The 57,671-nt window shown below is 46.1% G+C and carries 50 protein-coding genes and 1 riboswitch (1 of these 51 running past the window's edge); of the genes, 48 read left to right on the top strand and 2 right to left on the bottom strand.

The window, feature by feature from the left end; translation table 11 throughout:
• The 9 genes from BUB68_RS09310 to BUB68_RS09270 form a co-directional block, all read left to right on the top strand.
• On the top strand, window positions 1–60 hold the final stretch of the coding sequence (locus BUB68_RS09310) for a hypothetical protein (RefSeq protein WP_073090483.1). Its footprint begins 495 nt before the window's first position; only the last 60 of its 555 coding nucleotides appear in the window; its start codon lies beyond the left edge, outside the window; the stop codon is at window positions 58–60.
• 96 nt (window positions 61–156) lie between these two features.
• Window positions 157–340, top strand: a riboswitch (cobalamin riboswitch).
• Between the two features lie 182 nt (window positions 341–522).
• Complete coding sequence (locus tag BUB68_RS09305) at window positions 523–2,697, top strand: methylmalonyl-CoA mutase family protein (protein ID WP_073090481.1); 2,175 nt, start codon at window positions 523–525, stop codon at window positions 2,695–2,697.
• Window positions 2,697–4,898 carry a methylmalonyl-CoA mutase gene (scpA, locus tag BUB68_RS09300; RefSeq protein WP_073090478.1) on the top strand — a complete coding sequence of 734 codons (2,202 nt, stop codon included), beginning with the start codon at window positions 2,697–2,699 and terminating at the stop codon, window positions 4,896–4,898. The genes BUB68_RS09305 and scpA overlap by 1 nt, the downstream gene beginning before the upstream one ends.
• Window positions 4,899–4,957: 59 nt before the next feature.
• Window positions 4,958–6,151: a methylmalonyl Co-A mutase-associated GTPase MeaB gene (gene meaB / locus BUB68_RS09295; RefSeq protein WP_073090475.1), complete on the top strand. Its 1,194-nt coding sequence runs from the start codon at window positions 4,958–4,960 to the stop codon at window positions 6,149–6,151.
• Complete coding sequence (locus BUB68_RS09290; RefSeq protein ID WP_073090472.1) at window positions 6,148–6,720, top strand: peptide-methionine (S)-S-oxide reductase; 573 nt, start codon at window positions 6,148–6,150, stop codon at window positions 6,718–6,720. The genes meaB and BUB68_RS09290 overlap by 4 nt, the downstream gene beginning before the upstream one ends.
• Window positions 6,721–6,992: 272 nt before the next feature.
• Window positions 6,993–8,141, top strand: coding sequence for a GspE/PulE family protein (locus tag BUB68_RS09285; protein ID WP_073090469.1), 1,149 nt, complete (start codon window positions 6,993–6,995; stop codon window positions 8,139–8,141).
• Window positions 8,142–8,277: 136 nt separating this feature from the next.
• Window positions 8,278–10,248, top strand: coding sequence for a methyl-accepting chemotaxis protein (locus BUB68_RS09280; RefSeq protein WP_073090466.1), 1,971 nt, complete (start codon window positions 8,278–8,280; stop codon window positions 10,246–10,248).
• A 202-nt stretch (window positions 10,249–10,450) separates the two neighbouring features.
• Window positions 10,451–11,053: a class I SAM-dependent methyltransferase gene (locus tag BUB68_RS09275; protein ID WP_256625853.1), complete on the top strand. Its 603-nt coding sequence runs from the start codon at window positions 10,451–10,453 to the stop codon at window positions 11,051–11,053.
• Window positions 11,020–13,455: a DEAD/DEAH box helicase family protein gene (locus BUB68_RS09270; RefSeq protein WP_073090460.1), complete on the top strand. Its 2,436-nt coding sequence runs from the start codon at window positions 11,020–11,022 to the stop codon at window positions 13,453–13,455. Before BUB68_RS09275 ends, BUB68_RS09270 begins: the two co-directional genes overlap by 34 nt.
• A gap of 59 nt (window positions 13,456–13,514) precedes the next feature.
• On the opposite strand, the gene BUB68_RS09265 is transcribed toward BUB68_RS09270, so the two are convergent.
• Window positions 13,515–13,883, bottom strand: a complete 369-nt coding sequence (locus BUB68_RS09265; RefSeq protein WP_073090457.1) for a helix-turn-helix domain-containing protein — start codon at window positions 13,881–13,883, stop codon at window positions 13,515–13,517.
• Window positions 13,884–14,039: 156 nt separating this feature from the next.
• Here BUB68_RS09265 and BUB68_RS09260 point away from each other — a divergent pair, with 156 nt between their 5' ends.
• The 19 genes from BUB68_RS09260 (at window position 14,040) to BUB68_RS09175 (ending at window position 39,786) form a co-directional block, all read left to right on the top strand.
• The gene (locus tag BUB68_RS09260) at window positions 14,040–16,769 is read left to right on the top strand and encodes a hypothetical protein (RefSeq protein ID WP_073090455.1); all 2,730 of its coding nucleotides are present in this window, start codon (window positions 14,040–14,042) and stop codon (window positions 16,767–16,769) included.
• The gene (locus BUB68_RS09255) at window positions 16,762–19,179 is read left to right on the top strand and encodes a phosphoadenosine phosphosulfate reductase domain-containing protein (protein ID WP_218587689.1); all 2,418 of its coding nucleotides are present in this window, start codon (window positions 16,762–16,764) and stop codon (window positions 19,177–19,179) included. The genes BUB68_RS09260 and BUB68_RS09255 overlap by 8 nt, the downstream gene beginning before the upstream one ends.
• 18 nt (window positions 19,180–19,197) lie before the next feature.
• The gene (locus BUB68_RS09250; RefSeq protein WP_073090449.1) at window positions 19,198–23,430 is read left to right on the top strand and encodes a hypothetical protein; all 4,233 of its coding nucleotides are present in this window, start codon (window positions 19,198–19,200) and stop codon (window positions 23,428–23,430) included.
• 25 nt (window positions 23,431–23,455) lie between these two features.
• Window positions 23,456–25,771 carry a BREX-4 system phosphatase PglZ gene (pglZ, locus tag BUB68_RS09245; RefSeq protein WP_073090446.1) on the top strand — a complete coding sequence of 772 codons (2,316 nt, stop codon included), beginning with the start codon at window positions 23,456–23,458 and terminating at the stop codon, window positions 25,769–25,771.
• Window positions 25,772–25,784: 13 nt separating this feature from the next.
• On the top strand, window positions 25,785–27,245 hold the full coding sequence (brxL, locus tag BUB68_RS09240) for a BREX system Lon protease-like protein BrxL (protein ID WP_256625852.1): 1,461 nt from the start codon (window positions 25,785–25,787) through the stop codon (window positions 27,243–27,245).
• 5 nt (window positions 27,246–27,250) lie between these two features.
• Entirely contained in the window at window positions 27,251–27,448 is a 198-nt protein-coding gene (locus BUB68_RS09235) for a hypothetical protein (protein WP_073090443.1), read from the top strand.
• A 19-nt stretch (window positions 27,449–27,467) separates the two neighbouring features.
• Window positions 27,468–28,598 (top strand): cysteine desulfurase family protein, encoded by a 1,131-nt coding sequence (locus BUB68_RS09230; RefSeq protein WP_178139503.1) that lies wholly within the window; start codon window positions 27,468–27,470, stop codon window positions 28,596–28,598.
• A gap of 572 nt (window positions 28,599–29,170) precedes the next feature.
• Window positions 29,171–29,902, top strand: coding sequence for an HI0074 family nucleotidyltransferase substrate-binding subunit (locus tag BUB68_RS09225; RefSeq protein WP_256625851.1), 732 nt, complete (start codon window positions 29,171–29,173; stop codon window positions 29,900–29,902).
• 107 nt (window positions 29,903–30,009) lie between these two features.
• Window positions 30,010–30,612 (top strand): Holliday junction branch migration protein RuvA, encoded by a 603-nt coding sequence (ruvA, locus tag BUB68_RS09220; RefSeq protein ID WP_073090438.1) that lies wholly within the window; start codon window positions 30,010–30,012, stop codon window positions 30,610–30,612.
• Between the two features lie 39 nt (window positions 30,613–30,651).
• Window positions 30,652–31,656: a Holliday junction branch migration DNA helicase RuvB gene (gene ruvB / locus BUB68_RS09215; RefSeq protein WP_073090529.1), complete on the top strand. Its 1,005-nt coding sequence runs from the start codon at window positions 30,652–30,654 to the stop codon at window positions 31,654–31,656.
• A gap of 9 nt (window positions 31,657–31,665) precedes the next feature.
• Window positions 31,666–32,295, top strand: coding sequence for an epoxyqueuosine reductase QueH (locus tag BUB68_RS09210; RefSeq protein ID WP_073090435.1), 630 nt, complete (start codon window positions 31,666–31,668; stop codon window positions 32,293–32,295).
• Window positions 32,292–33,464: a SpoIID/LytB domain-containing protein gene (locus BUB68_RS09205; RefSeq protein ID WP_081371942.1), complete on the top strand. Its 1,173-nt coding sequence runs from the start codon at window positions 32,292–32,294 to the stop codon at window positions 33,462–33,464. Before BUB68_RS09210 ends, BUB68_RS09205 begins: the two co-directional genes overlap by 4 nt.
• A 15-nt stretch (window positions 33,465–33,479) precedes the next feature.
• On the top strand, window positions 33,480–34,580 hold the full coding sequence (queA, locus tag BUB68_RS09200) for a tRNA preQ1(34) S-adenosylmethionine ribosyltransferase-isomerase QueA (RefSeq protein WP_073090432.1): 1,101 nt from the start codon (window positions 33,480–33,482) through the stop codon (window positions 34,578–34,580).
• A gap of 199 nt (window positions 34,581–34,779) precedes the next feature.
• Window positions 34,780–35,892 (top strand): FIST signal transduction protein, encoded by a 1,113-nt coding sequence (locus BUB68_RS09195; RefSeq protein ID WP_073090429.1) that lies wholly within the window; start codon window positions 34,780–34,782, stop codon window positions 35,890–35,892.
• Window positions 35,893–35,902: 10 nt separating this feature from the next.
• Complete coding sequence (locus BUB68_RS09190; RefSeq protein ID WP_073090426.1) at window positions 35,903–36,919, top strand: methyl-accepting chemotaxis protein; 1,017 nt, start codon at window positions 35,903–35,905, stop codon at window positions 36,917–36,919.
• 219 nt (window positions 36,920–37,138) lie between these two features.
• Window positions 37,139–37,297 carry a hypothetical protein gene (locus tag BUB68_RS15270; protein WP_178139502.1) on the top strand — a complete coding sequence of 53 codons (159 nt, stop codon included), beginning with the start codon at window positions 37,139–37,141 and terminating at the stop codon, window positions 37,295–37,297.
• A 218-nt stretch (window positions 37,298–37,515) separates the two neighbouring features.
• Window positions 37,516–38,229, top strand: a complete 714-nt coding sequence (locus BUB68_RS09185) for a L,D-transpeptidase family protein (RefSeq protein WP_073090423.1) — start codon at window positions 37,516–37,518, stop codon at window positions 38,227–38,229.
• Window positions 38,230–38,373: 144 nt separating this feature from the next.
• Window positions 38,374–39,333 carry an L-lactate dehydrogenase gene (locus BUB68_RS09180; protein WP_073090420.1) on the top strand — a complete coding sequence of 320 codons (960 nt, stop codon included), beginning with the start codon at window positions 38,374–38,376 and terminating at the stop codon, window positions 39,331–39,333.
• Between the two features lie 81 nt (window positions 39,334–39,414).
• On the top strand, window positions 39,415–39,786 hold the full coding sequence (locus BUB68_RS09175; RefSeq protein ID WP_218587688.1) for a VOC family protein: 372 nt from the start codon (window positions 39,415–39,417) through the stop codon (window positions 39,784–39,786).
• Between the two features lie 57 nt (window positions 39,787–39,843).
• Here the strand turns inward: BUB68_RS09175 and BUB68_RS09170 are convergent, their stop codons facing one another.
• Entirely contained in the window at window positions 39,844–40,572 is a 729-nt protein-coding gene (locus BUB68_RS09170; protein ID WP_073090417.1) for a LytR/AlgR family response regulator transcription factor, read from the bottom strand.
• A 192-nt stretch (window positions 40,573–40,764) separates the two neighbouring features.
• On the opposite strand from BUB68_RS09170, the gene BUB68_RS09165 reads away from it, so the two are divergent.
• From BUB68_RS09165 to BUB68_RS09070, 20 genes are all read left to right on the top strand, one after another.
• Entirely contained in the window at window positions 40,765–42,078 is a 1,314-nt protein-coding gene (locus BUB68_RS09165; RefSeq protein WP_256625854.1) for a sensor histidine kinase, read from the top strand.
• Entirely contained in the window at window positions 42,078–42,416 is a 339-nt protein-coding gene (locus BUB68_RS09160) for a hypothetical protein (protein ID WP_073090411.1), read from the top strand. Before BUB68_RS09165 ends, BUB68_RS09160 begins: the two co-directional genes overlap by 1 nt.
• A gap of 32 nt (window positions 42,417–42,448) precedes the next feature.
• Window positions 42,449–42,862, top strand: coding sequence for a UPF0158 family protein (locus BUB68_RS09155; RefSeq protein ID WP_073090408.1), 414 nt, complete (start codon window positions 42,449–42,451; stop codon window positions 42,860–42,862).
• Between the two features lie 53 nt (window positions 42,863–42,915).
• Window positions 42,916–43,335 (top strand): hypothetical protein, encoded by a 420-nt coding sequence (locus BUB68_RS09150; RefSeq protein ID WP_143188137.1) that lies wholly within the window; start codon window positions 42,916–42,918, stop codon window positions 43,333–43,335.
• 75 nt (window positions 43,336–43,410) lie between these two features.
• The gene (gene galU, locus BUB68_RS09145; protein ID WP_073090403.1) at window positions 43,411–44,286 is read left to right on the top strand and encodes a UTP--glucose-1-phosphate uridylyltransferase GalU; all 876 of its coding nucleotides are present in this window, start codon (window positions 43,411–43,413) and stop codon (window positions 44,284–44,286) included.
• Between the two features lie 27 nt (window positions 44,287–44,313).
• Window positions 44,314–45,540 (top strand): DUF445 domain-containing protein, encoded by a 1,227-nt coding sequence (locus BUB68_RS09140; RefSeq protein WP_073090400.1) that lies wholly within the window; start codon window positions 44,314–44,316, stop codon window positions 45,538–45,540.
• Window positions 45,540–46,841: a DUF445 domain-containing protein gene (locus tag BUB68_RS09135; protein WP_073090398.1), complete on the top strand. Its 1,302-nt coding sequence runs from the start codon at window positions 45,540–45,542 to the stop codon at window positions 46,839–46,841. Before BUB68_RS09140 ends, BUB68_RS09135 begins: the two co-directional genes overlap by 1 nt.
• 107 nt (window positions 46,842–46,948) lie before the next feature.
• Complete coding sequence (gene dapF / locus BUB68_RS09130) at window positions 46,949–47,794, top strand: diaminopimelate epimerase (RefSeq protein ID WP_073090396.1); 846 nt, start codon at window positions 46,949–46,951, stop codon at window positions 47,792–47,794.
• Between the two features lie 2 nt (window positions 47,795–47,796).
• Window positions 47,797–48,672: a YicC/YloC family endoribonuclease gene (locus BUB68_RS09125; protein WP_081371940.1), complete on the top strand. Its 876-nt coding sequence runs from the start codon at window positions 47,797–47,799 to the stop codon at window positions 48,670–48,672.
• Window positions 48,673–48,685: 13 nt separating this feature from the next.
• A complete protein-coding gene (gene remA / locus BUB68_RS09120; RefSeq protein ID WP_073090390.1) occupies window positions 48,686–48,970 on the top strand; it encodes an extracellular matrix/biofilm regulator RemA in 285 nt (94 codons plus the stop codon).
• Complete coding sequence (gmk, locus tag BUB68_RS09115) at window positions 48,971–49,573, top strand: guanylate kinase (RefSeq protein ID WP_073090388.1); 603 nt, start codon at window positions 48,971–48,973, stop codon at window positions 49,571–49,573.
• On the top strand, window positions 49,573–49,809 hold the full coding sequence (gene rpoZ, locus BUB68_RS09110; RefSeq protein ID WP_173437244.1) for a DNA-directed RNA polymerase subunit omega: 237 nt from the start codon (window positions 49,573–49,575) through the stop codon (window positions 49,807–49,809). Before gmk ends, rpoZ begins: the two co-directional genes overlap by 1 nt.
• Window position 49,810: 1 nt before the next feature.
• On the top strand, window positions 49,811–51,010 hold the full coding sequence (gene coaBC, locus BUB68_RS09105; protein ID WP_073090386.1) for a bifunctional phosphopantothenoylcysteine decarboxylase/phosphopantothenate--cysteine ligase CoaBC: 1,200 nt from the start codon (window positions 49,811–49,813) through the stop codon (window positions 51,008–51,010).
• Window positions 51,011–51,027: 17 nt separating this feature from the next.
• Window positions 51,028–51,345, top strand: coding sequence for a hypothetical protein (locus BUB68_RS09100; protein ID WP_073090383.1), 318 nt, complete (start codon window positions 51,028–51,030; stop codon window positions 51,343–51,345).
• Between the two features lie 124 nt (window positions 51,346–51,469).
• Entirely contained in the window at window positions 51,470–52,363 is an 894-nt protein-coding gene (locus tag BUB68_RS09095) for a metal ABC transporter substrate-binding protein (protein ID WP_371914854.1), read from the top strand.
• A gap of 120 nt (window positions 52,364–52,483) precedes the next feature.
• Window positions 52,484–52,936 carry a CtsR family transcriptional regulator gene (locus BUB68_RS09090; protein ID WP_073090520.1) on the top strand — a complete coding sequence of 151 codons (453 nt, stop codon included), beginning with the start codon at window positions 52,484–52,486 and terminating at the stop codon, window positions 52,934–52,936.
• Between the two features lie 12 nt (window positions 52,937–52,948).
• Window positions 52,949–53,503 carry a UvrB/UvrC motif-containing protein gene (locus BUB68_RS09085; RefSeq protein WP_073090380.1) on the top strand — a complete coding sequence of 185 codons (555 nt, stop codon included), beginning with the start codon at window positions 52,949–52,951 and terminating at the stop codon, window positions 53,501–53,503.
• A complete protein-coding gene (locus BUB68_RS09080; RefSeq protein ID WP_073090377.1) occupies window positions 53,496–54,575 on the top strand; it encodes an ATP--guanido phosphotransferase in 1,080 nt (359 codons plus the stop codon). Before BUB68_RS09085 ends, BUB68_RS09080 begins: the two co-directional genes overlap by 8 nt.
• Before the next feature lie 2 nt (window positions 54,576–54,577).
• Entirely contained in the window at window positions 54,578–57,076 is a 2,499-nt protein-coding gene (locus BUB68_RS09075) for an ATP-dependent Clp protease ATP-binding subunit (protein ID WP_073090374.1), read from the top strand.
• Window positions 57,077–57,419: 343 nt separating this feature from the next.
• Window positions 57,420–57,671 (top strand): transposase (locus BUB68_RS09070; protein WP_073090371.1); only part of this gene is annotated, 252 nt, incomplete at its 3' end.

The raw sequence follows: 57,671 nt of genomic DNA, 5'->3' as shown, positions 1-57,671 counted from the left end.
GCAGGCGCAATCTATGGATTGCAGGAAGTGAATGCTGAAGGAAAACTGAAGAAGAAATGATTTTTGATTATGTTTTTGCGTATTGTTGTTTAAAGTTTATTATTTACAGATTTTCTTGACAAATGAAATAATTAGTATTAATATTAGCATTAGATTTAAATATTTTTGGGAACAGGTGTCCTACGGACTTAATAGGGAATCCGGTATAAGCCGGAGCGGTCCCGCCACTGTAAGGTGGAGTCCTGCACAATATGTCACTGGGGTAGATAAGCGTACCTTGGGAAGGCGATGCAGGATGATGAAACCGAGCCAGGAGAACTGCCTGTTCTGGCATCACCGTGACTCTCTTTCAGAGTCGTGCCTGCGAGCGATGGGTAGGGGATTGAATCTAGTGTGGGGTATTCAGGCCTGCGGCTTTTGTCGTGTGGTTCTGTTAGCACGATTATTAGACGGCAATCTTTTTGCATTCGCGAAAAGGTTGCCGTTTTTTGTGCATATCCCAAAAAAAGAGGAGGCTGTGCTATGAGTAACGAAACCGGTGGCGAGCTGGATCTGCAGGCTATCTTGAAGAAAGCCGAGCAGCAGACAGACTTTCCCGATGTGCCTTTGGACGAGTTTACCCCGCCCACTTATGAGGAGTGGAAGGAAGCCTGTATCGCCCTCTTGAAGGGAGCGCCCTTTGAGAAAAAAATGTACACCAAGACCTATGAGGGCATTACCTTTGATCCCATGTATTTCCGCAAGGATACCGAAGATATCCTGCCGAAAAATTCCTTCCCAGGGATGGATGATTTCCTGCGTGGTGCCCAGCCCAGCGGATATCTGGGAAAACCCTGGGGGATAGCGCAGGCCTGTGATGAGACCATGCCCGCAGAAAACAATGAGCTGCTGCGTCATGAGCAGGAGAAAGGTTCTACCATCTATCATATCAAGCTGGACAGTGCCAGCCTGAAGGCTCAGGATGTGCGCACAGCAGCGGCTCCTGGGGATGAGGGCGTTTCGGTAACTACTCTGGATGATATGCACACCTTGCTCAATGGTTTGAAACTCGATAAATATCCGCTGTACCTTTATGCCGGGGAATCGGCCTTGCCGATGCTTTCCCTGTTTGCCGGTGCCTTGAAGGCCTCGGGGCAGGATCTGGCGAAAGTACGGGGCATTGTGGGGGCTGATCCCTTAGGGGAGCTGACTGCTGGTGGCAAGAATACTAAAGCCATCGCCAGCCTCTATGATGAGATGGCTCAATGTGCCAAATGGGCGATTTCGAATGCTCCAGGACTGAAGACCGTGTTCGTACGCAGTGATGTCTATAGCCGGGGTGGGGCCAATGATGTGCAGGAATCGGCTTATACTCTGGCCACTGCTGTAGCTTATCTGCGGGCTATGCTGGAACGGGGCCTCTCGATTGAAGAAGCTGCTGGCCAGATCATGTTTGGCTTCTCCATGGGAGCCAACTTCTTCCTGCAGATTGCCAAGCTCCGTGCCCTGCGTCCGCTTTGGGCACAGATCGTGGAGGCCTTCGGCGGCAGCAAGGAGGCCCAGCGCATGCATATCCATGCCCGCCCGGCCCTGTTCTTCAAGACGGTCTATGACCCCTATGTCAACATGCTTAGGAATACTACGGAAATCTTCTCCGGCGTTGTGGGTGGTGTGGATTCCTTTGAAAGCTCGCCTTTTGATGAGCCTATCCGCAAAGGGGATGAATTCTCCCGCCGCATTGCCCGCAATGTGCAGATCATCCTGCAGGAAGAATTCGGACTGTTGCAGCCCATTGATCCGGCAGGCGGTTCCTGGGCCGTGGAAACATTGACCAAACAGATGAAGGAAAAGATCTGGGCCGAATTCCAGGCCATCGAAGGCAAGGGCGGCATGCTGAAAGCTCTGCAGGAAGGTTATCCGCAAAGTGAGATTGCCACGATTCTCGCGGAGCGCTTCAAGGCTTCGGAAACCCGCAAGGACAGGATCGTGGGCAACAACATGTATCCGAATATGACGGAAACCCTGCTGGATCCGCGTCCTGAAGATATGGCTGAGAATAAGAAACAGCGTACGGACCAGGTAGAGGAATATCTGGCCGATATAGATGAGACATTCAAGGCTGAGAAACTGGCGGCGCTGAAAACTGCTGCCAGCGTTGACGCAGCCATTGAAGCGGCTCAGGCCGGCGCAACTACCGCAGAGATCGCTGCGGCTTTTGCCGGGGCGAACAGTGAGGAAGTCACGGCCATTGCTCCCCATCGCTGGAGTGAGCGCTTTGAAGCCTTGCGTAAGCTGACGGAGGATTACAAGGCCGAACATCACGATAATGTCCGGATCTTCCTGGCCAATATGGGGCCTATCCCGCAGCACAAGGCCAGAGCGGACTTCACCACGGGTTTCCTGCAGGTTGGTGCCTTTGAGGTGCTGACCAACAACGGTTTCCCCACGGTGGACGAAGCGGCGGCTGCCGCCAAGGAATCCGGGGCCGATGCAGTGGTTATCTGCTCCACGGATGCTACTTATCCTGAAATCGTGCCGGAGCTGGCACCGAAGCTCCATGAGGTATTGCCTGAGGCCACGGTATTCCTGGCTGGAGCAGCACCGAAGGATTTGCTTGAAACCTATAATGAAGCGGGCATTGATGAATATATCTCCGTCAAGGCCAACTGCTATAAGATCCTGCAGCTCCTGCAGAAGAAGAAAGGGATGATTGCATAATGGGAAGCTTTACGAACCCTGACTTTACCAATATGAGCCTGCGGGAACCTACGGGGGCTGACGTCAAAGAGTGGGAAAAACTCTTCAGCGCTCAGGCCGGTGCAGATTTCGATGCTTATACCCGCCGCACCATGGAACATATTCCGGTAAAGCCGTTATATAACCATGACGAATACGACCATATGAACCATCTGGATTTTGCCAGCGGCATTCCGCCCTGTTTGCGTGGGCCGTACTCCACCATGTACGTGTTCCGGCCTTGGACAGTACGCCAGTACGCCGGTTTCTCCACGGCAGAGGAATCCAATGCATTCTATCGCCGCAACCTGGCCGCCGGCCAGAAAGGCCTCTCCATTGCCTTTGACCTGCCGACGCACCGCGGCTATGATGCGGACAATCCGCGTGTTGTGGGCGATGTGGGGAAGGCAGGCGTGTCGGTCTGCTCCATGCTCGATATGAATATCCTGTTCTCGGGGATTCCCCTTGACCAGATGTCTGTATCCATGACCATGAACGGCGCCGTGCTGCCGATTCTCGCCTTCTTTATCCAGTCCGGTGTCGAACAGGGCGTGGATAAGAAAATCATGGCGGGCACCATCCAGAACGATATCCTGAAAGAGTTCATGGTGCGTAATACCTATATCTATCCGCCGGAAATGTCCATGCGTATCATCGGCGATATCTTTGAATACACGACGAAATACATGCCGAAGTTCAACAGCATTTCCATTTCCGGTTACCATATGCAGGAGGCCGGAGCTCCGGCAGATATCGAATTGGGTTACACGCTGGCTGATGGCCTTGAATATATCCGCACGGGTATCAATGCCGGCCTGCCGGTCGATGCCTTCGCTAAGCGTTTGTCCTTCTTCTGGGCTATCGGCAAGAATTACTTCATGGAAGTGGCCAAGATGCGGGCGGCCCGTGTGCTCTGGGCGAAAATCGTCAAATCCTTTGGCGCCAAGGAGCCAAAGTCTATGGCACTTCGTACCCATTGCCAGACTTCGGGCTGGTCGCTTACGGCACAGGACCCGTTCAACAATATCTCTCGTACGGCGATGGAGGCCATGGGTGCGGCGCTCGGCCATACTCAGTCCCTGCATACCAACGCCCTGGACGAGGCCATTGCTCTGCCGACGGATTTCTCGGCACGCATTGCCCGCAATACGCAGCTTTATATTCAGGACGAGACCAAGGTCTGCAAGATCATCGATCCCTGGGGCGGTTCCTATTATGTGGAGGCACTTACCAACGAAATCATCCGTCGTGCCTGGGCGCATATTCAGGAAGTCGAAGCTTTGGGGGGCATGGCCAAGGCCATCTCTACCGGCTTGCCCAAGATGCGCATCGAGGAAGCGGCAGCACGCCGTCAGGCGCAGATCGATTCGGGCAACGAGACAATCGTGGGCCTTAACAAGTATCGCCTCGAAAAGGAAGATCCGTTGGAAATCCTGGCCATCGACAACACCGCCGTGCGCAATGCACAGGTGGAACGCCTCGAAAAATTGCGGCGTGAACGCAATGATGATGATGTGCGCCGGGCTCTCGAGGCTATCACCAAAGCAGCTGACAGCCGTGACAACGGCAACCTGCTGGAATGCGCCGTGGAAGCTGCCCGGGTGCGTGCATCGCTGGGCGAGATCTCCGACGCTGTGGAAAAGGTTTCTGGCCGCTATCAGGCGGTTATACATACCATTTCGGGAGTCTATTCTTCCGAGTTCACCGACAAGACCGAGTTGGATAAGGCTCGGGCTATGGCTGACGAGTTCGAAGAACTCACCGGCCGCCGTCCCCGTATCTTTGTAGCCAAGATGGGGCAGGACGGTCACGACCGCGGTCAGAAAGTTATTGCATCGTCCTTCGCCGATATGGGCTGGGACGTTGATGTGGGCCCGCTGTTCCAGACACCGGAGGAAACGGCACAGGATGCTGTGGATAACGATGTGCATATGGTGGGCTTCAGTTCACTGGCAGCGGGGCATAACACCCTCCTGCCCCAGCTGGTGGACGAACTCAAGAAACTGGGCCGTGAGGACATCATGGTCTGCATCGGCGGTGTCATCCCCGTGCAGGATTATGACAACCTCTATAAACACGGCGCAGTAGCTATCTTTGCCCCGGGAACCAATATCCCTGAGGCTGGTATAAAGCTTTTGAACTTGCTGCTCGATCGGGCTAAAGAAGAACTGGCCGAGGAGTAAACAGGCACGAGGCTGAATTTCAGCCTCTCTCTCGGGGGAGGCTTTTTAAGGAGGCCATGATGGAACAGAAATACACAACAAGCAAGCCAAGCTGGGTGCCGGAGGAGAAAAACGATAAATTTGCCTGCTCTGTGATGGGCGGCATTGAGGGAATCAAGGACACGACCGTGGGCAATATCAATCCTGCCTTGCAAAGCGGGAAGATGAAGCCGAAAAAGCGGCTCGTCATGTCCGAAGATGACTATGTGGAAGGCGTCTTGCAAGGGGATAGGATGACGCTTTCCCGGGCCATCACCTTGATTGAAAGCAACAGTCCCCGCCATTTTGCCAAGGCTCAAAGGGTGCTGCAGCGTCTGTTGCCCCATACAGGGCGCGCCCTGCGCATCGGCATCACGGGCGTGCCCGGAGCCGGCAAGAGCACCATGATCGAGGCCTTTGGCAATATGCTCTGCGATGCGGGGCATCGGGTGGCGGTCCTGACTGTCGATCCCACAAGTTCCGTGACGAAAGGCTCCATACTGGGAGATAAGACCCGGATGGGGACCTTATCGCGGCGGCGGGAAGCCTTTATCCGGCCATCGCCTGCTGGGGGCACGCTGGGGGGCGTAGCCCGCAAGAGCCGGGAGACCATGCTGATGTGCGAAGCGGCAGGTTATGATGTCATCATCATTGAGACCGTAGGAGTGGGGCAGTCAGAAACCACCGTGCGGTCGATGGTCGATTTTTTCCTGCTCGTGGTGCTCACTGGTGCCGGGGATGAATTACAGGGAATCAAGAAGGGAATCATGGAACTGGCCGATGCCATTGTGGTGAACAAGGCCGATGGGGATAATCTCGTCAAGGCCAAGGTGTCAAGAGGGCAGTATGAGCGGATGCTGGAATACATCCGCCCGGCTACCCCTGGCTGGCCCACGCATGCCTATATGTGCTCGGCGGTGGAAAAGACCGGTCTTAAGGAACTCTGGGAGGTCATCAGGGGCTTTCGGGAGAATACCCAGAAGAGCGGAATCTGGAACAAGCGCCGGGATGGGCAGCTGTTGGATTGGATGCACAGCATGATTGATGAGCATCTGCATAATCTGTTCTTTGAAGATCCCGTGATTACGGGCAGGATGCCGGAGGTCAGAGAGGCGGTACTCGATGGTACCATTTCGCCCACCCAGGCCGTGGCAGAACTCGTGAAACTCTTTGATGTGGAGCGGGCGGCCCATCGGCAGGTGGATATCTTCCATCCCGAACAGGAAAAGGGGTGAGTGTCGTATATACGAAAAAAATCTATTTTTCCGGCGGGGATTTCCATGAACTGCAGGAAGTCTTTGTCCATGTTCCAGGGGTTATGGCGGTATGCACAGGTTATATCAATGGGGAAGGCGAGGGGAATTTTGCCGATATAGCCAGTGGCAAGTGCAAGGCTTATATGGGGGTGGAAGTAAGTTATGATCCCAAGAAGATGGATCTATCGAAACTTATGGACTTGCTTTTTGCCGTGGTGAATCCTTATGTTCCCGATGGTCAGGGGAAGGCCAGAGGGGAGATGTACCGGGCAGGTGTGTTCTACGCATCAGCTGAGGATGAACCGCAGGTGCAGCTGCATATGAACTTCATTGCGAACCGTGGCAAGGCACCAGATGCGGGAGACGCAGGACTTACGCTCAATGATCCCAACAGCAATCCCAAAAGGGCCAGAATGCTGTGTGCGATAGCGCAGCCACTGGAACATTTTCAGCCGGCAGAGGCGGAGCATCAGGATTATCTGCCTCGTCATCCTGAGACGGAAACCTATATTGATTTTGTGAAATTGCGGTCATATGTAAGATTTTGACTGCAGGGAACCATAAAAACGTTTTTATGCCACCCCTTGAGGGGGCGGTGGTCACATCGTGACCAGAGGGGGTAACTCATCTGACGAGTTGGTGAATAACTGACTGGTCAAGGGGTTACCCCTTTTGTGTCCCGTGGACGCACTTCCCTCCCAAGGGGGCAGAGTGGATGGTTTTTTCACGGCTGCTTATAAGAAAACGCCCCTATAAGCAGGAAAGTCGTTGTCATATGACGAATGAGATTTAGCATAAAATAGTAAAGGATAGCGATAAAATGCATAGTGAGGAAACTTTTTGGCGTATCCTGGTCAGGCAGTGTTTTCAGGAACAGGCCGACAGAAGACGGCCGCCGGGCGAGGGTAGTGCTGCAATGGTGCAAATGGCCAATTTTTTATTGTTGCAGGCAGCTGAGCAGGGAGCCAGCGATTTGCATATTGAGCCCTGTGAAGGAGCGTTGCGTTTTCGTTTGCGCATCGATGGTTTACTCAAGGTTTTAGCTTATCGCCTGCCGGAAGAACTGGCACCGATGCTGGTGTCAAGACTGAAGGTTATGGCGGGGATGGACATTGCCAAACATCAGCAGCCGCAGGATGGCGGTTTCGTTTTTCGGGAACAAGGGATGGATTTGGATATTCGCATGTCTGCTATGCCGGTCGCTGGAGGAGAAATGCTGGTCTTGCGGTTGATGAATCTGCAGAGTTCCTTGTTAAAGCTTGGTGAGTTAGGCTTTACCGCTGCGAATGAGGTGAAGTTCCGGGAACTGATCCATCGCCCCTCGGGGTTGATCATTGTCTGTGGCCCTATGAATTCCGGAAAAAGTACGACTTTGTATGCTGCGCTGCAAGAATTGAATCAACCAGATAAAAATTGGCTGACGCTGGAAGATCCCATTGAACGTCATATAGAAGGAATCAATCAGATTCAATTGAATCCTCAGGCCGGGCTGACTTATGCCAATGGTCTCAAAGCGATTTTGCGTCAGGATGCGCAGGGGATACTTTTAGGGGAGATCCGCGATGAAGAAACAGCCATGATGGCTGTGCGCATAGCGTTGACTGGTCATCTATTGCTGACTACGTTGCATACGGAGGATGCTGTCGCGGCTGTATTTCGCTTATTGGAAATGGGAATTCCGCCATATTTATTGGCGGCAACCCTGTCGGGGGTATTGGCACAACGGTTAGTGCGCCGTTGCGTGGATCAGGAACGTGAGCTTTATCAAGGGCGTATTGCTTTGCAGGAATTATTGGTAGTTGACCAGCAGATCCGGGAGGCGATATTGAATGGAACCAGCCGGGAGAAAATGGATGTTTTAGCCCGGCAAGGAGGAATGATCTCGATGTGGGAAGATGGAAAGGGCAAAGTATCGCAGGGGCTTACCACGCTTAGTGAAGTTGGGCGGGGATTATATGGAAACAGCTGACATGGATGAATGCAAGCATGATAAAGCAAAGAAAATTCCTATAGGAGAAGGAATTTTTTCTTTGTTTCGCGAAATTAATCCGCATGAGGTATAAGGTTATGGCGCTGGAGGATGGCGATGGAAAGAGGGGGACTTTATGAGTTTAAAACAAAAGTTTATGCTGCTGTCTGGAATCATGGGATTATTGATGGCAGTAGTAGCAATCACTGGTTATATCATGGCCAGCCGGGAACTTCGACAAAGCGTAGATAGCGAGCTGAGAACGACGGTTTCCCGGGAAGTGATGGAGCTGGATGGCTGGCTGCGGGAAAAACGTGCTTTTGGTGTAGCTACGACCAACTATATGACTAGTTTGAATGGTGACTTTGACACCATGCATAATAAGGCAACATTAGGAACCACGATTTCGGATAAAGAAATCCTGGAAATGACTGGTGGTACTGAAGATGGCTGGTGGATGGGGTTTTATACAGGAGACAAGACTGGCAAACGCGATCCTCGTCAACGTCCTTGGTATAAAGAAGCTAAGGCTCAGGACAAAGTGTTGTTCACGGATGCTTATGTGGCTGCAAGCACGGGGAAACTGGTTGTATCAGTGGCTGCTCCCGTCAAGGCTGATGGTAAATTCGTAGGTGCTACTTGCGTGGATATCGCCTTGGATGCCATAACAGATCAGGTAAATAAGATGAAGTACCACGGCGAAGGTGCCGGTATTGTCATGGAAAAAAATGGCAACATCCTGGCTACATCTGGTGCCGGGGAACAGATGAAAAATTTTAAAGATATTGAAGGATGGGGAAACCATTTTGAAGAAATGGTCAAAAATGGTGAAGGTTATTTTGAAACCACTATTAACGGCGAAGATCAGATCTTTGCTTACCAGACGGTGCCTTCCACAGGCTGGCTGGTGGGGATTTCTGTGTCCAGTTCCTTTGTATTTGCCGCATTATGGAATTTGAAACTTATTTTCATTGCCCTTATCTTAGGTGGCCTGCTGTTGTCTGCTTTCGTTTGCCGTACTTTTGCCGGGCAGATCACAGGGCCGGTGATGAAGCTGGAAGGTCATGCAGTTGAGATGGCCAATGGCAATTTGAAATTGGAACAGCTGCCAGTGGAATCCGCAGATGAAATTGGTGCGCTTACGAAAGCGTTCAATACCATGAGCAAGAATCTGCGTGAGCTCATCAATAAAATGGCAACGACCAGTGAACAGGTCGCAGCTGCTTCTGAGGAGCTGACGGCCAATGCCCATCAATCGGCAGATGCAGCAGTGCATGTGGCAGAAACCGTGGGTGAGGTTTCGGTGAGCATGGAGGCCCAGTTAGGCGATATTGATGGTGCCAAGAAGAACGTGGATGATGTATATGGCGACGTAACAGCGATGGCCCAAAAAGCACAGACCGTCACCGATACCTCTAATCGTACGGCTGAGGCGGCGCAAAAAGGTTCTCAGCTCATGGAAAATGCCGTGAGACGTATGGGCAATATCGAGCAGAGCGTGATGGCTTCCGCAGAAGTTGTGCAGAAACTGGGAGAGAACAGTACCCAGATTGGTCAGATCGTAGAGGCGATCTCATCTATCGCCGAGCAAACGAACCTGTTGTCGCTCAATGCAGCAATCGAGGCTGCCCGGGCTGGTGAACACGGCCGAGGATTTGCCGTGGTAGCCGAAGAAGTACGCAAGCTGGCTTCTGAATCCCAGGATTCAGCGGAACAGATCAAACAGCGTATTTCCTCAATCCAACAGGATACTTATGAAGCTGTAAAGGCCATGCAGGCTGGTACGGATGAAGTGAAATCCGGTACTGCAGCCATCCGTGAAGTAGGTGAACAATTTGAAGGTATCCTCAATATGGTCAATGGTATCAAACAGCAGATGGATGAAATCAACTCGTCTGTGAACATGGTATCAGAAGGTGCAAGCAATATCGTCGCAGCAGTGGATTCCATTGACCGCATAAGCCGGAAAACATCGGAGCATACACATACAATTTCCGCAGCTACGCAGGAACAATCGGCATCGAACGAAGAGATTGCCGCAGCATCGCAGGCATTGGCCAATATGGCTTCGGATATGCAGACAGCCATAGGACAGTTCAAGTTGTAAAAGTTTACGTTTGCATTAAGAATGCAAACAAAAGACGATTATCATTGTGTCTGACATATCAAAAGGTGGTGAAGTTATCATTAACTTCACTGCCTTTTTTATTCGGGTTACGGCTATTTAACGCGTGATTTTATGACGGTAACGATAAATGAGAGAAGTTAGTGGCTATAATGGGGTAAAATGGTGTTAGGAGATGATGGGAATGGCATGGGAGCAAGAGACAACACTTGCCTATTACAATGATAATGCGCGTCAATTTGCAGATAATACACGAGATGTGGATTTTCATAATATGCAGCAACAGTTCCTGGAAAGGATAGCGGTGTCCGGGCATATACTGGATTTTGGCTGTGGTTCAGGGCGGGATAGCCATTACTTTTTATCCCAGGGATATAAAGTTACGGCTTTGGATGGTGCAGATGAGCTGGCAACTCTGGCGGAAAAATATATAGGGCAGAAGGTTATAAGGCAATTTTTTACAGATTTTGCAGAAGTAGATGCCTATGATGGTGTTTGGGCTTGTGCTTCATTGCTGCATTTGCCGGAAACGGATTTGCGTAAGGTTTTGCATAACTTGGCAATGAGTCTGCATAGCGGTGGTATTCTCTATGCATCGTTCAAATACGGCGATTTTTCCGGTATGCGCCATGGCCGGTATTTTACGGATATGACAGAGACGCACTGGCAGTACATAACGAAAGATATTGCCCTGTGGAAAAATCTGAGCCTGTGGATAACTGGAGATGTGAGGGAAGGGCGGTCAGCTGAGCTATGGTTGAACATACTGTGTCAAAGAATGCCATAACTGCTGAAGGGGAATGTTTTCCTGTATTTACGGGAGAGTATGGCCGGGAATTATTGCCAGCCTTGGAGCGGTTCATGGCTAAGGCCAAGCGTATTGACATCATGGTGGCCTATGTCAGGGAATCCGGTGTGCGCTTGCTTTTGCCGGCGCTGATGGCTGCCGTCCGGCGTGGGGCAGTGATCACCTTGCTGACAGGCAGGAACTTCAACCTCACCGAACCTCAGGCCCTGTATCTGTTCCGCTACTATCTGGGGGATGCCGGAATCATGAAATTCTATCAGGATACAGGCAGAAGTTTTCATCCCAAAGCGTACTTTGTCCATTTTGACACCTATAGTTATCTGTTTGTGGGTTCGTCAAATCTGTCCGCCAGTGCTCTGGGCGGGGCCGTAGAATGGAACTATTGCTTGGATAGCCGGGAAAATGAACGGGAATATATGGCGTTCTACCAGACGTTTCAGGATATCTGTCAAAATCATTCCCTTTTGGCAGATGATGAAGTATTGCAGCAGTATGCTAGGAATTGGCGAAAGCCGGGAAATATTTCCTTTGATGATTGGTTAAAGGAGCGGCAGGATACTTTTCGGCCGAGAGGTGCGCAAATCGAAGCGCTCTATTATCTGTCACAGACCAGGGCGGAAGGTGCCGAAAAGGCCCTCGTCCATGCCGCTACAGGTATAGGTAAGACATATTTAGCAGCCTTTGATTCCCAATCCTTTGCCACGGTGCTGTTTATCGCTCATCAGGAGGAAATTTTGCGCCAAGCGGCGGAAGCCTTTCGGAATGTGCGAAATTTGGAGGATTACGGCTTTTTTACGGGCAAGCAGAAGCAGACAGGTAAGGCCGTTATTTTTGCGTCCGTGGAAACTTTAGGTCAGGTCAAATATTTGAACGATGATTATTTTGCAATGGATCAGTTCGATTACATTGTGGTGGATGAATTCCATCATGCGGTCAGCAATAAATACCGAAATATTTTGGCCTATTTCCGACCGCGTTTTTTGCTGGGGCTGACTGCCACTACGGAACGCTTGGACGGGCGTAATATATATGCATTATGCGATTACAATGTGGCCTATGAGCTGCCGCTGTTCACGGCAATCAATCGGGGAATGCTCGTGCCGTTCCGTTACTATGGAATCTATGACGATACGGACTATCGGCCATATCGTCCGGTGGCAGGGACTTATGCAGCCCATGACCTTAATTGCCTTTATTTAGACAATATTCGACGCATGAAGCAGATTGTCAGCCACTATCGGAAATACAAATCCCAGCGTGCTCTGGGATTTTGTGCGACCAGGGAACATGCTGAAGCTATGGCAGAGTTTTTTATCAAGCAGGGAATCCAAGCCGTGGCGGTATATAGCAATGCACAGGGAGCTTTTACAGATGACAGGAAATCTGCGGTGGAACAGCTTATTCGCGGTGATCTAAAGGTGATCTTTGCGGTGGATATGTTTAACGAAGGCATAGATATTCCTGCTTTGGACATGGTAATGTTTTTGCGTCCCACGGAGTCACCCATTGTGTTTATGCAGCAGCTGGGGAGAGGTTTGCGTCTGTATCCTGGAAAGTCACACCTTACGGTGCTGGACTTTATCGGCAATTACCGCAACGCCGGCATGGTAAAAGGGCTGCTTTCCAGAGAAGGGCAGGCTGTTTATGGGGAAGGCGAGCCAGCAGAAAATGAATATCCGGATAATTGCTGGGTGGATTTTGACTTGCAGCTGATCGATCTCTTTCGCGAAGCGGATAAAAACAGGCAGAGTCTGCGGGAGGTTATCAAGGATGAGTTTTATCGGATCAAGTCGTTGCTAGGGAAGAGGCCGTCCCGTATGGAACTTTTTGAAAATATGACCGCAAGCGTCTATGAATTATGCCTCAAACATGCAAAGGAAAATCCGTTCAAGCATTATCTGGCCTATTTGGTGGAGCTGGGGGAAGCAACGCCAACAGAACAAGAGCTGGTAGGGACAATTGCAGAAGATTTTCTGCAGGAGATAGCTGCTACGCAAATGACCAAAGTTTACAAAATGCCTGTATTGTTGGCTATGCAGGAGAAAAACAGCCTGAAAGCAGAACTGACCTATGAGGATGTACTGGCAGCATGGAAAAAATTCTTTATCAAGGACAGGAACTGGCAGGATTTGCCCCATGTGCACAGCAAACAGGAATTTCAGGAACTTACAGATAAATGGCATTTGGATAAGATTCGGAAGATGCCTTTACGTTTTTTGCAAAGTGATTTTATCCAGACAGGGGGAATCATGGCAATACATGTCTGTGAAAATCTAAAACCATATCTAAGGAATGAGGCAGTCGCAGCCCATTTTCGGGATATTGTGAACTATCGGGCAATGGATTATTACAGGCGTCGCTATATGGGAAAAATAAAATAAGGCAAAGGCTCCGAGCAAGCTGATACAGCAGCAGGCTCGGAGCCTTATTTATATGAAGGTCATTCTTTTTTGGACAGAGCCACAATGGCATCGATGATGTCCTTGGACTTCTCATCCAAGTGGGGATATTCTGCGATAAGGGAATCTAGGCGGCTGTCCTTCTTTTGTTCCTGAACCTTGTCGTAGGAAGAAGTATTGTCTGTTCCCAGCACAGGGGAGGTGGTAGTGTAGGTGTTAGGAACAAAGAATGAGATGCTGGTGGATAACGCATTGGCTAGATGCTGCAAGTCTTCGGCGGCAATGCCGGTGGTGTAGCCCCGCTCCCAATTGGAGATTACCTGCGAAGACTTATGAACACGCCGCCCCAGCTCCGTCTGTGTCATCCCTAATTCCTTGCGCCGTTCTTTGATTTTGTCACCGATGGACATAATGTTTATCACCTCTAATAACTATTATACAGAATATCTCACACTATAAGTTGAAACTAACGAGCAAATTTAGTTTGAATAAAAACTAGCGATATCCGTTAGTTAGTAGTATAATAAAAAGAAGTATAAAATTTTTGCCAGCAAGGGATGATTGCTATGCGCGTACCTTTTGACAAATACGAAAGAGTAATCCTAATCGATACATATATGAAAATAAAAGATTGGCCAAAAACTGAATGGATGGCAGAGATTGAGAAGCTCTCAGACTTGTATAGGCGTTATGCAGTGATGCGCGGTATGGAGATTAATGATACGTATCGCAATGTAGCAGGAATTACCATGCAGCTTTATGATTGTGATTACATTGTCACCGGTGGGAAGCAAGGATTGAGTGGTGGAGCGAGATGGATGGAATCATTTATCGAACTGTACAGAAATGATCCAGAAGCTTTTCAATATGTGCTATTAGAGGCCAAATCGCATGTGGGGATGCAGGAAAAAGTTGATGTAGCAAATGATATTACAGTGGCTCAGTCTATGGGAACAAGCGATAAAGATGAGAGGAAAAGCGATGTTTTAGAAGAGAAGACGAGAATGGATAGTATTATCAAGGATATGCAGGGCTGGGATGAGATTGAAACTGCACATTTACTGGATGTATATTATGCTATCAAAGATATAGATTCATCTGTATGGGATGAAATTATGCGTCAAGAATGTGCAGTATTGAAAAAATATCACATGGGAAAATATAGCGATGAAGCAGAATCACTTTTTACAATTTCAGAATTGGCCATGAAAATGTATGCGTTTAAGTTATTGGAAGCAGGACAAGGTGTTGAAGGTGAAGACTATTCTTCACAGGATAAAAAATTATTCTTAATGCGGCAAAAATATAAAAGAGAAAAATCTTCCAGTAATGAAAAAAAGGAGTTATCGTTTACACCTATGGAAAGAAAATGGGATGAATATGAGACAGCGCGGTTGATATATGAATGTGTGAACTTAAAAGGACGCTCAATTGTAGAGGTGATCCAAGAATTTTACGAGCATTTACGAAAATATGTGCAGTTGCATGATTATGTAATGGATACATCGCGCGGAAAAGGCGCGATTAATCGTCATGCCTTAGAAATAGATTATCTATTAACAGATGGACGGAGAGGCAGAAAAGGTGGAACTCAATTAGATAAAAACATTGTAAGGATGTATAGATTCCGAAATGCAGAGTTTCAAATTTTACTAACAGAAGCTAATAAGAGACTGGGGTATAAAAATGATGATGACCTAACGAATGATTTTTATATTTCATGGTATGTGAAAAACGAAAATAGTGAAGTTGAAACAATTATTAATCCAGAAAAGAATATAGAGGAACATAAAGAGCTTGTTAAGGATGATTATAATATATATGAGACGGAAGAAATAACAGAAAAAACAGATAATGATAATTTTGATGTGGATGTTGATGAGAACAATCCATATCAAGAAATAATGGAAAGAGAATACCCTAATGGGATAAAGTTAAATAGTAGACTGGATTTTAATAGATTTGCGAATCTCTTTGAACAAGAATATGGAAGAAAAATTGAAAAACTCGTGTTTGAAGAGAATATTAAGAAGATTACTTATGAAGATAATGGTAGAAGAAAGTTAAAAAATAATCAAAAACAAAAAGAGTTATTGAAGAAAATATTGGAGGATTTTGATGATATATACGAAAATGGCTTTTCGTGTATATATTTGAGTTGTGTATTTCCGCACTATAAACATGAGATAGAACAGCAGATGAACATCTACAGTGAAGATGTATTTTGGCCTGTACTACGCCGGGGCATGCACGGGTATAGTGTGAATGGTTTTGGCCATATTACGAAAGATGGCTGTACAGTAGAGATAGATGAGAATATACGTGATTATATACGTGATGTACAACGTGAAATCACTTATGATGAATTAGAAAAAGAACTATGGTTTATCCCTTTGGAAAAAATCAAACAGGTGGTTAGAACAACATCATCTATTATAAACACAGCATCTAACACCTATATGGCAATAGAAACCTTTCCTGTAACAAATGAGGAGTTAAAAGAAATTAGAAGAGTTATAGGTGAGGCTATAGCAGATGCACCAGCTCGTCAACTGCAAGCGGATGAATGTAGAAGAAGAATTAATATCGAATGCAAATCTGTAGAAATTAATACAGAAAAGTTTTCTAATGGCTGTTTTCAAAAAGCATTGGGATATTTACTAAAAGATGATTTTAATTTTACGGCAAAATTCATTACACCAAAAGAAATCTATGTGGATACAGCAAAAATGTATCGTGAGTTTTGTGCCGAACGTGACACATTTACAATGGATGAATTAAAAGAGTTTTCCAAGGAAATTGATACACCAATTCGTCATGATATAATACATGATAGCATGGTAAGAATAGATGGAGATACATTTGTCAAGGACTCAATGATTACATTTGATGCTAAGAAGATAGATTCGTTCATAGAAGAAAATATATGTACTGGAAAGTATATGTCGCTAAAATTGATAAGCTCAGTGATTAGTAACTTTCCTAGCGTTGAAAACTATCGATGGACTGGATATTTGTTAGAGAGTTATATATATAGCTTCAGCGAAAAATTTCAGCTGATGAATAGTTCGTTTTCAGAAAATGATTTTAATGGTGTTATGGTGCGTCATGATGCAGGAAGTATTGAATATGATGATTTAATTTTTGATGTACTGCTTCATAAAGAATGTGAAACAACAGATGAAGCATTGAAAGAGCTTAAAGAAGACGGTTATATAACAAGAGCTGCATATAAAGGGATAGATGTTATCCTCGAAAAAGCAAAAATAAAACGTAAAGAACTCAAGGGTGAATGAATTGTATAAATATGTGTGGGATAAAGAAACTGGTGGCGTTGTATTACTCCCAGAGCAAGAAAAAATGAGTATGGAGGCAAGACCTGTTTATTATAGGGAATTAGATTTACTTGGTTTTGATAAGTTTTTTGATTATCCTAGAGATGAAACATATCCAATAATGTGGGCGGAAAATAACAATTATTATTATAAGGGCGAAAAGATTGCAAAAACACAAGGTGGATCGCTATTTACACAACCAGAATTGATAGTGCTAAATAAATCTGATCAAGTACAGCGTAAACTGGAGTTAGTTGATGTTCCTGCAATGCTTAGTAAAAATGCAGGTTTGTTAGAAAATCTAACACAGGAAACTATTAAGAAAGTTTTTAATTACTATAAAAAGTATAAGAGGAAAGTAGACGTCTTTTATGTCGCTTTTAGTGGAGGAAAAGATAGTATAGTTGCTGCAGATATAGTTGCCAAAGCATTACCCAGTGATAGCTTTTTTATTTTATTTGGTGATACTCAAATGGAGTTCTCAGATACATATACTCTAGTAAATTATATGGAAAGAGAATACGAACGTAAAGGTGTTAGATTTTACAGGGCAAAATCTACATTATCTCCTGACGAGAGTTGGCGGTGCTTTGGACCACCATCAACTGCAATTAGATGGTGCTGTAGTGTTCATAAAACATCTCCACAAATAAATTTAATAAGGAAAATAATAAAAAAAGATTCTTTTACAGGTATGGCTTTTACAGGCGTCCGTGCTGAAGAGAGTTTGAAGCGAAGTATGTATGATGATTTAAGTGAAGGAAAGAAACATCAAGGTCAGTACAGTTGTCATACAATTTTGGATTGGAACTCAATAGAAGTATACTTATACATATATGCAAATTCTCTTCCACTGAATAATGCATATAAAAAAGGAAGCTCACGTGCAGGATGTTTGGTATGTCCTAATTCTACGGGAAAACATGAGTATATTAAGCGAATGGTATATAAAGATGAAGTAGATAAATTCCTAGAAATAATAAGAGAAACGAGTGGGAAAAAATATGATGCTAACGAAATGCGGCAATTTATAGATAATGGATATTGGAGAACTAGAAAAAGTGGGCGAGAATTAAAGGTAGGTAAAGATAAATTCGAAATACAGGATGATAACGGTTCATTATTAATAAAAGCATATCTACCAGAGTTGAATTGGATGGAATGGGCAAAAACACTCGGAGCTATAAATAAAATATCGTCTGATCAATATAAAGTGTCGTTTAAAAGTAATGAATTCGCAGTGATGGTTAATCAGCTGCCTAAAACTACCTTGTTTAAATTGCCTATGAAGGATAATACAAAAGATTTTATAAAGTTTAAGTCTTTATTTAGAAGTGTAATAATAAAAAGTATCTATTGTAGGCGATGCGGTATATGCGAAGCTGAATGTAAATTGCACTGTATTGATATGAGCGGTAGTGTTAAGATAAGTGAGTTATGCGTACATTGCTTTAAGTGTCATGATATAAGAGACCATTGCATGTTGTATAGTTCAGTAAAGAACAAAAACGTGGAGGGAAAGAGTATGAGTGGATTGGATAGGTACTTTACTTTTGGGACTCGAGAAGAATGGGTAGATACATTTTTGAATTATGAAGGTGGTAAGGATTTTTGGTTATCTGATGGTGATGGAATTATTCAAAATAAGAAGAAGGATGCATTTGTTCATTTCTTAAGAGATGCTGAGATGGTGGAATACAAGAGGAATATAGATGGAGATAAATATACAAGAAATATTCCGACGGAATTTACAGAGAAAATTATACGTGTGAAAAATGATGCAAATATTTTATGGGGGCTGATTTTAGCTAATATAGTATATACACCAACTTTTAGATGGGTAATTGAAAGATTAGATCTAAATCGTGCATATACACCCGATGAAATAAAAGATATGCTAGCAGTAGATATGGAAAATGATACAAAAGGTTTGGGGAGACGAAATGTTGCAGATGCTTTGAAAATAATGTTTGTCAAAACACCATTGGGGACATCGCAAGTATTAGGGATGGTAGATGCAGATGTAAGAATTACTGCTTCTGGCAACGAGATGATAAAATTAAAATCCTTTGCTAGAACGTCATGGCCTAACCCCAATGACATAGTTATATTGTACTCTTTGTATAAATTTGCTGAAGCATGTGATGGTATGTATCAATTCTCATTGGAAACGCTGTTAGATGATAGTATCGAGCGTGAAGGTATCAGTCCTACAAGAATATTTGGACTTGATCGTGAGACGATGGTTCCTATATTGAACGGACTTAGTGCTAATTATCCAGCATTTATTTCAGCTACGTTTACATTGAATTTGGATCAAATTACTTTGCGAAGCGAGCATAAATCTCAAGATGTATTGGAACTGTTATAATAAGGGGAAAAGAGAGTAATGGGAGAGAATACAACATATAAAAATTATTTTTCTATAGATGAAAAATTTTATCCGGCAATAACCGCAAAGCTTATCCAAGAAGGAAAAGTATCATGGAAACAGTATTATCCGCATGAAAGTTTTGTAAATTTATTGGAAAAAACACATACAGTTTTATCGGGGAAGCAAAATCTATCCCTTTGGGTAGAAGGTGCTTATGGTACTGGTAAATCACATGCAGCATTGACGGTAAAATCTCTGCTGGAAGCATCTGATGATGAAGTGGAAGCATATTTTAATGAATATGGCCTAAAAAAAGAGTTGTGTGATAAAATTATTGCCGATAAAAATAATGGCAATATGATTACCATACATCGCGTTGGATCATCATCGATTCATTCGGATAATGACCTTATTATTTCTATACAGGAAAGTATACTTGCTGCATTAGAAAAACATAATATAAAAAATCATGGTGAGTCATCTTTGCGTATGGCAGCTTTGAATTGGCTGGAAGCAAAAGAAGCAAATAAAACATATTTTGCTAGCCTTATAAGTGATGAAAAATATGCATGGAAATTTCCGGATAAAAACATCGATCATATTATAGCAGACTTGAAAGAGAATAATCCAAGTAAAGTAATGGAGCTTATGCGCAATCTCTTAGAGGTAGCACGAGATAATGATATTATGGCTATGCGTCTGTCAGCTGAGGATATGGCTGAATGGATTCGTACTATTATTCGAGAAAATCATTTAAGTGCGATACTCTTTATTTGGGATGAATTCACGGAGTATTTCCATAATAACCGTAATGCATTGACGGGATTCCAAACATTAGTACAGGTTAGTCAAGATTCTAACTTCTTCTTTATGATTGTTTCTCATGAATCAACATCTTTATTTGCAAGTTCTGAGGATGCAAAGAAAATACTGGGACGTTTTGTGCCGCCGATTAAAATTGAATTGCCAGAAAATATGGCTTTTCGTTTGATGGCGCAAGCCATGAAAAAAAATAATGATCCCATTATGGAAGAAGAATGGCAGGACTATGCCAATGATTTGAATGATCAATTGATTTCTGTACGGCAAGTCATTGTTGATGATGCTAAAAAGCATAGTATGGGGAGTAAAACATTTCTGAAGGATGAAGATTTGTGTAAAATTGTTCCTATTCATCCTTATGCTGCACTGTTATTAAAACACATATCTGTAGTATTTGCTTCGAACCAGAGAAGTATGTTTGACTTTATCCTTAGCAATGATATGGATGCAAAGAGTTTTAAGTGGTTCATTGATAATGTCGGCCCGCTTTCAAATCATAACTTGCTTACTGTAGATATGTTATGGGAATTTTTCTGTGTTCAGGGTAGAAGTGGATTAACGGATACTGTTCGAACAATATTGGGTTCTTATAATATTGTAGATAATGAACGATTTAACGATGATGAAAAGCGCGTGTTTAAGGTAATTTTACTTTTACAAGCTATATCCCAGCGAGTAGGTAATGTCGAATTACTTAAACCTAATGATCAAAATATTGATTTGGCATTTTCAGGGGTGTCTGGATGGCCGGAATATAAAGGTCATTATATTGCTGATGCACTTGAGAAAAAACAGGTGTTATTCAAGCGGCCGGCGGGGAATCGTGTAGAATATGTTGTTGCACTTAGTCAGAATGATAACAATGAAATAGAAAAGCTTCAAGAAGATATACGCAAGGAAAAGAAAACTAAAAACTTAGTGCTTGATGCAACATTAACAACGGCCCTAAAGATACCGAAATCATTAGAGATGCGATTGGAAGTGTTTACGGCAACTGTTGATGATTTTACTAATACATTAAATAGTATAATTAGGAAAGATTGGGCGTACACATTCCCTGTGATATTGACTTTTGCTAAAAGTGAGTCGGAAGCAACTCGTATTCGTGATTTAATTGAACAGAATATGAAGAAGGACGAGTGTCGTGATATTACATTTGTCGATGCATCTGCCAATATTATGGGGGAAGAAAATTTTAATGATTATGTTACTTCATCCGCATATGCGAAGTATTATTTAAAGAAAGATGCAAAACAAGCTCAAGGATATACTAAGCAGGCAGCCGATAAGCTGGATGAATGGAAATCCTGTGTAGAGAATGGTTCCTTTACTTTATACAATAAAGATAATATTAGCGGTTTCCGTTGTGCTAATAAGAATGCACTAATAGAAGAACTGAAGTCGATGAACTTGCGTGTGTATCCTTATGCGCTGGAACAAAACGAAGTTGTTGACAACATGTTTACCAAAGGACCGTTAGCAATGGGCGCCGAATGCGGTATAAATCAAGAATTGAAGGGTACATTTAATTCTAACAATAAGAGATTTAGCTTGGAAAATGTTGTTAATGGCGCTTGGCATGTTGACAAATATTGGGAAGATCCAATGAAGCAAACTCTTCCGTTAGTGAAAGCAAAATTAGCAATAGAGGATATGATTGAGAAAAAATTTAAGGAAGATGGAAGAATCAGTATCCTTTATATGTTCGACGAAATGCGTAAGCCTAAGTTTGGTTATATGCCGTGTAATATAACGGCATTTGTTCTTGGCTTCCTGTTGAAGGAATATACACAAGGCGATTATTTTTGGAGTAATGGATCTACCAGTACTCCTATGACGGCGGACAAAATGAAAAACATGATTGCCAATGGCATCAATCAGTCTGTAATTGAAAATAAGAAATATAAGGAAGAGTTCTTGGTTGCTATGAGTGCTGAACAAAGTGCATTCTTAAAAGCAACGGCAAAAATCTTTGGAATCGATCCGGAGTGCTGTGGTTCTATAGAACAAGCAAGAGATCGTGTACGTCTTGAATTACGTAAACTACCTTTCCCCTTGTGGTGCGTAAAGTATGTTTTGGATAAGCAGGAAAAACTGGTTACTGAGCGTGCGGAAATTGAAAAAGCGATAGACTTGTATTGTGGCTTGGCTAATAATGGCAATATGGGCGGAGTAGATGAGAGCGCAATTGCCAATGATTTGGGAAGAAAATTCTTAGATTATAGTGTTTTGGCTGATGACTTAGCTTCTGTAATTAGCCCAGATGCGTGCCAAAATGGCATGTTGGCGTTTATAGCGCAATATCGAGATGGAGAACTAACTAACCTAGCGAATGAAGTAGGAGACGATGGCAGATATATCGAAAAGGTAAGAAAAAGATTCAATGCAGATGCTGCCACTTGGGTGTGGGATGTTAATACAGCAAAAGAAAAAATTGACCGTGTAATCATTGAATACAATATTATACGTGAAAGCAATCTTAGCCTTCCACAAAGTTCCAAACTGGGAGAAACGGTTACTCAATGGAATGCCCGTACGCATAAGATGCATATTTCATCTGAGGCAATTGTTGAGATGAGAGGCGAATTGAAACCGTTTATTGAGATGCTCTATAAGATGAAAAAGACTGGGACTTTATTAGAGCAGGATAAAGATGATTTTTATGAAACCTTAACAACATCTCGTAAATTGTTTGATGAGGTTTATGATAAGCAGTTTGAGTACTTTAAAGAGATTGCCAAGGTTCCTTTGCAGAAACTATCTGATGAAGATGCCAAACAGATTTATGCACTGTTAGTAGATGGTTTGTTTACATATTCAAAAGCAGAATACTATAGCTATGTAGAAGGAAAAATTAAGGAATATTTAGCATCTCAAGCTAAAATGAAGATGCGTAAACTTTGGGAGGAAAAAACTGGCACTAAGAATCCTAGAGAATGGTCAAATAAATATCAAACGCCGATTCTATGCATGTTTAACGATGAAGATCGTCAAAGAATAAGGCCATATTTAAATATCCTTAATAATGATTCGCCTAAGGATGAAGATGTTAAGCGTACAATTGATTTCTTAACAGATGATGCAAGTAGTAATATTTTTGAACGTTTAGCAAGTGAACAGGAACGAGATAAGTGTTTCCTGGATGGTGTTGTGGAGGATTATGCTGTTATTTTAGGTAACGTAAATGACATTCGTGCATATCTAAAATCTAACGCTAAGACTTCACCTTATAATTGGTTCGAAGATAAAAGTGTAAAACATTTACTGGAAAATCATGCAGGTGATATATACAGAGACGAAGGTTTTATGGAAGCTTTAAAAGTTGTTGATGAATTGGAACTTAATGATTTGCGCTATTATCTGCGTGAGCTTATAACGGATAATCTAAATGTTGGTATTGAAATATTGAAAAATAAGGAAAAATAAGGAAAAATAATTAGGAGATGATGTAATGCGAAGTCTGGATGTAGCTGAATGCATAAATGAAGTCGCATCATATTGTAACAATGTGTCAACGGGGTTCCCTTTGATTGTTGATACAGAGGATTATGATTTATTCCATGAGTTGATATCTAGACTTCGCATTGATGTTGCAAAGAAGTTTATTTATGTTTCAAATTATTGTAAGGATGGTTCTATACCAGATGTTGAACGTGCGTATAATAATGCGTTTTCAGATGGCGTTCATGTTTTAGTGGGTTTATCCCAAGCTTGCATGTTGCATAGTCAGATTTTTTTAGAGGAATATTTGGATAGAGCAGTAAATGAAACATGTCGTGAACATACTGTTATATTGTTGATGCATTGCCGTGATTATCTGCACCAAAAATGCAAACAAGATATTCGATTAAAGCGAAGAATTATATTTTTAGGAAACAGTTGCAATCCTTTACCACAAATCATTATTGAACGTAATGCAAATTACGCAAAAGGTAAGCTTTATGATGGCGTTGGGGAATTATTGTCAGCATTGGAACAGATGACAAATGAATCCATCAAAGATAGTTTAACGATGTCTATGGTAACTACATATTCGGCTGCATTGTTTCGACGAGCCGTATATAGTGTGAATCAAGGTCCTGGTAGCTTTGATATTATTTGCAAAAAATTTCCTGCTTTTAGTAGCTGTGTTGTGGAAGAAAATGGAACTGAGCTTCAATGGCAATGGTTGAAGTGTAAGTTAGAAGAAAATAATTTTGGGAAAATTGTTGCAGAAGAATTTAAGGTTTTAGATTTAGAGATTTGTATAGGTGACGTATTACAATCTAATGATGAGTATACTTTGTGGCTTTATTGGTTGGCAATTAAAGTTATGGGAACAGATAATTCCTATCTTAACATAGCTGCAAGTGATATAAAGAATCAGTTGGATTTAGAGAGATCGTTATATTTTTCGATACTAAGTATAGATGTGGATGATAGCAATTTTAGACAATACTATGAGGAACGAAAAAAACTTCTAGAAAAGATAAAAGACAATCCAAAATTGTCATCACAATTTTGCAATGAGGTTGGGCAAAAAGGGCGCAAAGCTATTTTCTATTTGACAAATCGTACCCATGATGAGCAAATTTGTTCTATGAAATGGCTTAGCTATTATGAGTATAGCCGTAAAGAATTTAACTATATTTTGGAGACGAATCTTCCACAAGTTAATCTTTATATGGATACATATGTATTCAATGAAGGGATTATCCAAATAGATGATGCTGGATTAGCAGGAATGTTGACGGATTATTTCTCTGAATATAAGAAACAGAAAATATCAAATAAGATAACAGATGATTTTTTGCTAGAAGTGAATGATATCGCAGAAAAACGTCCTTATAATCGTATATTAACGAGATTGGCGACGTTGAAAAATCTTCAATGTCGTGATGCAATGCCTTATTTTGTTGATGCGCTAGGGGTGGAGTATCTTTCTTATATAAAAAATAAGTGTAAAGAGTACGGTTTGATTGCCGAAATACGTGTTGCACATTGTGATTTACCATCTATAACTAGCTTGAATAAAGATTTTGATGATTTCTTTCAAAATACATGTAGAGTTACTAAAGATTTAGATGAAATAAAGCATGGTGTAAACTATTATGATTATGAAAAAGTAAAACAACCGATTCACTTATTAGATGAATTGGCTGTTATAGATGAAGTGCTTAAGGATATTCGAGTAAAGTTATCTCAAGGAGTTATCAAACGTGCAGTGGTTTTTTCAGATCATGGCGCCAGCAGATTGGCTGTTATAAACGAAACAGAGAATGCTACGATTGAATTAGAAGAAAAAGGCAGACATAGTGGTAGATGTTGTCCAGCGGATAGTGATCCACAAATACCTTTTGCAACTTACGAAAATGGATATGCCGTTTTGGCTAATTATGAACGTTTTAAGGGTGGCCATAAAGCTGAAGTGGAAGTCCATGGTGGCGCTTCACTGGAGGAGGTGTTAGTTCCAATAATTGCTATAACAACTAAACCTAATAGATTGACTTATGTGTTTGAAAATGATGTTATTGAACATAAACATAATGAGAAGACAAAAATCATTCTTTTCTGCAATATGCCCATGCATAAGCCGCAGTTACGTATAAAAAATAAATTCTATGTGGGTAGATTGACTGTGGATAATAAACATGCTGAATTCGATTTGGATGATATAAAACGTAAAAATAGATATACAGCTGAGATATATGAAGATAATAAGGCTACTGGTATAGAATTGGAATTTGAGATTAAAAAGAAAACTCATGAAGTAGATCTTGGATTTTGAGGAGGGTGTTTAGGTGGTTGATTATACGTCAGATGAGTTTGCAGAAAAACTAAAAGATTATTTCGATGAAATGGTTGTGTATAAAGACTTAAAAAAGAATAGTTTCATTTCATCATTTAAACTTCCTTCTTTTATGCGTGATTGGGTTTTGAAAAGATTCCAGGATGACAATGGAGATATTGAAGTAGAAGATGTAGTAGAATTTATTCGTAAATTCATTCCGAAGGCAGAAGACTGGAAGTCAATAAAGAATAGAGTTATTCATGAGAATGAACGAGTAAAATTCTTGGCAAAAATCTCTGTTGATATTGATATAAAGACTCAACAGATATCTTTTTCGTTGCCTGATTTTAATTTGCGTTATAAAGATACTACTATTCCTGCAAATGTATGGTCTGAATGTAGTGAGGCATTGTTAAAGTCAGAGGAAAACTGGGGGATTGTAGAGCTTGGCTATCAGCCACCAATCAGCAAACAAGAACCAGGAAAGATTAAATTGACTAGCTTTAAAGATTTCTGTCCGTACGTTGTAGATCTAGACGAGTTTAAGGATGCTCGTGCTGCATTTTCGCTAGAAGAGTGGATTGACATTATCTTAGGAGCAATGGATTATAATGCTGCCGGCTATCGGGATGAAAAGCAGAAATTGTCAATGATAACAAGATTGCTTCCGTTTGTCGAGAAACGTTTAAATCTAATTGAATTAGCACCTAAGGGAACTGGTAAATCATATTTGTTTGGTTCCGTAAGTCGGTATGGATGGTTATCTTCAGGTGGAACCATGTCAAGGGCACGTATGTTCTATGATATTGCCCGACGCTCAGAAGGTTTGGTTTTTGGGCATGATTATGTTGCACTTGATGAAGTACAAACGATACATTTTTCTGATGTTGATGAAATGCGTGGTGCATTGAAAGGTTACATGGAAAACGGTAAGTATACTGTTGGTAATCATGAAGGTGCAGCGGATGCAGGTATTGTATTGTTGGGGAATATTTCGTCAGATTTGATGAAAGCTGATGTAAGAGAGAATGTTTTTCAGGAATTACCAGAAGTGTTTCATGAGAGTGCTTTGATAGATCGATTCCATGGTTTCCTAAAAGGTTGGGATTTGCCACGTATGAACGATGACCTGAAAATTGAAGGATGGAGTTTGAATTCTGAATATTTTTCTTCGATTATGCATGCATTGCGCGACGATTCGAGCTATCGCATGATTGTGGATGCTAGAACCAATGTACCGGAAAAGGCAGATACTAGAGATACAGAGGCTATAAAGAGGATTGCAACAGGTTTTTTGAAACTGTTATTCCCGCATGTAAGAGAGGCAGAGGATATATCGGCTCGTGACTTTAAGAAATATTGTCTAGATCCAGCGAGATATATGCGTGAAATAATAAAATATCAATTGGGTTTATTAGATGATGAGTTTAGAGGTAAATCTATACCAGATATAACGGTGAATGAGTTGTGAATATTATGAATATTGTTTGCATTGGCTGTGGTAAAGAAAGTCTATCTAAGGATGAGATTGGTGTCAATAAAAAGCTATTAGGTGAATCTGTAACGGAATATTACTGTATGGATTGTTTGGCGGATTATTTAGAGGTATCAGTAGAAGATTTGCAGGATAAGATAGAAGAATTTAAAGAACAAGGTTGCACCTTGTTTGACTAAATTTAGGGTAGGGGATTTTGTGAAATATAATATTTATGCGGATAATGCAGCGACAACAGCGATGTATCCGGAAGTTGCTGAAATAATGCGTACATATTTTGTCGATGACTTTTACAATCCATCAGCACTTTATCGACAGGCAACCAAAATCCGCCGTCAAATCAAGAATGCACGAGAAACAATTGCATCAAAAATCGGTGCATTGCCGGAAGAGATTTACTTTACTTCTTGCGGGAGTGAGGCTGATAATTGGGCATTGAAAGGTTTTGTTGCAGCACATAAGAATCCGGTCAGCATCATCACGAGCCAGATTGAACATCATGCTATATTAAATACTTGTACATTCTTGGAAAGTAGAGGTTGCACAGTTATAAGATTACCAGTTAGCCATACTGGCATTGTTAATCATCAGGCATACGAAGCATCATTGCATGAACTGAATTTACCATCGATTGTCTCAATTATGCTAGTGAACAATGAAATTGGTTCTGTGCAGCCAATAAAAGAAATGGCAGTGCAGGCGCATAAGGTAAATGCATGTTTTCACACAGATGCAGTACAGGCTATGGGGCATATTCCTATTGATGTTAATGATCTGCATGTTGATATGCTATCTGCTTCTGCGCACAAGTTTCATGGGCCTAAGGGAATGGGATTTTTGTATGTGCGCAATGGTATAAAGATAGCACCATTGATTTATGGCGGCGGTCAAGAAAATGGCATGCGAGCAGGAACAGAAAATATTGCTGGCATTGTAGGTATGGCGAAAGCATTGGAACTCAGTTGCAAGAACATGCAAAGCGATAGGGAGCATATTGCAAAAGTAAGACAAGCTTTTCTATATGCTGTACGAGAAGCGAATATTGATTGCATAGTTAATAAGGCTGAATCAAATGTTGAAGGAACAATCAGCTTGTCAATAAAGAATGCTAATGGAGAGATGATTGTAAATCGTCTTGATTTACTGGGAATAGCCATTGCGACGGGATCGGCTTGTAATTCACGTGATATGGAATTATCAAGCGTTATAAAAGCATTGCATATTCCGATGGAATATGCAGTGGGAACTGTTAGGATAAGTTTTTCTGCTGACAATACAATAGGTGATGCCTTGATTGTTGCTAGGGAAATAGCTAAAATATGTGTCTGAATTTAATATGTAGTATAATCTTTGATGTGGAATGGGGATGTTTAGTGTCGCTGGAATCTGACATGTCAATTTGACGTGTCAAATGAAGTGTTGACTGGTCAAAATTTGTGGGGTATGAAAATTATCAGGCAGATATTGCTATGGAGAATATCATCATGTATAATATGAGTGAGCAAAAGCTCCGTGTAGCGGCACGTAAAAGCTGTACTGTGCTCAGGCAGGTTAAATGCTGAGACTTATAGATGCTCGTAAGGGCATTGAGCCCATGCCAGGGAGATAAGGCAAGTCCGCGCCGGGGACTTAATATACCGGCGACAACAGGCACTCGCAAGGGTGCTTAGGCTGACAGCCAGCATAAAACCGCTCTTTTTGGAACTTGTGGCACCAGACTGTCTGGTGCCTTTCTTTTGTATGTAGAGAATGAAGATAGTATGTTTAAAAGTCTTATTCCAGAGCATGTGCTTGCACGCCTGGAGGTGTGTCTGCGAGAAAAATTCAAATGAGGATGGCATGTGGACCTTTAGTAGAAAATAGTTGTATGGATGAATGTTCGTGGTGAGGGTAGATTTGTCGTGGATACGTTATATACTATAAAAATTAGATTTTGGCAGGAAATATTGAAAATACTTCAAAAGCATTCAGGCATGCTGGAATGGGTAAAATTGTTTGGTTCTCGGGCACGTGGTGATGCTCGGATTTCATCTGATGTGGATTTAGCTGTCTATGGGAATGCGGATGCTATTACGAAATTGTCGATAGCCTTTGAGGATAGCAGCCTTCCGTATACCTTTGACATTATTGATTATAAGCGTCAGACCAATGAAAAGTTGAAACAGGCTATAGACAGGGATGGTAAGCTGATTTTTAGCAGTGCAGGAGGGACATCACTTATGACGAGAATTCAGATAGAAGCCAAAAAAGAAGATTATCATCGTGCTTTGATGCGTTTGCAGGTGGCACTTTCCAAGGAACCTGATGCTGATGATATGTATCTGGATGCTACAATTCAGCGCTTTGAGTTCTGCTTTGAGTTAGCTTGGAAGCTGATGAAGGCATGTCTTGACTACGAAGGTATTGAGGCCAGCAGCCCTCGCTCCAGTATACGTGAAGGCTGGAAGCAGGGCATGATAGCTGACGCAGAGGCTTGGCTGGATATGCAGGAAAAGCGTAATTTATCAGCGCATACTTACAATGAGTCAACGGCTTTGGAAGTTTATCAGCTTATCAAAGATAAATATGCATCGTTATTACTGGCATGGGATGCGGAAGTACAGCGACGCTTGGAATCTGACATGTCAATTTGACGTGTCAAGAGTAGGGGCTGACTGGTCAATTTTGACTAGTCAGCCCCTTGTCCTTCGTGGTATACTTATAAGGTTATAAGTTTCTTTTGACTATTGGAGTGCTTTCGATGATTGGATTTTTGCGGGGGCAGGTGGCGGTGCTGAAGACCGACTACTGCCTGCTGGATGTGAATGGTGTAGGATATCGGGTGTTTGTGGCGGGGGCTACGCGCAACAAGCTGCGGCTGAAGGAAGAGGCCCGGCTCTTTACCTATATGAATGTCTATCAGGATGGCATTACGCTTTATGGTTTTGCCAGTGAAGAGGAATATGATGTTTTCCAGCTGCTGATTGGCGTCTCGGGCATCGGGCCGAAGGTGGCGCTGGGAATCCTGTCGGCTATCACGGTGGAGAGTCTTTGCAAGGCTATCCAGAACAAGCAGGCTACTGTTTTGACGAAATTGCCGGGCATTGGCAAGAAATCGGCGGAGCGGCTGATTCTGGAACTCAAGGACAAAGTTGGCTTTGCCGCTGGCGATGATGCGGAAGAAGTTCTGACGCTGGATATGGAAGGCCCGCTGGGCGATGATATCGTCAGCGAGGCACAGGCGGCGTTGGTTGCTCTGGGCTACAGCCAGGCAGAGATTGCACCGGTGCTCAAGAAGGCCACCAAGTGCAAGACTACGGAAGAGATCATCAAGCTGGCCTTGAAGCAGCTGAATAAATTTTAACAGGAGGGCTGAGGCTTGGCTGAAGAAGATTTTTACGACATGGATATTGATGATGGCCGTATCGTGGCTATGGATGAGCAGCGGATGGACGATTGGCAGTACAGCCTGCGCCCCCGTAAGTTAAATGAATACATTGGTCAGGACAAGGCCAAGAAGAATCTGGAGATTTTCATTCAGGCGGCCATGAACCGCGGGGATGCTCTGGATCATGTTTTACTCTATGGGCCGCCGGGGCTAGGCAAGACTACGCTGGCGGGTATCATTGCCAATGAGATGGGCGTGAATTTCCGTCAGACCTCGGGGCCGGCCATCGAACGGCAGGGGGATTTGGCGGCACTTTTGACCAATCTGCAGGAGCATGATGTGCTCTTTATCGACGAAATCCATCGCTTGTCCCGCAGTGTGGAGGAAGTGCTCTATTCTGCCATGGAAGATTTTGCCCTGGATATCATCATCGGCAAAGGGCCCAGTGCCCGTTCCATCCGTCTGGATATTGCGCCGTTTACGCTGATTGGGGCGACGACCAAGGCCGGTTCACTGGCGGCACCGCTGCGTGACCGCTTTGGCATCATCTCCCGTCTGGAGTATTACACGCCGGAGGCTTTGGTGACCATTGTGAAGCGGGCTGCGGAAATCTTGGAGATTCCCATCGAGGATAAAGGGGCTATGGAAATCGCCCGCCGTTCCCGGGGAACCCCGCGTATTGCCAATCGCCTGCTGAAGCGGGTGCGGGATGTGGCACAGTATGAGGGCAGGGATGTTATCACCGACGAAATTGCGGACAAGGCACTGTCCTTGCTGGAAGTGGACAAGGCTGGTCTTGACCATACGGACAGGCGGATGCTTCTGACCATGATCAAGAAGTTCGGCGGCGGGCCGGTGGGCCTTGATACGCTGGCGGCGGCCATCAGCGAGAGCACGGATACGGTGGAGGATGTGTTTGAGCCGTTCCTCATACAGTTGGGCTTCATCAACCGTACGCCCCGGGGCCGTGTGGTGACCAAGGCCGGTTATGAGCATCTGGGCATTGCCTATCCGGAATAGGAGATTATTATGAAGTTACTATTACATATGTGTTGCGGTCCCTGTTCCTGCTATCCCGTGAAAAAACTCCGGGAGGACGGCATTGAGCCGGTGGGCTATTTCTTCAATCCCAACATCCATCCGTATAAGGAATGGGAGGCGCGACTGAATACCGCCCGGGAGTTTGCGGAAAAAGTCGGCATGGAGTTTTTCGCCGATGAGAATTACCGCTTGCGGGATTTCCTGAAGCAGGCTTTGCCTGCTGAAGCCATGCCCAACGGCCGGTGCACCATGTGTTATACCTGGCGGCTGGAAGAGGCGGCGCGGTTTGCGGCGGAACATGGTTTTGACGCCTTTACGTCCACGCTGTTTTACAGCATCTACCAGCAGCATGATTTGATGAAGTGCACGGCTGAGCGGTTTGCGGCGCAATATGGCGTGCAGTTCTATTATGAGGATTTCCGGCCCGGCTGGCAGGAGGGCATTGATATCAGCCAGGAGTTGGAACTTTATCGCCAGCCTTACTGTGGCTGTATCTTCAGCGAGGAGGAGCGGTACAGCAAGGCCATCCGCAAGCAGCGCAAGAAGGACAACAAGGCGAAGAAGCGGGCTCGTTTGGAGGCAGAGGCCAAGGCCCGGGAACTGGAGGCGCAGGGATGAAAAAACGGTTGCTGGCAATCTGTATGATGTGTTTGTTACTGCTGGGCTCGGCGGGGGGGGCCGAAGCGGCCTGGCAGCCGGAGTTGCTGGTTTCTCTGGGCACGAAAGGGACAACCCTGCGCCTGTCAGGAAATATGCCTGTGGTCTTGAAGCGGCTGGATAACAAGAAAGTTGTCTGGCAGGGCAAGGCTGGAGAGTTTGTTACGCTGACTTTCGCGGGGACAGGCTGGGAGCTCAATGGCAGGAAGCTCAAGCACGCGGATGCGGCCACTTTGGAACTCACGGTAGCTGATGAGCGCAATCTGGCAAAACTCATCAGTACCTATGACAATAAGTCTTATTGCGGGGTATTGCGTCTGGTGCCGCGTAAAGCCGGCCTGCACCTGATCAACCGGGTGACGGTGGAAGAATATCTGCAGGGCGTGGTGCCCGAGGAAATGCCTGCTGAATGGGATCAGGAGGCCGTGAAGGCACAGGCGGTGGCGGCCCGCACTTATGCGCTGCGCCAGCGCAAGCGCCATGCCAAGGAGGGCTTTGATGTCTGTGCCACCACGCACTGCCAGCAGTACAGCGGTGTCAAAGCGGAGCGGGCAGCGGCCAATCAGGCCATCAAGGCAACGTATGGTGAGGTATTGCAAAGTCAGGGCGCCTTGGTGGATGCGCTTTTCCATACGGACTCCGGCGGCATGACGGAGAACAGCGAGGACGTCTGGGGCAGCCGCATTGACTGTCTGCGGGCAGCTAAGGAACTGCGCACGGAAACCAGCCCTTGGGAAAAGACCATTGCTGCTGCGAAGTTCAGCGAGCTTCTGGCCAAGCGGGGCAAGAATATCGGCGAATTGAAGAAAATCGAGCTTTCGCCGCTGAAGGTGGGAAAAGCGGCCAAAGACCGCACCATGTCCGGCCGGGTCAAGTCCGTGACCTTTGTGGGCAAAGGCGGCAAAGCCAGCATGACGGGCAATGATTTGCGCAGTATGCTGGGGCTGAAGAGCACGCTTTTTGGCATGAGCATCAACCATAATGCCGTGGTCATCAAAGGGTATGGCTGGGGGCATGGCCTGGGCATGTCCCAGCATGGCGCCAAGGCTTATGCGGACAGTGAGCATTGGGATTATAAACGGATTCTGCAACATTATTATCGTGGTGCGGAATTGAAGAAACTTTATTGATAGAAGGATTGGATTATGTTATTACTTTCGGATTTTGATTATGAACTGCCTGAGGAGCGCATTGCGCAGGTACCTGTGGAGCCGCGCAATTCCTCCCGGCTGATGGTGCTGGACCCTGTGGAGAAGACCATGGAGCATCGTCATTTCTATGACCTCAAGGAATATGTGGAGCCAGGGGATACACTGATTTTCAATGATACCCGCGTAATGCCGGCCCGCCTTATCGGCCATCGCGACCAGACCGGGGGCAAGGTGGAAGTGTTCCTGCTGCGCCGCATTGACAGCAACCATTGGGAAACCCTCGTAAAACCGGGGAAAAAGGCCAGACCTGGCCACAAGATCAATTTCAGTGATGAGCTCAGCTGTGTGGTCACGGACCATACGGACTTCGGTGGTCGCATTGTGGAATTCCAGTATGAAGGCATCTTCGAGGAAATCCTCGACCGTTTGGGCGAAACGCCGCTGCCGCCCTATATCCACGAAAAACTGGAGGATAAGGAACGCTATCAGACGGTGTACAACCGGGAACAGGGTTCTGCGGCCGCACCTACTGCCGGCCTGCACTTCACGAAGGAGCAGATGCAGGAACTCAAGGATATGGGCGTCAATCTGGGGTTTGTCACCCTGCATGTCGGGCTGGGGACTTTCCGTCCGGTGAATGTCGAAGATATTCAGAAACACGATATGCATAAGGAGTTCTACAATGTGCCCGAAGAAACGGCCAAGCTCATCATGGAGACGAAAAAGGCCGGGCATCGCGTGATCGCCGTGGGCACCACGAGCATCCGCACATTGGAATCGGCAGCTGATGGCGTGGGTGAAATCTCCGCCAAGAGCGGCTGGACGCAGATTTTCATCTATCCCGGCTACGATTTCAAGATCGTGGATGCCATCATCACGAACTTCCACCTGCCCAAGTCCACGCTGATCATGCTCATCAGCGCCTTTGCCGGTCGTGAATTCGTGCTGGAAGCTTACAAGAAGGCTGTAGAGATGAAATATCGCTTCTTCAGTTTTGGCGATGCCATGTTCTTGAAGGCAAAACAGCCGCTGGCTGAACGCACGGAGGAATTGAAGGCCTTGGAAGAATCCCATCAGTCTGCTGTAACGGAATAAGACAAACAGAACAGCCTCAGGCATGTGCCAGGGGCTGTTTTTGTGATGATGGGGAAATTTTTGGATGCCAATTGTATTAAAGTCGAGGTTGTTGTGTATGCGAAAATAGTATGCGAAATTTTTGTTGATAGATAGCAGGAAAAAGCAAAAGAATAGTCGAACTAGTCTGTATAGTTGTGGGCGATAATAGGAGAATGTCATGGAATATAAAATCGGACGCAGTCAGGCAGTGCCGGTGGACAATGCCATCAGCCAGGCTTGCCAGAAAATGACGGGAGCAAAGTTTGTTTGGTTTACGACTACTGTATCTGCTTTTGCGGAAACGGCAAAGAAGATGCAAAATCGGTTCCCCAATAGCATTGTCATGGGGACAACTTCTATTGCGGCTTTTTCGAATGCAGGAATCTTTCATGATACATTGGAAGTCCTGGCTATTGAAAGCGGTATCGAATGTGTTGGAAATGTGCTGGAAGAGGCTGACCGCTGTCCGCTGAAATACGTGGGCCGTGTGCAGGAGGCTGTCCGGAAGTTGGGGACACATCGTGCGGATGATACCATTTGCCTGACAGCGACGAATGGCCTTATATCCTGCGAGGAATCCGTGCTGGCTGTGCTGAATTCTGTGCTGCGCAAGGAGCATATTGCTGTCTTTGGGGGAACTGCCGGAGACAGGGGCCTGGCAGAACAGACCTTGGTATCGTTGAATGGTCAGGTTTACGACAAGGCGAGTGTCTTTGTCCTGATTCGGAATCTTGGCGGGAGTATTCATCTTTATCGTGAAAATATCTATAAACCAATCTGTGAGCCACTGACGGCCACGAAGGTAGATGCATTCAATCGCAAAGTCATGGCCTATGATGGGAATCCGGCTTCTGAGATGGAGGCAAAGATGCATGGCCTTTCTACTGCGCAGATGGATCGGAACTTTTTGGATAGCAATCCTGTAGGACGGATCATCGGCAAGGATATGTATATTATTGCTAATGACGATATGGATTCGGATCGACGCACTATGAAATATCATGCGCGGATTTATGAAAATGATCAGATTGTCATGTTGCAGCCGGATGATTACCGGCAGGTCAACCGTGAAACCATGCAGCTGATCAGGCAGGAGGTTCCACATCCGGCACTGTCCATTATGGTCAATTGTCTGGCACGGACGCTGCTTTTTGAAGCTGAGGGCTACGCGAATGAATTCTTTTGCAGTATGGGAACCGTGCTGGGTGAGTATATCGGCTGGGGCGGATACGGAGAGCAGATCTATGAGCAACATTTCAATCAGACGATGATTGTCGCTGTTTTTGAATAAGGAGCGTGTCATGGGAATCTTTGATTTCGGCAGAAAAAAAGAACCGCTTTATAATCAGCGAGCGGAAGAAAAGAAGCAACAGGGCATGAAAACTGCGCAGCCGATGCAGCCGAAGACAGGAATGGCGGCTGTCGGGGGACAGACACAGAAAGAACAAGGTGCGCAGCAGATCGCCTATGGTATAGACTATCTGGATGAGCGCATGAATGAACTTACCCGGGCTGAAGCAGGTATTGCTGAGTATGTCCGTAAGATGCAGGAAACCTATACGGGGATTGGTCAGGTAAATGAGGATTTTACTTACCTCAACGAGCATTTCAACGAATTGGAGGACTATGCCCAGAATATCTCGACGATTATGGATGATTCGCGGTCTGTGGTCACTGATGCGGGGAAAGGTGTAGGGGTTCTGGCGGATAAGATGCAGGAGATTGAGGGGAAGCTGGATGATATTACAGCTGTATTCCAGGAGGTAGAAGGGAAATTTGCCAATATAAAGAAGATGTCCGAAGGTATTGAAGGTATTGCCACGCGTACGAATCTGCTGTCCCTCAACGCGTCCATTGAAGCGGCACGGGCTGGTGAGGCTGGCCGGGGGTTCAGTATCGTGGCGGAAAATATTCGGGAGCTGGCAGCATCAACCAAGGGGCTGGTTGAGGGGATTGATACGAATATCAATGCGTTGTATCAATCTATAGCAGAGATGAGTCAGGCGATAGATCAGACCCGGCAAAAAACGGTGGAGAATGCAGAATTTGTCAGTCGGGTACAGAAGAGCTTCGATGATGTCACCAAGAGTACAGAGAGCGTGGGAGACTATAGCCATCGGATTGTGGCGGGGATTCATAAAACCAGTAGTATGATGGATTCCGTGGCGGATGGTGCAGGGTCGGTGAGCGGCTTGGTCAATTCGATGCGCCAGAATATCAATGGCTTGAAAGAACTGATGAGTGAGAAGAATGTGATTGCCTGCAGTATGATTGACTTCCTGCGTCAGGTCAAGTGGTTGATGAAAGAGCGCCACTGAATGGCCGGGCTTCAGGAACAAAAACAATGACAGGTTTATGGTGAGCGGCTGATCGGCTATTTTGACGAATCAGCCGCTTGTTTTGGGTATGGCAATAAAAAATAATAATCATAAAATTGTTATTATGTATACATAATAATCTGGCAGGGATTGAAGAATCATATGACGAATAAGGAAGTCATAGCTTGGATTTCTGGTTAATAGAGGAGGAAGCTGACGATGGAAGCTCTATATGTTGTATTATTTATTTTGCCGCTCATTGTTGATATTTGCATAGGTTATGATTCTTATATGTGTTCTCACAGCAAAATGAAGGCTATGGGATGGTTCTTTGCAGGTTTGGGTGCTCAGATACTGGTTGGAATGTCTATTCTATAAAAAAGCAGGAATTGCTTGTTCTTCCTATGGAAATGTTATGATGTTTTTTTAGATGCAACGGCATGCTATGAAGATGGAGCCTTAGTAGATGCTTTTGTGTTGTGGAAACGGAAATCCAAGCTATAAAGTGATTGGAGAGCAGGATTTTTCTGACATTTGACGAAATTTAGCATATATAATCATGAAGGCATTTTTTTTCAAATGATGGGAGGATTATTATGCGCAAGTGGTTTTTGATTATGTGTCTGTTGTTAAGCTGTGTGTTCCTGAACGGAATGCAGGCGGCGGAAGCAGCTTTGCCAGATGCACCGCCCAAGGCAACGCCGGAATGGATCCAGAAATTGCCTGCTGCCAAAGATGCGGAACAGATGTTCATAGTGGCAGGTTTTGATAAAACAACAGCCTGGGTTTCCATGCATGAGAAAAATGACAAGGGCAAATGGGAACAGCTTATGACTACGCCTGGTTTTATGGGGAGGAATGGCCTGGGAAAAGAAAGGGAAGGCGATGGCAAGACACCGGTAGGCGTATTCAAATTTGATGCCGCTTTGGGAATAGCACCGGATCCTGGCTGTGCAATCCCTTATATACAGGTGGATGAGAATCAATATTGGTCCGGGGATGAGCGCCCGGGCATGAAATACAATCAGCTGGTAGACATTCGGCAGGTGCCTGGGCTGAATAAAGAAGCCAGTGAGCATCTGGTGGATTATGATCCCCATTATATATATGTACTCAATATGGGGTATAACGCGGATTGCGTACCAGGAAAGGGGTCGGCGTTGTTCCTTCATTGCCTGGATCCCAGGAAGCCTTATACTGGCGGGTGCGTAGCGATTCCTAAGGAGAAGATGCTTTTTGTCATGCAGCATGTAAAACCGGGCTGTGTGGTTGTGATTGATTCTCTGGAAAATTTAGGTGGCACTTTCTGAAAACAAATGATTTTGAGACCATGACAATATATTTTGTTATGGTCTTTTTATTGTGTAATGTTGTAAATATTGAATAAAGGGTGTATACTGTAAACTTGTAAATGTAATTTACGGAAATACTTTATATAAAGGGGATATGTTACAGTGTTTAAGCCACACAAATTAGCAATCATTGGATTAGGTCATGTAGGTTCGGCTGTGCTGGCACGGGCTATTGCCTGCCAACTGGCTGCAGATATTGCCTGCATTGATATCAAGCCGGGAGTGGCACATGGAGAGGCTCTGGATGCAGTGCATTCGCTGTCTTGCAGTTACGTTCCGGGAATTCATGTCCATTCTGGCGGTTTTGAAGAATGCCGGGACGCTGACGTAATCATCTGTGACGCTGGCCCCAGCATCTTGCCGGGACAAAAGATGGACAGACTTACGCTGGCCAAAGAAAACATAGCGGTTATCCGTGAGGTCATGGGGGAAGTGACGAAATACACCCGCGAGGCTGTATTTATCATGATTACCAATCCGCTGGATATCACTACCTATGTAGCGGCTACGGAATTTGACTATCCGGCTGGACGCTTGTTCGGTACGGGAACTACACTGGAAACCATGCGGCTCAAAAGCATTATCGGCAGACATTACCATGTGGATGCAGCGGATGTGCAGGGATATATGCTGGGTGAGCATGGCAATTCGGCATTCCCGGCTTGGAGCACGGTGAATATTGGTGGTGTGCCTTTGGCAAGCCTGGATGATTTCTATGATCATGATAAGGAAATGAATTGTCAGGAGATCGCGCAGGAAGTGGTAAACACAGCTTATGATGTCCTGCAGTCCAAGGGGTGGACCAATACGGGGATTGCTATGGGAGCATGCCGTTTGGCCAAGGCGGTGCTTTTCGATGAACATGCAGTCCTGCCGGTATCTATGCCCTTCCAGGGAGAATATGGTTTGACGGATGTGGCGCTGTCTTTGCCCAGCATTATCGGCAGACATGGTGTGGAGAAGCGTATTCCGCTGAATTTGCCAGCTGATGAGCTGGAGCTGCTGAAGAAGAGTGCGGAGAGCGTTCAGGCTGTTATGCGGGCCAATAAGGTGATTGCCTAAAATTTTTATTTGGTAAAGTTAAAATTGTTGCGGTATAATATGGTTATCGGTTTCATGATTTTGGAAAGGTGGATGGTAGCTATGTTTAAGTTTGCGCATAACAATTTCAATGTGTTGGATTTGGACCGCAGCATAAAGTTTTATCAAGATGCATTAGGTCTCAAAGAAGTTCGCCGCATCAATGGCGAGGGATTTATAATCGTCTTTTTGGGTGATGCGCAGGGGAGCGCTCATGAATTGGAACTGACCTGGCTGGCAGATCGTAAGGAGCCGTATAATCTGGGGGATAATGAGTTCCATCTTGCCTTTCGCACGGAAGATTTTGCGGCAGCCCATAAGAAACATGAGCAGATGGGCTGTATCTGTTATGAGAATGAAGCGATGGGAATTTATTTTATCGTTGACCCGGATGGGTACTGGTTGGAGATTTTGCCGCCGGTGTTGAATCTGTAACAAAAATAGGGCTGTGAAAAAGTGTTGGATACCTTTTCACAGCCTTGTTTTTACCATTCAGCGATGTGCCAGATAACTCATATAGGAGACTTTTGCATCCCGTTTGCGTCGCTGGCTGATGGGAATCTTGGAACCATCCTTCAGAATGAACTCGTCCTTGTCCATCAGGCTCACGTAATCCATATTGAGGATTATGCGGTGGTGACATTCAAGGAAGCGATTGTCTTGCAGGAGGATTTCCGAGCAGTTGGCATAGGGGAGCAGTGTGTTCACTTCTGATTCTGCCAGATGCAGACGCAGGGTATGTTGATCGTTGATATCCACATAGACGATATTGCGGAAGGGGATATCGACATTTTCACCTGCAACAGGTATGCTGATATCTTTTTCCTGAGCCAGGAGTTCTGGCAATACGTGTTCAAAGCTGCGGGCAAACTCAGCAGCATTGCTGGCCAGCGGCTTGATGAAATATCCTGCTGCAAATACCCGATACCCTTCTAAAATATGTTCTGCACTGGTCGTCAGAAACATGATGGGAACTTTTTCGTCCTGCAGGCGTATGGCCTCGGCTGTTTCCAATCCGGTCATGGAACCCATGTAGATGTCGAGGAGAATCAGAGCGAATTTGCCTGGCTCAAAGGATTCGAGAAATTCTTCTCCTGATGAGAAGGTTTCAATGCGCAAACGTCCCAGGATTCCGGGATGGGTTTCCCGTACATATTTCAGCAAGTGGGATTCTGCTGACAGCAGATCGGACATTTGGTCATCAACAATGGCGATTTTCATGTGAACACCTCTTTTGCCTTATTTTCAGTCAATACACATAATTGGCTATATATCTAAAATACCATAAAATAATGCGGATTTCTATACGATACCAAAAAGTGACGACTTTTTCCCAAAAGTGATGATTTCGATTGTATGATATTGTATAATCATGATAGGATTGTTGGGGAAGGGAGAGGGCTGTGCTTGACTGTGCTGATTTTTTGCGCTGCCGTTGTGTTTCTGCAGCTGGCAGGCGCTTATCTGCGTTTTTTGGCCTTCCGTGATCAGATGAATGAAGGGGAAGTCTGGTCGTTATGGCGTAAATTTGTTACTTGGAGCGGTGTGAGCCTGTTTATATATTGGGGGCTGTTCTGGAGTACCGGTCTGGTGACTGGTACTTATAAAGCTGTACTGATGCTGGGCTGGATACCTTATATGATTATCTTTGTCCGGGCACTTCCGGGACGGCTGCTTTCGCATGTATTTGTCCTGGGGATGGTGGCTTTGTGGAGCTTTATCACCCATAACTGGAGCAATATTGCTGTAACGGTATTTATGTCTAACGAGGCCGAACAGACGATTATTTTTATTCATCCCTTGTTGTACCTGATGTGGTTCGTTCTTCTTCTGCCCATAGAATGGCGCTTTTTTAGCCGCGTTCTGCCAGATCAGGCTTTTTTGCTGCATCAGCCTGTGGGGATCTATATCGCGCTGTTGCCGATCATCATGCTTTCGGGGCATATCGTACTGATCGCTGACGGCCAGTTATGGCATACTTGGGCGGAGCGCATTTCCCGTTTGTGCCTGTTGATTGGTTTCGTCTTTGCTTATCGTTACATCATCGTGGCTGCCCGTCGTTTTTACGACAGGGAAATGGATCGCCATAATGGAGAGATCATGGAACGGGAAATCGTTTATCTGGAGGAATATCAAAAACTTATTCAGGACAATAAGATTCAGGCGGAAAAGATGCAGGAAAACCTGTTGTCCCGTTATGAAACGTTGCAAATGTTGTTGAACCGCGGGGATGTGGCAGCAGCAAAAAAGTTCATTGCGGGGCAGGAACAGTTATTAGCTACGGTGAGTATCCGTTCCTATTGCAATTCACCGATTGTCAATGCAGCGATATCGTTATATCTGCGGCGGGCGGAGGCACAAGGGATCACGGTAAGGCAAAAGATCAATCTGCCGAAGACTTTGGCTACCGATGAGAATGATCTGGCAGTGCTGCTATCCAATCTCCTGGAAAATGCCATTCAGGCATGTGCAGGCAGTCCTAAGCCTGAACTCTCTATTGTGTTGCAGCATAATGGACGTCAATGTGTGTTGGAAATCGTCAATTCCTGTGTCAAGGAATTGCGATTGGGCGATGATGGCCTGCCTGAAACGAAACATGCCCAGGCAGGACATGGTATTGGTACGCTTTCGTTGAAGAATTTTTTGGCTAAATATGATGGGTATGTGGATTTTTCCCAGGAAAGGGGACAAGTGCGACTGTTTATCTATTGGGAAGGGGGAAAATAATGCTTCTCATTGCCTTATTGATAACCTTTACACAATTGTTCGTGGTTTATTTCCTGCTGTTTCGGGAGGCACGTGGACGTTTGCAGCAGGAGCAAATCAATAATCTTTTGCGTCTTCGGCTGGAGGCTTTGGAAAGAGAAACGACTATTGTTCAGCAAAGCATTGAGAATACCAGAATACTTCGTCATGATCTGCGTCACCATTACCGGATGCTTTATGCACTTCTGGAGGAGGGCGACATAAAGGCAGCAGTGGAACATATCGAGAGCCAGCGGGCGGAGATTGGAAAACTGCGGGATAGCGGCCCTTGCATTTTGCTGTCAAATGATAGAAAATAGATATACGTTATGAACGGAGGTATTTTTAATAGATGAAAGTGAACTTACAGGAATTGGCCCGGGCGTTGTCCCAGTCCGATATGCATCAGGGATATATCGATATTGCCAGTGGGCGGGTCATCATCATGAAAGATGATTTGGGAGAAGAAGAGGTCCTCGATCATGTCTTTGAGATTGAAGACGATTGGGAACATTATATTCCCCTGCCGAATGCAGTGGATAGTGAAGAGCATAACTTAATGGAAAGCTTTGCGCAGGCACAGAACGAGGAAATCAAGGAACGCTTGTTGGCCGTGTTGAAACAACCGGGAGCGCAGATGAAGTTCCGTCAGCAGGTAAAACGCCTTTTTTTGAAAGCAGCTTGGGAATCGTTTCAGCAGGAGTATTTCGTGGCTGTTGCTCGGGACTATTGTGAAGAGAATGCTCTGGCGTATGAGGAGAAATGATGTTAACGATCCAATGTTATGCCTTTTTTTGGTTGTTGAGTAATTGCTCATCCATGAAAATCATCATGGATCGCTTGGGGACAGAAGCTGAGACTGATGAATATAAGGAAAAGCGGGATGAGATTGAGTCTTTGGGGAATTTTTTCTCTGGAGAGTCCATTACGCGTATGTTTATGATTATTGGTGTATTGTTATTGCTGTTTGATTGTGTGGGCTTTTTCCTTACTTATCAATACGTGGAATTGCGTCCCTGGCAATTGGTGGTATTTTGTCTGTCGATAGCAGCGCTGTTTATCGATGCAGGGCGGGATGTCTATCGTTACCGCGATCTGAAGTCAGAAGACGCAGATGTGTCGGCTATTTTGGTGGAGAGTTTTGATGATGTGAAGTCTGCCTGGAATTATGTCACCATGCTGGCCGTAAGTGGGAAGCTGTTACTGGCTGTATTGCTGGTGTTATGGACTGTATTCTGATAAGGTTGGCAGGATTTGATATTTTTGTGTATAATATAGAAATGGGAAATAAATTATAGTTAGGGGATTTTTAGTATGAAGAAGATTAGAAAAGCAGTGATTCCGGCGGCTGGTTTTGGGACAAGATTCCTGCCCGCGACAAAGGCGACGCCTAAGGAAATGCTGCCGATTGTGGATAAACCAACCATTCAGTACATTGTCGAAGAGGCTAAAGCCAGTGGGATTGAAGATATCCTGATTATCAGCGGACACGGGAAACGTGCGATAGAAGATCATTTTGACAGTGCGCCAGCATTGGAAATGGAGCTGAAGAAGAAGGGCAAGAATGATCTCCTGCAGAAGGTCCTGGAGACAGCGGACATCAATGTTCATTACATCCGTCAGCGTTATATGCGGGGGTTAGGTGATGCAATCCTTTGTGCCCGTTCGTTTATGGAAAATGAGCCATTCGCGGTACTTCTGGGCGATGATGTGGTATACAACCCGCAAAAGCCGGCCTTGGCACAGCTTATTGATATCTACGAGGCTACTGGCGGATCGGTTTTGGGGTGCCAGAATGTGCCGGAAGATAAAGTGTCTTCCTATGGTATCGTAGCGGGGACGCAGACCGATAACAGCCGTCTGATGCGTGTTTCGGATATGATAGAAAAACCTGCCCAGGAAGAAGCTCCCAGCCGTATGGCCGTTTTGGGCCGTTATATTATTAAGTCGGAAATCTTCGAGATCCTGGCTAAGACAGAGCCCGGTAAAGGTGGCGAGATCCAGCTGACGGATGCTTTGAAGGTACTGGCTCGGCAGGATGCAGTTTATGCGTATGATTTTGAGGGCAAGCGTTATGATGTGGGCGATAAGCTTGGCTTCCTGAAAGCTACGGTAGAGTTTGCCCTGCGCCGTGAAGATTTAGGCGGTGCGTTTAAAACTTATTTAAAGGATTTGACGAAGAGCTTCTGAAGATCTGATGAATCTGAGGTGTGATTCTTGCAGAAAAAAAACAAAGCCAATCTGGCCTTAGGTATTAGTGCGGCAGGTTTTCTGGGGACTATGGAGCTGACGGGGAGTTTCCCTGGCGGCATGGTGCATCATGGATTTTTGGCGGCAACTATTGGCGGTCTGGCAGATTGGTTTGCCGTGACCGCCATTTTTCATCGTCCCTTGGGAATTTCCTATCGTACCGATATTTTGCGGCGCAATCGTGCCAGGATTATGGAAGCACTGGTAACGTTTGCCAGTGAAGACCTTTTAAGTACAGACAATATCATGCGTGTGCTGGAGAAACAGAATACGGGCACATTGCTGGCTGAATATTTTATTCATCGGGGGGGGCGGGAGAAAGTACATGAAGTCGTGAATAGTGTGCTGCTCAAGGCTGTGAATGGGTTGGATTCTGAGCGCATCGCCCGGGATCTGATGCCGGCCATCAAGCAGGGCCTTAGCAGTTTCCCGCTGGAGGATATCCTGCCGGAAGTCCTGCGGCTTTTGGCGATGAATAAACATAGTGACAGGTTGTTGGGCAGCATGTTGCTGGTGGGAGAACAGATGCTCCTGTCTCCGGCCTTGCAGAATGTCATTTTATCCCATATTCGGACCTTGCGGGAAAATTACGAAAAGGATTCGGCAGGGCGAGCTTTGATCCTTGCCTCGCTGGGCCTTAGTGATGAGAAAATACTCGCTCTGCTGATGGAGCGCATAAAGGCAAAGATCACTTTGTGGCGCAGTGGGCAGGACCACGAGATCCTCAAATCCGGTTTGATGGCAATGCTGATCAGTCTTAGTCAGGATGAGCGGTTGAAAGATATCCTGATCGATCGCAAGGAACAGTTGCTGGAGCATATCGATTTTGCGGAATATCTGGCCCGCTGGATGGAGGCCAATCTCAAGGGAGAGCATCCTTTTTGGCTGGAGCAGGTCAATGCTTATACAGATGAACGTATTGATGAATATATCAAGTCTGCGGTCTGGCAGGCGAAGTTTGATGGCATGGTCAAGGCTTTCTTGCAGGCAGAGCTTGTCAAACATCATGCGCTGATACCTGGTCTGATCCGGGAACGGCTGAACGAGTTTTCCGATGATGAATTAGTGGCATTTGTAGAGGATAAGGTACAGGATGACCTGCAGATGATCCGCATAAATGGTGCCATTGTCGGGGCTTTGGCTGGAATGGGGCTTTATATCATCATTGCACTGGCTGAAAGGATGTGGGGCTGATGGATAGAAAGCTGAATAAGGCCGATAAGACCTTGCTGTTGGTGCTGATTCTTTTTTTAGCGGCTTTGGTGTTGCATTTGCAGTATAAAGGCAGTATTTTAGCCGAGGCTCTGCTCTTTGCCAGTGAAGCAGCGCTGGTGGGAGGGGCTGCGGATTGGTTTGCCGTTACAGCTCTGTTCCGCAAGCCGTTGGGGTTCCCTTATCATACTGCCATCCTGCCACGCCGTCGGGACGCCTTTATTCAGGCTTCGGTTACGTTGGTGCAGAAAGAATTTTTCTCCAAGCGCAAGATCTTCCGTCATCTGGAAAAGCTGCATATCCTGCCCATGCTGATGGGCTGGCTGCGGGAACCGGACACGGAAAACAGGTTAGTCATGCAATTGGTGAATTATCTGCGGGACTTCCTGATCAATCAGGAAGCTGGCAAGCATTCGGCGGTGCTGGCTGCTAAGGCCCGTGAAGCCTTGAATACCATTGAGCCGGAAGATTTTTTTGCCCTTTGGGGGAATTGGCTGCAACAGACTGGCAAGGATAAGGCTTTTGTCAGGCGGCTGGCTCAGTATTGGCATAAGCAGGCCAGCACCGAGGAAACCCGCAAGGCCCTGCAACAGATGCTGGAAGCTTATGAAGAAGAGAAGACTGTGGATAATCCTTGGGCTAAGCTGGCATCTTTTGCTTTGCAGGCAGTGGATCTGGTGAACTATGGAGAAGCGGCGGAGCTTATACAGAAACAGCTCCTGACCATATTGGATGAGCTGGCGCTGGATGATTCTCCTGTGCAGAAATCCCTGCTGGAGCTTTTTTATGAAAAATCTGCGGAACTCAACAACGAGCCGGAATTCCATCAGCTGGTACATGAACTGAAAGACAGCCTCTTGCGCGACATGCCTTTGGAACCTGCGCTGGAACAGATCTTTGACAATCTGCGGCAACACTTCCTGCAGGATCGGGCGATGGATGTAGATCCTTTGGCTGAGCACATGCCGGCATTGCGTTCTTATTTGGAAGACATGGTTCGTATGGAATATCAGAAGACATTACAACTCATGGAAGAGGATGAGGCTCTGCGTAAAAGCGTGAGTTCTTTCCTGTTTGATGTTATCGCTCGGTCAGCACTTCATGCCCAGAATCTCGTGGGGGTAATCGTGAAAAATGTGCTTTCTGGTTTGACGGATGAGCAATTGAATCGCTTGGTCTATGACAAGGTAGAACCGGATCTGCTCTGGATCCGCATGAATGGATCTATTGTCGGGGCTGGTATTGGACTGGTGCTGTTCCTGCTGTTGCAGATTTCTGTATAAGTGGAGGACACCTTAAAAGGGTGAAATTGTGAGAAAAACCTTGAAAATTTACAGAAATGCAGGTATTATAGTGTAGATATCGAAATAGACAGGAGGCAGGAATTGTGATGAAGAAATTTACGAAGTGGCAGGGTTGTGGCAATGATTTTGTGTTGTTTGACTGCTTGCAGGATGAGATTCAGGATTATGCTGCTTTGGCCCGCGAGGTCTGTGACCGTCATTATGGTGTCGGGGCGGACGGAATCTTAGTGGTACTGCCTTCTGATAAAGCGGACTTTCGTATGCGGATCTTTAATACGGATGGCAGTGAGGCTGAGATGTGTGGCAATGGCATCCGTTGTTTTGCCCGTTATCTTTATGACTTTGGCCTGACGAAAAAGACCCGTTTCACGGTAGAGACGGGGGCGGGGATTCTTGTCCCGGAGATTGTCCTGGAGGACGATACGATCAAAGGCATCAAGGTAGATATGGGAGAGCCGCATCTTTTGGGTGAGGAAATCCCGGTGATTGGCTTTGATGGTCAAAAAGTGATCGATCAGTCCATGACAGTAGCGGGAAAGGAATACCATTTTACTGCTGTATCGATGGGAAATCCTCACTGTGTCATCTTTGTGGAAGATGCAGAGGCTTTTCCTATTTATGAATTGGGCAGTAAGTTTGAATCCCATGAGCTTTTCCCGCGTAAAACGAATACGGAATTCGTGGAGATAAAGGACCGCCAGCATGTGCGGATGCGCGTCTGGGAACGTGGGGCTGCGGTGACGCTGGCCTGTGGTACGGGCTCTTGTGCTACCGTGGTGGCAGGTATTCTGAATGGTAAGCTGGACAAAGAAGCTGAAGTAGAGCTTGATGGTGGAAAACTTCTGATTCATTGGGCAGAGAACAACCATGTGTTCATGACAGGACCAGCTGAGTTGGTTTTCCAGGGTGAACTGACGGATCGCGAGGCATGATTATGTTAAAGAGTATGACCGGTTTCGGGGCTGCTGTGGCAGAAAATGATGCCTATAAGGTGACTGTAGAATTGAAAGCAGTCAATCAGCGGTTCTTTGAGGTGAATTTTCATATGCCTCGTCAACTGGGACAATGGGAAGAACGTCTGCGGAAGATGATCCGTCAGACAGCGGCCCGGGGCAAGGTGGATATCTTCATCAATTTCCAGGATAAGCGGGAGACGAAAAGCAGTATCCGCGTGGATAAGGGGCTGGCATTGGCTTATCAGGCCGCATTGAATGAGCTTAGTGATACCCTGCATATTCCCCGCCCGGATGATGCAGCGCTGTTTGCCGGTTTTCCTGAGGTGTTGCAGGTGGAACAGACCGCGGAACTGGACGATATGCTGCCAGTGCTTCTTGAGGCTGTAGATCAAGCGGCTATGACGTTTGATAGCATGCGGCAGCGGGAAGGGGCACATATTGCCGAGGATTTCCTTAAACGTCTGGCTTTGCTGGAGGATATGCGCCAGCAGCTGATAGAGCTTTCTCCTGTTATCGTGGAGGAACGGCGTCAGCATTTGCAGGCGGTATTGGCAGAGGCATTTTCTGGCAAGGAAATGGATGAAACGCGGATCATTCAGGAGACGGCTTTGTTTGCTGACCGGGTAAACTATACGGAGGAAATCGTGCGTCTGGCCAGCCATATCAGCCAATTCCGGCAGATCATGGAGGCAGAGGAACCCGTAGGCCGCAAGCTGGATTTCCTTATCCAGGAATTCAATCGGGAAACCAATACCATAGGCTCGAAAGCCAATAATAAAGAGGCTGCGCAGCTAGTGGTAGATATGAAAAGTGAAATCGAAAAGATTCGTGAGCAGGTGCAAAATATCGAGTAAAGGGGAGATACTGATGGATATCAAACTCATCAATATCGGCTTTGGTAATATTGTATCGGCCAATCGTATTGTGGCCATTGTCAGTCCGGAATCGGCACCCATCAAGCGTATCATTCAGGAAGCCAGGGATGGGGAACGGCTTATTGATGCTACCTATGGACGCCGTACGCGGGCGGTTATCATCATGGACAGCGATCATGTGATCCTCTCGGCCGTGCAGCCAGAAACGGTAGCGCATCGGGTTGAAGATGATGTGGATGATGCGAAGGTAGAGAAAGAGAAAGAAGACGAGGAATAAATGAGTAAAGGATTATTGATTGTCGTTTCCGGCCCATCGGGAACGGGCAAGGGTACTGTTTGCAGTGAATTGTTGAGCCAGGCTGAAGATCTGGCCTATTCTATTTCTGCGACTACCCGTCAGCCGCGGGCAGGCGAAGTCGATGGTAAGAATTACTATTTCATGGATAAGGCTGACTTTGAGAAGAAAATTGCTGAGGGTGGCTTTTTGGAATATGCCAATGTTTATGGCAACTACTATGGTACCCCCTTGGCAAAGATTGAAGAGCGTTTGGCTGAGGGAGAGGATATCCTGTTGGAGATCGATACCCAGGGGGCACTGAATGTCATGAAAAAATGCCCGGCAGGATTGTTTATTTTCCTGGTCCCGCCTTCGCTGGCTGAGTTGGAGCGCCGTATACGGGGCCGTGGTTCCGAAACGGAAGAATCCCTGCAGAAGCGCATGGGGTCTGCCCGGAAGGAAATTGAAGATGGCAAGAAATATGGCTATGTAGTGGTAAATGATACGGTCAAGAATGCTGTGCAGCGCATTATGGCAATCCGTACCGCTGAACATTGCCGTGTAGATAAAAATCAGAACATATTTGAGGAGTTGGCAGAGTAATGAAAGTAATGAGCAAACCGGAAATGAGCATGGTGAATCCATCTACGGATAAATTGATGTCCCGCGTGGACAGCCGTTATGGTCTGGTGGTATGCGCTTCCAAGCGTGCCCGTCAGCTGGTGGATGGTGAAGAACTCAAGGAAATCGAGATGAAGTCCACGAAAGATGTTACCAATGCTTTAGAAGAAATCGCCGAAGGCAAGATCGCCTACAAGATTTCCAAGGCTGATCTGTAAGATGGGCGCTTTGACAGGCAAGAAAATTGTTTTGGGAGTGACGGGAGGCATTGCCGCCTATAAGGCGGTGGAGATTGCCTCCCGTCTCCGCAAGGCAGGAGCAGAAGTCCATGTGATCATGACCCGTGAGGCCACGGAATTTGTCACCGAGCTGACCTTCCGAGAAATCACGGGACAGCCCGTATCTGTGGATATGTGGGCTAAGGTCACAAACTTCAATGTGGAGCATATCGCGCTGGCTACGCTGGCGGATTTGGTGCTGATCGCTCCGGCAACGGCGAACATCATCGCCAAGATTGCTGCAGGGATTGCGGATGATATGCTGACCACCACCGTGTTGGCAACCAAGGCGCCTGTAATGTTGGCGCCAGCCATGAACACCAATATGTATGAGAATCCCGTTACCCAGGGGAATATGGCAGAACTCAGGCGCCGGGGCATGCAGTTGATAGAGCCGGCTTCCGGCCATCTGGCCTGCGGTATCGAGGGCAAGGGCCGGCTTCCGGAACCTGTGCAGATTGTACAGGAAGTCATGGATTTCATGACCAGGGAGCAGCCTTTGCAGGGGCGGAGAATCATTGTGACGGCCGGCGGGACGATAGAGCCTTTAGACCCGGTGCGTTATTTGGGCAACCGTTCTACGGGCAAGATGGGCTATGCTATTGCCGCTGAAGCAGCTCGGCAGGGGGCAGAGGTCTTGCTGGTGTCCGGGCCCAGCAATCTGCCCAATCCCGCAGGCGTGCGGACGGTGCGCATTCAGACCGCACGGGAGATGCAGGCTGCTGTCGAAGCCGAATATGGCGAAGCTGATGCGGTCATCATGTCGGCGGCAGTGGCTGATTATCGGCCGAAGAATGTAGCGGCAGATAAGATCAAGAAGAGCGATGATGAACTGGTGCTGCATCTGGAACGCAATCCCGATATTTTGTTCGGGCTGGGCCAGCAAAAACAGCAGCAGGTCCTCGTAGGTTTTGCGGCAGAAACCTGCAATGTGGAGGAATATGCCAAAAAGAAACTGACGAAAAAGAATCTGGATTTCATCGTCGCGAATGATGTTTCATCCAAGGATGCTGGCTTTGCCGTGGACAACAATCGCGTCCAGCTTTATTTCCGGGATGGCCGCGCAGAAAAATACCCGCTGATGGCGAAGGCTGAATTGGCCAAGGTTATATTGGAAAAGGTGGCAGGGATCCTGTCTTAAAACAAAGGAGGCGCGCTATGCCTAAGGTTACCCGTGAAGATATTCCCAACTGGTTCCAGCGTAAGACTGGTTTTAATGTAGATGTGGAAGAGCTGAAGAAAGCGGCGGAACTTGACCGCATAGCCTGCGCCGATGAGCCCATGAAGCTGATGCGGGAACTTTGGGGAATCACTCCCAGGGACTGCGAAAAGCTATTGGGGGCTCCTAGCCGTACGGTGGAGATGTGGTTTCATAAAGACGCCTCCCGGCCGCCTTCCTGGGTGGTGCGGCTCATCGTGGAGAAGTGTGCGGAGCTCCATGAACGCCGCCTGCAGCGGGAAAAGAAGCGTCGTTGATCACATATGAACAGATATGCAACTGATAATCTTACTCAATTAACTTGACATATCAGGCAAACGACTGTAAAATGTGACCTGTTCTCATGTTACAGTTGCTTTCTCTAAGGGAGGAGTGTTTGCTTTGAAGAAGTTGATGGGTATATTATCAGTTGTTTTATTATGTCTGACTATGGTTGGCTGTGGAGGACCGGCAGGGCAGGACAAGAAGGAATTCACGATTGTCACGTCGTTCTATCCCATGTATATTGATGTGCTGAACATCACCAAAGGGGTAGACGGAGTGAAAGTGGTCAATATGACCAAGCCGCAGACCGGCTGCCTGCATGATTATCAGCTGACTACCGAGGATATGAAGACGCTGGAAAGCGCAGATGTATTCGTGGTCAATGGTGCTGGCATGGAAAGCTTCTTGGAAAAGGCTGCCAAGCAGAATCCGAAGATGAAGACCATTGAGGCTTCCAATTATAAGGATATCAACCTGCTCAAGAACGGTGATGAGGAAAATCCGCATGTGTGGCTGTCCGTGACGTATGCGATTGCGCAGGTCAAAGCCATTACAGCAGGGCTTTGCGAGGCTGATCCGGCACATAAAGATGCATACCGTCAGAACGCGCTGGATTATTGCATGAAACTGGAAGCGCTCAAGAAGGAAATGCACGAGAATCTCGACAACCTGCCTCATAAGGATATCGTTACTTTCCATGAAGCTTTCCCGTATCTGGCAAAAGAATTCAAGCTGAATATTGTCAGCGTCGTTGAGCGGGAGCCGGGCACGGAGCCGACGCCGCAGGAATTGGAAGATACCATCAAGCAGGTCAATGGCCTGACGGCAAAGGTGCTCTTCACGGAACCGCAGTATTCTCCAGCAGCAGCTGAGACCATCGCCCGGGAAACCGGTGCTAAGATCTACCAGCTTGATCCGGTGGTGACTGGTGAAGCCAATGAAAGCGCTATGGATGCTTATATCGATACCATGAAAAAGAATATGGCCGTGCTGAAAGAAGCATTGCAGTGATTGCGGACTGACTTGTCAATTTGACAAGTCAGTTTTTTCTTGCCAAAAGTCAAAAAAACAAATATAATAGAATAAAAGTCAAATGGTCAATTGTAATTTATTTTATAGAAGGTGATGAAAGTGAGCAATATTGCCGATTTGATTGAAGCCTATATTTTACGGCAGCTGGCCACTCAGCAGGATGGCAAAGTGGAACTGCGGCGCACGGATATCGCCGACGAGATTTCCTGTGCGCCTTCGCAGATCAGCTATGTGCTGTCCACCCGTTTTACCCAGGACAAGGGGTTTGTAGTGGAATCGCGCCGTGGATTGGGTGGATTTATCCGCATTGTGCAGGTGCCGGTCAAGAATATGGTCTATGAGGACATGCTGGCATCCATCAAGCCGGACACAGAACTGCCGGTGGTGCAGTCCATGATCAAATATCTCTTGCAGCATGAGATGGTGACAGCGCGTGAGGCATCGCTGATGATGCAGTTCGTTGTATCGATCTTCCAGTCGGAAACCATTATCGACAAAGAGCGGGTACGGATGCTCAAGACGATGCTGCTGACCTTGGAAAATTTCTCGTAAGGGGGAACGGTTATGTTATGTGATGATTGCGGACGCCACGAAGCAGTGGTGCATATCACCCAGATTGGCCCTAATGGGCGGGTGGAGAAGAACCTTTGCGAGTCCTGTGCTGCAGGTTATCGTGAGTTTACAGGGATACCACAGGAGCGGCGTCATGTGTCGGTCGATGATTTCCTGCGGGGAATCTTCAACAGTGCGAATGTCAACCCTGCAGATGAGGATCCGGCGCAGAATACAGCGGGAGAGCTGGTTTGTCCGCGTTGTGGTATGAGCTACCGTGACTTCAGCCAGCAGGGCAAGATTGGTTGCGCTGCTTGTTATGCAACTTTTCGCGGCCAGCTGGAACCTATGCTCAGACGTATACATGGCTCCAGCGTCCATCGGGGGAAAATTCCCCATCGCAGTGGCGGTACGCTGGAATTGAAACAAAATATTGTTCTCTTGCAGCAGGAGTTGAAGACTTGCGTGGAGAAGGAAGAATATGAAAAGGCCGCAGAAATAAGGGACAAGGTGCGGGCAATGAAACAGGAACTGGCCGCCAAGGAAGGAGGCAGGGAAAATGCTTGAAAGAGTTTTACAGGATAGTCGTCTGAGCTGGCTGCAGCAGGCTGGTGCGGATAGTGATGTGGTACTGGCAAGCCGAATCCTGTTATCCCGTAATCTGCAGGACCTGCCTTTTCCAAATCGGGCGGACCTTTATGAACTGCAGACCGTGGAGAATCGTCTGGCTGCGGTGATTCCTGCAGTACAGACAGTGGCGGGCGAAGCGTTGCAAGGTGTAGAAATGGAAAAACTTTCTGCTCTGCAGCGGGAAGTCTTGCGTGAGAAACAGCTGATCAGTGAAAAAATGCTGAAGACTCCCCAGCATCGTGCGGTTTATCTGGGAGCAAGCCAAAAGACCAGTTTGATGGTCAATGAAGAGGACCATATTCGCATTCAATGTGTAACGGCAGGACTTGACCTGGCAGGGCCGTTGAAGCGTGCTTTTTCCATCGACGACCTACTAGAGAGCAAGCTGGATATAGCTTTTGATGAAAAGATGGGGTATCTTACTTCCAGTCCGACCAATCTGGGGACAGGATTGCGGGCGGCAGTGCTCCTGCATCTGCCAGGATTGGTCTTTACCCGCAATGTCAGCAGCATCATCAATATATCTCCGCAGCTGGGGTTGGCTGTGCGCCCGCTGTTCGGGGATGAAAAAGAACAGCCTGGCTGCCTGTTCCAGATTGCCAACCAGCTGACTTTGGGTTACTCGGAACAGGAGCTTATCGACAACCTGCGAGGGGCTGTGACGGAAATTGTAGCGCATGAACGGCGGGCACGAAAGGCTTTGGCACTCTATATGAAAGAGCGGCTTGAAGATGAAGTGTGGCGAGCTTATGGCACGTTATCGCATGCACGTCTGCTGTCTGAGAAAGAAGTTTTGGAACTTTTATCCCGCCTGCGGTTAGGGATGGATCTGAAGCTGATCCGTGGGTTGGCACCGGAATGCTATGGCCAATTACTGCTTAGCACCCGCACCAGCTTCCTGCAGAATCTGGCTGCCAATGAGAATCTGTCCAAGACGGAAGTGGATCGCTTGCGGGCACAGCATGTGCGAAGGCTTATCGAGGAAAATCAGGTAAGCCTGGAGGAATAACTATGGAATATCGTAATCATTTTACCAATACGGCAATCAAGGCGATTGAGTTTGCCCAATATGCGGCAAGGGATCTGGCGCAGGATTACGTTGGGACGGAACATATCCTGCTGGGATTGCTCCATGAGAAAGAGGGGCTGGCAGCCAAGGCAATGGGCGCTATGGGCATGAGCTTTGAAAAAGTGATGACACAGGTGCAGCGCATTGTGTCCCGGGAGGCAGAGTATCCCTCGGATAATCCTTACTATACACCGCGAGCCAAGCGGGTTTTGGAGGGCGCTTTTGAGGAAGCGCAGGGGCTGGGACATAGCTACATTGGTACCGAGCATATCTTGCTGAGCTTGCTGGAAGAAACCGAAGGTGCGGCTATGGAGGTCCTGGAGCTGATGGGAATCAATCCGGATGCTCTGCAGGATGAAATCATGGACAGAATGGACGGCCAACATCCTGAAGGAGAATGTCTTATGGCGGAGAGCCATCGGGGTCGTCATTCGCGGGAAGGTACACCGCTGTTGAAGAAATATGGACGGAATCTCAACAAGTCTGCCTTGGATGGACAACTGGATCCTGTCATAGGCCGGAAGACGGAAATTCAACGGGTCATTCAGATCCTGTCCCGCCGGACCAAAAACAATCCGGTGCTCCTGGGAGAGCCAGGCGTGGGAAAAACGGCCATTGCTGAAGGTTTGGCGCAGTGTATTGTGGATGGCACAGTGCCTTATATGCTGCAGGATAAGCAGGTAGTATCGCTGTCTATGGCTTCACTGGTCGCTGGTGCGAAGTATCGTGGTGAATTTGAAGAACGGCTGAAGGGTGTGATTGAAGAGATCAGGCGGACCGGCAATATCATTCTCTTCATCGATGAAATGCATACGCTGGTTGGCGCTGGTGCTGGTGAGGGGGCATTGGATGCTGCCAACATCCTGAAACCGGCATTGTCCCGTGGTGAAATTCAGATTATCGGTGCTACTACTCTGGATGAATACAAGAAGTATCTCGAAAAGGATGCAGCACTATCCCGCCGTTTTCAGCCAATCATGGTGGAAGAGCCGAATATGGAAGATGCAGAGAAGATTCTTTATGGATTGCGCAGCAAATATGAGGAATTCCACCGGGCGACAATCGAAGATGAAGCTGTAAAAGCGGCGGTGCGCCTGTCCCAGCGTTATATCTCGGATAGATTCCTGCCGGATAAGGCCATTGACCTGATGGATGAAGCTGCTTCCAAGGTACGGATGGGACAAGTGGCGCCTACCGCAAAATTACAGGAATTGCGGGATAGACTTCAGCAGCTGCTGATTGAAAAAGAAGCGGCCATCACGGCTCAGGACTATGAGAAAGCGGCCAGTATCCGGGATAAAGCACAGCAGCTCAAGGAAGAACTGGATGATACCCGCCGGGATTGGAACAAAAAGGGGCAAAACCATATCACTGTGACCGCGGAGGACATTGCGGCGGTGACTTCCCAATGGACAGGTATTCCTGTGAGTCAGTTGGCTGCTTCGGAATCGGCACGGCTGTTGAAGCTCGAGAAGATTTTGGGCAAGCGGGTGATTGGACAGGGGGATGCTGTCAAAGCCGTATCCAAGGCCATCCGTCGTGCCCGCTCAGGTCTTAAGGACCCCAGACGTCCCATTGGATCGTTTTTGTTTTTGGGGCCTACAGGTGTCGGCAAGACCGAGTTGGCTAAGACACTGGCTGATGCGCTTTTCGGTTCGGAGGAAGCAATCATCCGTTTCGATATGAGCGAGTATATGGAAAAGCATACGGTTTCCCGTATGGTAGGTGCTCCTCCGGGATATGTGGGCTATCAGGAAGGTGGACAGCTCACGGATGCTGTGCGCCGCCGGCCTTATTCCATCATTTTGTTGGATGAGATTGAAAAGGCACATCCGGATGTGTTTAATCTGCTCCTGCAGGTGCTGGATGATGGACGTCTTACAGATGGGCAGGGGCGGACGGTGGATTTCCGCAACAGCGTGATCATCATGACATCCAATGCGGGTGCTAACCTGCTGAAGAAGAGCACTGGCACCATGGGATTTGCTGTGAATACAAAAAATGAACAGGCTGATGAGGAAAAAGCCGCTGAAAAACGTGTCTTGAATGCGGTGAAACATATCTTCAAGCCAGAATTCCTGAATCGCGTAGATGAACAGCTGGTATTCCGTCCCTTGGGGCGCCGGGATTTGAGCAAGATCGTGGATATTTTGCTGCAGGATGTAAAAAAACGCTTGCAGGAAAAGGATATCCAGCTGGAAATCAGTCCTTCTGCCCGGGGCAAACTGGTGGAGGCCGGCACGGATTTCAAGTTTGGCGCACGTCCCCTGAAACGGGCCATCCAGAAAATGGTCGAAGATGAGATCGCCGAATTGCTGTTAGCTGGCAAGTTCAAGGCGGGGGATACCGTCTGCGTACGCAAGTGTGGCTCAGAATTGGATTTTTCCAAGAAGGCCAAACAGCCGTTGAGAGGCAGGGAGTCTGTAAATGTCCCGCAATAAACTCACCTCGCAAGGCCCAGGCGGGTGGCTGTGGAATTTTATCGTCAACTTCTTCTGGGCCATTGTGTGGTTGGGACGAAGTATAATAAGGCTTATAAGAAAGAACATGAACAGGTAGATGGCGTTACCCGAACTATAAGATCCGCTTTAGTGAGGCGGGGCTGGTTTTCCGGCTCCGTCTCTTTTTTTATGATTGGTGTGTCGAGTGAAAAGCTGGAAAAATGTATTTAAATATAGAATAAACTTTACAATATTATATAATGGGCCCATGAATTCAGACCAGTACTGAAAATTTTAAGAGTGCATGATATAGTATAGGTAACGAAAATTGGAGGTTGCCATCATGCCAAGAAAAAAGTACACTGCTGAATTCAAGACCAAGATCGTCCTGTCGATTCTTCAAGGTGACAAGGAATTCAATGTAATCTGCTCTGAAAACGGCCTGAATCCAAACATGGTCAGAAAATGGAAGCAGGAGTTCCTACAGAATGCCCATCTCGCCTTTGGAGCAGACTCTGAGCGTAAGGCCGTTCAGAGGAAGGAGGACGACCTGAAGAAAAAGAATGACCAGATGCTAAGAACTATCGGTCAGCTT

Origin of the sequence: Pseudoselenomonas ruminantium (assembly GCF_900142515.1) — a bacterium.
In the GTDB taxonomy this organism is placed as follows: domain Bacteria; phylum Bacillota; class Negativicutes; order Selenomonadales; family Selenomonadaceae; genus Selenomonas_A; species Selenomonas_A ruminantium_D.
The sequence above is the reverse complement of the archived record's forward strand: the minus strand, read 5'-3'. Positions and strand labels throughout refer to the sequence as shown.

Excerpts from the sequence above, each read along its gene's own strand:
- BUB68_RS09305 (WP_073090481.1), top strand. The coding sequence starts at position 523 with ATGAGTAACGAAACCGGTGGCGAGCTGGATCTGCAGGCTATCTTGAAG.
- scpA (WP_073090478.1), top strand. The coding sequence starts at position 2,697 with ATGGGAAGCTTTACGAACCCTGACTTTACCAATATGAGCCTGCGGGAA.
- meaB (WP_073090475.1), top strand. The coding sequence starts at position 4,958 with ATGGAACAGAAATACACAACAAGCAAGCCAAGCTGGGTGCCGGAGGAG.
- BUB68_RS09285 (WP_073090469.1), top strand. The coding sequence starts at position 6,993 with ATGCATAGTGAGGAAACTTTTTGGCGTATCCTGGTCAGGCAGTGTTTT.
- BUB68_RS09280 (WP_073090466.1), top strand. The coding sequence starts at position 8,278 with ATGAGTTTAAAACAAAAGTTTATGCTGCTGTCTGGAATCATGGGATTA.
- BUB68_RS09275 (WP_256625853.1), top strand. The coding sequence starts at position 10,451 with ATGGCATGGGAGCAAGAGACAACACTTGCCTATTACAATGATAATGCG.
- BUB68_RS09270 (WP_073090460.1), top strand. The coding sequence starts at position 11,020 with ATGGTTGAACATACTGTGTCAAAGAATGCCATAACTGCTGAAGGGGAA.
- BUB68_RS09265 (WP_073090457.1), bottom strand. The coding sequence starts at position 13,883 with ATGTCCATCGGTGACAAAATCAAAGAACGGCGCAAGGAATTAGGGATG.
- BUB68_RS09260 (WP_073090455.1), top strand. The coding sequence starts at position 14,040 with ATGCGCGTACCTTTTGACAAATACGAAAGAGTAATCCTAATCGATACA.
- BUB68_RS09250 (WP_073090449.1), top strand. The coding sequence starts at position 19,198 with ATGGGAGAGAATACAACATATAAAAATTATTTTTCTATAGATGAAAAA.
- pglZ (WP_073090446.1), top strand. The coding sequence starts at position 23,456 with ATGCGAAGTCTGGATGTAGCTGAATGCATAAATGAAGTCGCATCATAT.
- BUB68_RS09235 (WP_073090443.1), top strand. The coding sequence starts at position 27,251 with ATGAATATTGTTTGCATTGGCTGTGGTAAAGAAAGTCTATCTAAGGAT.
- ruvA (WP_073090438.1), top strand. The coding sequence starts at position 30,010 with ATGATTGGATTTTTGCGGGGGCAGGTGGCGGTGCTGAAGACCGACTAC.
- ruvB (WP_073090529.1), top strand. The coding sequence starts at position 30,652 with ATGGATATTGATGATGGCCGTATCGTGGCTATGGATGAGCAGCGGATG.
- BUB68_RS09210 (WP_073090435.1), top strand. The coding sequence starts at position 31,666 with ATGAAGTTACTATTACATATGTGTTGCGGTCCCTGTTCCTGCTATCCC.
- BUB68_RS09205 (WP_081371942.1), top strand. The coding sequence starts at position 32,292 with ATGAAAAAACGGTTGCTGGCAATCTGTATGATGTGTTTGTTACTGCTG.
- queA (WP_073090432.1), top strand. The coding sequence starts at position 33,480 with ATGTTATTACTTTCGGATTTTGATTATGAACTGCCTGAGGAGCGCATT.
- BUB68_RS09195 (WP_073090429.1), top strand. The coding sequence starts at position 34,780 with ATGGAATATAAAATCGGACGCAGTCAGGCAGTGCCGGTGGACAATGCC.
- BUB68_RS09190 (WP_073090426.1), top strand. The coding sequence starts at position 35,903 with ATGGGAATCTTTGATTTCGGCAGAAAAAAAGAACCGCTTTATAATCAG.
- BUB68_RS15270 (WP_178139502.1), top strand. The coding sequence starts at position 37,139 with ATGGAAGCTCTATATGTTGTATTATTTATTTTGCCGCTCATTGTTGAT.
- BUB68_RS09185 (WP_073090423.1), top strand. The coding sequence starts at position 37,516 with ATGCGCAAGTGGTTTTTGATTATGTGTCTGTTGTTAAGCTGTGTGTTC.
- BUB68_RS09175 (WP_218587688.1), top strand. The coding sequence starts at position 39,415 with ATGTTTAAGTTTGCGCATAACAATTTCAATGTGTTGGATTTGGACCGC.
- BUB68_RS09170 (WP_073090417.1), bottom strand. The coding sequence starts at position 40,572 with ATGAAAATCGCCATTGTTGATGACCAAATGTCCGATCTGCTGTCAGCA.
- BUB68_RS09160 (WP_073090411.1), top strand. The coding sequence starts at position 42,078 with ATGCTTCTCATTGCCTTATTGATAACCTTTACACAATTGTTCGTGGTT.
- BUB68_RS09155 (WP_073090408.1), top strand. The coding sequence starts at position 42,449 with ATGAAAGTGAACTTACAGGAATTGGCCCGGGCGTTGTCCCAGTCCGAT.
- BUB68_RS09150 (WP_143188137.1), top strand. The coding sequence starts at position 42,916 with ATGAAAATCATCATGGATCGCTTGGGGACAGAAGCTGAGACTGATGAA.
- galU (WP_073090403.1), top strand. The coding sequence starts at position 43,411 with ATGAAGAAGATTAGAAAAGCAGTGATTCCGGCGGCTGGTTTTGGGACA.
- BUB68_RS09135 (WP_073090398.1), top strand. The coding sequence starts at position 45,540 with ATGGATAGAAAGCTGAATAAGGCCGATAAGACCTTGCTGTTGGTGCTG.
- dapF (WP_073090396.1), top strand. The coding sequence starts at position 46,949 with ATGAAGAAATTTACGAAGTGGCAGGGTTGTGGCAATGATTTTGTGTTG.
- BUB68_RS09125 (WP_081371940.1), top strand. The coding sequence starts at position 47,797 with ATGTTAAAGAGTATGACCGGTTTCGGGGCTGCTGTGGCAGAAAATGAT.
- remA (WP_073090390.1), top strand. The coding sequence starts at position 48,686 with ATGGATATCAAACTCATCAATATCGGCTTTGGTAATATTGTATCGGCC.
- gmk (WP_073090388.1), top strand. The coding sequence starts at position 48,971 with ATGAGTAAAGGATTATTGATTGTCGTTTCCGGCCCATCGGGAACGGGC.
- rpoZ (WP_173437244.1), top strand. The coding sequence starts at position 49,573 with ATGAAAGTAATGAGCAAACCGGAAATGAGCATGGTGAATCCATCTACG.
- coaBC (WP_073090386.1), top strand. The coding sequence starts at position 49,811 with ATGGGCGCTTTGACAGGCAAGAAAATTGTTTTGGGAGTGACGGGAGGC.
- BUB68_RS09100 (WP_073090383.1), top strand. The coding sequence starts at position 51,028 with ATGCCTAAGGTTACCCGTGAAGATATTCCCAACTGGTTCCAGCGTAAG.
- BUB68_RS09085 (WP_073090380.1), top strand. The coding sequence starts at position 52,949 with ATGTTATGTGATGATTGCGGACGCCACGAAGCAGTGGTGCATATCACC.
- BUB68_RS09080 (WP_073090377.1), top strand. The coding sequence starts at position 53,496 with ATGCTTGAAAGAGTTTTACAGGATAGTCGTCTGAGCTGGCTGCAGCAG.
- BUB68_RS09075 (WP_073090374.1), top strand. The coding sequence starts at position 54,578 with ATGGAATATCGTAATCATTTTACCAATACGGCAATCAAGGCGATTGAG.